General features: G+C 65.3%; 53 protein-coding genes and 1 riboswitch. Of the genes, 28 read left to right on the top strand and 25 right to left on the bottom strand.

Annotated features, from left to right (window positions below):
* Positions 1-137: 137 nt before the first annotated feature.
* The 3 genes from PNI01S_RS21615 to PNI01S_RS21605 form a co-directional block, all read right to left on the bottom strand.
* Positions 138-632 (bottom strand): PaaI family thioesterase, encoded by a 495-nt coding sequence (locus PNI01S_RS21615; RefSeq protein WP_084359074.1) that lies wholly within the window; start codon positions 630-632, stop codon positions 138-140.
* Between the two features lie 315 nt (positions 633-947).
* Positions 948-1,163 carry a DUF2970 domain-containing protein gene (locus PNI01S_RS21610; protein WP_024763310.1) on the bottom strand — a complete coding sequence of 72 codons (216 nt, stop codon included), beginning with the start codon at positions 1,161-1,163 and terminating at the stop codon, positions 948-950.
* Positions 1,164-1,211: 48 nt separating this feature from the next.
* Entirely contained in the window at positions 1,212-2,537 is a 1,326-nt protein-coding gene (locus PNI01S_RS21605; protein WP_024763311.1) for an MATE family efflux transporter, read from the bottom strand.
* Between the two features lie 229 nt (positions 2,538-2,766).
* Positions 2,767-2,854, top strand: a riboswitch (cyclic di-GMP riboswitch).
* 121 nt (positions 2,855-2,975) lie between these two features.
* Here PNI01S_RS21605 and PNI01S_RS21600 point away from each other — a divergent pair.
* From PNI01S_RS21600 to PNI01S_RS21585, 4 genes are all read left to right on the top strand, one after another.
* Positions 2,976-3,575 (top strand): hypothetical protein, encoded by a 600-nt coding sequence (locus PNI01S_RS21600; RefSeq protein WP_084359072.1) that lies wholly within the window; start codon positions 2,976-2,978, stop codon positions 3,573-3,575.
* Entirely contained in the window at positions 3,572-4,102 is a 531-nt protein-coding gene (locus PNI01S_RS21595) for a GTP-binding protein (protein ID WP_084359070.1), read from the top strand. The genes PNI01S_RS21600 and PNI01S_RS21595 overlap by 4 nt, the downstream gene beginning before the upstream one ends.
* A gap of 32 nt (positions 4,103-4,134) precedes the next feature.
* Positions 4,135-4,545 carry a roadblock/LC7 domain-containing protein gene (locus tag PNI01S_RS21590; protein WP_024763314.1) on the top strand — a complete coding sequence of 137 codons (411 nt, stop codon included), beginning with the start codon at positions 4,135-4,137 and terminating at the stop codon, positions 4,543-4,545.
* 71 nt (positions 4,546-4,616) lie between these two features.
* On the top strand, positions 4,617-4,976 hold the full coding sequence (locus PNI01S_RS21585; RefSeq protein ID WP_024763315.1) for a hypothetical protein: 360 nt from the start codon (positions 4,617-4,619) through the stop codon (positions 4,974-4,976).
* 59 nt (positions 4,977-5,035) lie between these two features.
* Here the strand turns inward: PNI01S_RS21585 and PNI01S_RS21580 are convergent, their stop codons facing one another.
* On the bottom strand, positions 5,036-5,389 hold the full coding sequence (locus PNI01S_RS21580) for a 50S ribosome-binding protein YggL (protein WP_024763316.1): 354 nt from the start codon (positions 5,387-5,389) through the stop codon (positions 5,036-5,038).
* 189 nt (positions 5,390-5,578) lie between these two features.
* The gene (gene metH, locus PNI01S_RS21575) at positions 5,579-9,271 is read right to left on the bottom strand and encodes a methionine synthase (protein ID WP_084359068.1); all 3,693 of its coding nucleotides are present in this window, start codon (positions 9,269-9,271) and stop codon (positions 5,579-5,581) included.
* Between the two features lie 174 nt (positions 9,272-9,445).
* Between metH and PNI01S_RS21570 the strand changes: the two genes are divergently transcribed.
* Both PNI01S_RS21570 and nfuA read left to right on the top strand, forming a co-directional pair.
* The gene (locus PNI01S_RS21570) at positions 9,446-11,734 is read left to right on the top strand and encodes a fatty acid cis/trans isomerase (RefSeq protein ID WP_084359066.1); all 2,289 of its coding nucleotides are present in this window, start codon (positions 9,446-9,448) and stop codon (positions 11,732-11,734) included.
* Positions 11,735-11,941: 207 nt separating this feature from the next.
* Entirely contained in the window at positions 11,942-12,526 is a 585-nt protein-coding gene (gene nfuA / locus PNI01S_RS21565) for a Fe-S biogenesis protein NfuA (protein ID WP_024763318.1), read from the top strand.
* Between the two features lie 175 nt (positions 12,527-12,701).
* Here the strand turns inward: nfuA and PNI01S_RS21560 are convergent, their stop codons facing one another.
* The 8 genes from PNI01S_RS21560 to lpdA form a co-directional block, all read right to left on the bottom strand.
* A complete protein-coding gene (locus PNI01S_RS21560; RefSeq protein ID WP_084359064.1) occupies positions 12,702-13,868 on the bottom strand; it encodes an MFS transporter in 1,167 nt (388 codons plus the stop codon).
* 9 nt (positions 13,869-13,877) lie between these two features.
* Positions 13,878-14,120 (bottom strand): DUF1272 domain-containing protein, encoded by a 243-nt coding sequence (locus PNI01S_RS21555; RefSeq protein ID WP_084359062.1) that lies wholly within the window; start codon positions 14,118-14,120, stop codon positions 13,878-13,880.
* A gap of 27 nt (positions 14,121-14,147) precedes the next feature.
* A complete protein-coding gene (locus PNI01S_RS21550; protein WP_084359060.1) occupies positions 14,148-15,152 on the bottom strand; it encodes a GlxA family transcriptional regulator in 1,005 nt (334 codons plus the stop codon).
* A 195-nt stretch (positions 15,153-15,347) separates the two neighbouring features.
* A complete protein-coding gene (locus PNI01S_RS21545) occupies positions 15,348-15,893 on the bottom strand; it encodes a DUF4256 domain-containing protein (RefSeq protein ID WP_024763322.1) in 546 nt (181 codons plus the stop codon).
* Positions 15,894-15,956: 63 nt separating this feature from the next.
* Positions 15,957-16,958, bottom strand: a complete 1,002-nt coding sequence (locus tag PNI01S_RS21540; protein ID WP_084359058.1) for a response regulator — start codon at positions 16,956-16,958, stop codon at positions 15,957-15,959.
* Positions 16,955-20,638, bottom strand: a complete 3,684-nt coding sequence (locus PNI01S_RS21535; protein ID WP_084359056.1) for a PAS domain S-box protein — start codon at positions 20,636-20,638, stop codon at positions 16,955-16,957. Before PNI01S_RS21535 ends, PNI01S_RS21540 begins: the two co-directional genes overlap by 4 nt.
* Positions 20,639-20,941: 303 nt before the next feature.
* Positions 20,942-21,211 carry a DUF1652 domain-containing protein gene (locus PNI01S_RS21530; RefSeq protein ID WP_024763325.1) on the bottom strand — a complete coding sequence of 90 codons (270 nt, stop codon included), beginning with the start codon at positions 21,209-21,211 and terminating at the stop codon, positions 20,942-20,944.
* Positions 21,212-21,457: 246 nt separating this feature from the next.
* Positions 21,458-22,858: a dihydrolipoyl dehydrogenase gene (gene lpdA, locus PNI01S_RS21525; RefSeq protein ID WP_065084180.1), complete on the bottom strand. Its 1,401-nt coding sequence runs from the start codon at positions 22,856-22,858 to the stop codon at positions 21,458-21,460.
* 210 nt (positions 22,859-23,068) lie between these two features.
* On the opposite strand from lpdA, the gene PNI01S_RS21520 reads away from it, so the two are divergent.
* The 5 genes from PNI01S_RS21520 to ppk2 all read left to right on the top strand — a co-directional run bounded on the left by PNI01S_RS21520 (position 23,069) and on the right by ppk2 (position 27,155).
* On the top strand, positions 23,069-24,190 hold the full coding sequence (locus PNI01S_RS21520; protein ID WP_084359172.1) for a M14 family metallopeptidase: 1,122 nt from the start codon (positions 23,069-23,071) through the stop codon (positions 24,188-24,190).
* A 274-nt stretch (positions 24,191-24,464) separates the two neighbouring features.
* Positions 24,465-24,620, top strand: a complete 156-nt coding sequence (locus PNI01S_RS28525) for a hypothetical protein (RefSeq protein WP_167632568.1) — start codon at positions 24,465-24,467, stop codon at positions 24,618-24,620.
* A gap of 337 nt (positions 24,621-24,957) precedes the next feature.
* On the top strand, positions 24,958-25,350 hold the full coding sequence (locus PNI01S_RS21515) for a hypothetical protein (RefSeq protein WP_024763328.1): 393 nt from the start codon (positions 24,958-24,960) through the stop codon (positions 25,348-25,350).
* 146 nt (positions 25,351-25,496) lie between these two features.
* Positions 25,497-25,949, top strand: coding sequence for a PaaI family thioesterase (locus PNI01S_RS21510; RefSeq protein WP_024763329.1), 453 nt, complete (start codon positions 25,497-25,499; stop codon positions 25,947-25,949).
* Between the two features lie 288 nt (positions 25,950-26,237).
* Positions 26,238-27,155, top strand: a complete 918-nt coding sequence (gene ppk2 / locus PNI01S_RS21505; RefSeq protein WP_084359054.1) for a polyphosphate kinase 2 — start codon at positions 26,238-26,240, stop codon at positions 27,153-27,155.
* A 69-nt stretch (positions 27,156-27,224) separates the two neighbouring features.
* Here ppk2 and PNI01S_RS21500 read toward each other — a convergent pair whose 3' ends face one another.
* Positions 27,225-28,460 carry a tetratricopeptide repeat protein gene (locus tag PNI01S_RS21500; RefSeq protein WP_084359052.1) on the bottom strand — a complete coding sequence of 412 codons (1,236 nt, stop codon included), beginning with the start codon at positions 28,458-28,460 and terminating at the stop codon, positions 27,225-27,227.
* Positions 28,461-28,720: 260 nt separating this feature from the next.
* Here PNI01S_RS21500 and PNI01S_RS21495 point away from each other — a divergent pair, with 260 nt between their 5' ends.
* Entirely contained in the window at positions 28,721-29,434 is a 714-nt protein-coding gene (locus PNI01S_RS21495) for an MORN repeat-containing protein (RefSeq protein WP_084359050.1), read from the top strand.
* Between the two features lie 383 nt (positions 29,435-29,817).
* On the opposite strand, the gene PNI01S_RS21490 is transcribed toward PNI01S_RS21495, so the two are convergent.
* Positions 29,818-30,735, bottom strand: coding sequence for a hypothetical protein (locus PNI01S_RS21490; protein ID WP_084359048.1), 918 nt, complete (start codon positions 30,733-30,735; stop codon positions 29,818-29,820).
* A 236-nt stretch (positions 30,736-30,971) separates the two neighbouring features.
* Between PNI01S_RS21490 and PNI01S_RS28565 the strand changes: the two genes are divergently transcribed.
* Complete coding sequence (locus PNI01S_RS28565; RefSeq protein ID WP_196912642.1) at positions 30,972-31,529, top strand: hypothetical protein; 558 nt, start codon at positions 30,972-30,974, stop codon at positions 31,527-31,529.
* 59 nt (positions 31,530-31,588) lie between these two features.
* Here PNI01S_RS28565 and PNI01S_RS28690 read toward each other — a convergent pair whose 3' ends face one another.
* From PNI01S_RS28690 to pobA, 8 genes are all read right to left on the bottom strand, one after another.
* Entirely contained in the window at positions 31,589-32,056 is a 468-nt protein-coding gene (locus PNI01S_RS28690; protein WP_256576704.1) for a hypothetical protein, read from the bottom strand.
* On the bottom strand, positions 32,053-32,565 hold the full coding sequence (locus PNI01S_RS21475; protein WP_084359046.1) for a hypothetical protein: 513 nt from the start codon (positions 32,563-32,565) through the stop codon (positions 32,053-32,055). Before PNI01S_RS21475 ends, PNI01S_RS28690 begins: the two co-directional genes overlap by 4 nt.
* A 5-nt stretch (positions 32,566-32,570) precedes the next feature.
* Complete coding sequence (locus PNI01S_RS21470; RefSeq protein ID WP_037011605.1) at positions 32,571-33,149, bottom strand: hypothetical protein; 579 nt, start codon at positions 33,147-33,149, stop codon at positions 32,571-32,573.
* 456 nt (positions 33,150-33,605) lie between these two features.
* Positions 33,606-34,226, bottom strand: a complete 621-nt coding sequence (locus PNI01S_RS21465; RefSeq protein WP_196912643.1) for an HNH endonuclease — start codon at positions 34,224-34,226, stop codon at positions 33,606-33,608.
* A gap of 61 nt (positions 34,227-34,287) precedes the next feature.
* Positions 34,288-35,442, bottom strand: a complete 1,155-nt coding sequence (locus PNI01S_RS21460; RefSeq protein ID WP_084359044.1) for a catalase family protein — start codon at positions 35,440-35,442, stop codon at positions 34,288-34,290.
* Between the two features lie 347 nt (positions 35,443-35,789).
* Positions 35,790-37,700, bottom strand: a complete 1,911-nt coding sequence (locus tag PNI01S_RS21455) for a di-heme-cytochrome C peroxidase (protein WP_084359042.1) — start codon at positions 37,698-37,700, stop codon at positions 35,790-35,792.
* 183 nt (positions 37,701-37,883) lie between these two features.
* On the bottom strand, positions 37,884-38,504 hold the full coding sequence (locus tag PNI01S_RS21450; RefSeq protein WP_084359040.1) for a sigma-70 family RNA polymerase sigma factor: 621 nt from the start codon (positions 38,502-38,504) through the stop codon (positions 37,884-37,886).
* Between the two features lie 184 nt (positions 38,505-38,688).
* Positions 38,689-39,873, bottom strand: a complete 1,185-nt coding sequence (gene pobA / locus PNI01S_RS21445) for a 4-hydroxybenzoate 3-monooxygenase (protein ID WP_084359038.1) — start codon at positions 39,871-39,873, stop codon at positions 38,689-38,691.
* 117 nt (positions 39,874-39,990) lie between these two features.
* Between pobA and PNI01S_RS21440 the strand changes: the two genes are divergently transcribed.
* The 6 genes from PNI01S_RS21440 (at position 39,991) to PNI01S_RS21415 (ending at position 45,407) form a co-directional block, all read left to right on the top strand.
* Positions 39,991-40,860, top strand: a complete 870-nt coding sequence (locus PNI01S_RS21440) for a helix-turn-helix domain-containing protein (RefSeq protein ID WP_420902319.1) — start codon at positions 39,991-39,993, stop codon at positions 40,858-40,860.
* Between the two features lie 6 nt (positions 40,861-40,866).
* Positions 40,867-41,796, top strand: a complete 930-nt coding sequence (gene pcaQ / locus PNI01S_RS21435) for a pca operon transcription factor PcaQ (RefSeq protein ID WP_084359036.1) — start codon at positions 40,867-40,869, stop codon at positions 41,794-41,796.
* Positions 41,797-41,913: 117 nt separating this feature from the next.
* On the top strand, positions 41,914-42,633 hold the full coding sequence (gene pcaH / locus PNI01S_RS21430; RefSeq protein WP_024763337.1) for a protocatechuate 3,4-dioxygenase subunit beta: 720 nt from the start codon (positions 41,914-41,916) through the stop codon (positions 42,631-42,633).
* A 12-nt stretch (positions 42,634-42,645) separates the two neighbouring features.
* On the top strand, positions 42,646-43,251 hold the full coding sequence (gene pcaG, locus PNI01S_RS21425; RefSeq protein WP_084359034.1) for a protocatechuate 3,4-dioxygenase subunit alpha: 606 nt from the start codon (positions 42,646-42,648) through the stop codon (positions 43,249-43,251).
* Entirely contained in the window at positions 43,241-44,320 is a 1,080-nt protein-coding gene (gene zapE / locus PNI01S_RS21420; RefSeq protein ID WP_084359032.1) for a cell division protein ZapE, read from the top strand. Before pcaG ends, zapE begins: the two co-directional genes overlap by 11 nt.
* Before the next feature lie 244 nt (positions 44,321-44,564).
* A complete protein-coding gene (locus tag PNI01S_RS21415) occupies positions 44,565-45,407 on the top strand; it encodes an IclR family transcriptional regulator (RefSeq protein WP_024763339.1) in 843 nt (280 codons plus the stop codon).
* 7 nt (positions 45,408-45,414) lie between these two features.
* On the opposite strand, the gene PNI01S_RS21410 is transcribed toward PNI01S_RS21415, so the two are convergent.
* On the bottom strand, positions 45,415-45,960 hold the full coding sequence (locus tag PNI01S_RS21410; RefSeq protein ID WP_084359030.1) for an RNA 2'-phosphotransferase: 546 nt from the start codon (positions 45,958-45,960) through the stop codon (positions 45,415-45,417).
* A 311-nt stretch (positions 45,961-46,271) separates the two neighbouring features.
* Here PNI01S_RS21410 and pcaK point away from each other — a divergent pair, with 311 nt between their 5' ends.
* The 6 genes from pcaK to PNI01S_RS21380 all read left to right on the top strand — a co-directional run bounded on the left by pcaK (position 46,272) and on the right by PNI01S_RS21380 (position 53,006).
* Positions 46,272-47,621, top strand: coding sequence for a 4-hydroxybenzoate transporter PcaK (gene pcaK / locus PNI01S_RS21405; RefSeq protein WP_024763341.1), 1,350 nt, complete (start codon positions 46,272-46,274; stop codon positions 47,619-47,621).
* 125 nt (positions 47,622-47,746) lie between these two features.
* On the top strand, positions 47,747-48,700 hold the full coding sequence (locus PNI01S_RS21400) for an AraC family transcriptional regulator (RefSeq protein ID WP_084359028.1): 954 nt from the start codon (positions 47,747-47,749) through the stop codon (positions 48,698-48,700).
* A 442-nt stretch (positions 48,701-49,142) separates the two neighbouring features.
* On the top strand, positions 49,143-50,510 hold the full coding sequence (gene benA / locus PNI01S_RS21395; RefSeq protein WP_084359026.1) for a benzoate 1,2-dioxygenase large subunit: 1,368 nt from the start codon (positions 49,143-49,145) through the stop codon (positions 50,508-50,510).
* Positions 50,510-50,995 carry a benzoate 1,2-dioxygenase small subunit gene (gene benB, locus PNI01S_RS21390; protein WP_084359024.1) on the top strand — a complete coding sequence of 162 codons (486 nt, stop codon included), beginning with the start codon at positions 50,510-50,512 and terminating at the stop codon, positions 50,993-50,995. The genes benA and benB overlap by 1 nt, the downstream gene beginning before the upstream one ends.
* Before the next feature lie 78 nt (positions 50,996-51,073).
* A complete protein-coding gene (gene benC / locus PNI01S_RS21385) occupies positions 51,074-52,087 on the top strand; it encodes a benzoate 1,2-dioxygenase electron transfer component BenC (RefSeq protein WP_084359022.1) in 1,014 nt (337 codons plus the stop codon).
* Positions 52,088-52,232: 145 nt separating this feature from the next.
* Positions 52,233-53,006 (top strand): 1,6-dihydroxycyclohexa-2,4-diene-1-carboxylate dehydrogenase, encoded by a 774-nt coding sequence (locus PNI01S_RS21380; RefSeq protein WP_084359020.1) that lies wholly within the window; start codon positions 52,233-52,235, stop codon positions 53,004-53,006.
* Positions 53,007-53,024: 18 nt separating this feature from the next.
* On the opposite strand, the gene PNI01S_RS21375 is transcribed toward PNI01S_RS21380, so the two are convergent.
* Positions 53,025-53,897 carry a LysR family transcriptional regulator gene (locus PNI01S_RS21375; protein ID WP_084359018.1) on the bottom strand — a complete coding sequence of 291 codons (873 nt, stop codon included), beginning with the start codon at positions 53,895-53,897 and terminating at the stop codon, positions 53,025-53,027.
* 148 nt (positions 53,898-54,045) lie between these two features.
* On the opposite strand from PNI01S_RS21375, the gene PNI01S_RS21370 reads away from it, so the two are divergent.
* The 3 genes from PNI01S_RS21370 to PNI01S_RS21360 all read left to right on the top strand — a co-directional run.
* A complete protein-coding gene (locus PNI01S_RS21370) occupies positions 54,046-55,167 on the top strand; it encodes a muconate cycloisomerase family protein (RefSeq protein WP_084359016.1) in 1,122 nt (373 codons plus the stop codon).
* A gap of 42 nt (positions 55,168-55,209) precedes the next feature.
* Entirely contained in the window at positions 55,210-55,500 is a 291-nt protein-coding gene (gene catC, locus PNI01S_RS21365) for a muconolactone Delta-isomerase (RefSeq protein WP_015477003.1), read from the top strand.
* Positions 55,501-55,547: 47 nt separating this feature from the next.
* On the top strand, positions 55,548-55,903 hold a 356-nt coding region (locus PNI01S_RS21360; protein ID WP_276526976.1), incomplete at its 3' end, for a dioxygenase.

Below are 55,903 nucleotides of genomic sequence, written 5' to 3'. Positions count from 1 at the left end.
GAATATGCGCAAAAGTGATGTTTGAGTATATGGCGAGAACTTTCGGATCTAAGCCGCGCCAGGCCTGAATCACGGGTCTGGCCGCGGCTTGCACGGGCACCTGTGTGCGGCTGCGCTTAGTGCTTTTTATGCCGTGATCAGGCTTCGCGGCCGTGGGCGGCATCGCGCAGTTGCGAGGTGTCGACGCGGACGAAGATCGAGTCGCCAACACAGGTCAGCACATCGCCGGCATAGACCTCGCAAATGATCCGGCTTTTGCGGCCGACTTCGCCCTCGACATGGGCCTTGAGGGTCAGCGGCACGCCCATGGGTGTCGGCTTGATGTACTTGATGCCCAGGTTACCGGTGACGCAGTCGATGCGCGGCAGGCTGCCCGGCTCGCGGCCCTCGGCGCGGTAGTGATAGGCCATGGCGGTCCAGTTGGAGTGGCAGTCCACCAGCATCGCGATCAGGCCGCCGTAGACCAGCTCCGGCCAGCCGCAGTACTTGGCCTCGGGCAGGTGCTCGGCGACGACGTGGATGCCGTCCTCGTGCCAGCGGCTCTTGATGTGCAGCCCGTGCGGGTTGCTGCCGCCGCAGCCATAGCAGACGCCTTCCGGCGCGACGGTGTCCTGTAGCGATACCAGGTTCATTACTGTTCCTTGCTCTTGTCGTTGTGCTTGTCTAGCAGCCAAGCCTAACGGCTTTCGAAGCGGGGCGGGAGTAGCGGGGCGGGCGGAGCTGGTCTTAACTGGTGGTGTGGTCCTTCAGCCAATAACGAGAAGATGGGGGAAGCATGAGCGAAGAAACGTCGAACAAGACCAGCGATAGCGTCGTCGATGCCCGCGCCGCATTCATCCTGATCCTGCTGGTGGTCGCGACCGCCGTGTTCTGGGTCAGCCATCAGTGACAGCGGTGCCGGCGGGCCGTCCTGCGGCCCGCTGGTACCAAACGCCCCGCCGCCTGTCCTACAGCCCGGCGAAATGCAGCACCAGCTGCACCAGCCCGTACAGCAGCAGCACGAAGATCAGCGTGAAGAGAATGCCCATGGCGATGAAGTGACTGGGCTTGCCGTGGGTGAAGTCGCGTGCGCGGTTGCGCCCGCTCTGCACGCCGAAGGCTGCGGCCAGCACACTGTGCAGCATCTGCCAGAAGGTCGGCGGCTTGTTCTGTTGCTCGTCCATCGTTGGTCCTCCCTTTGCCTGCAAGCCTAGCTCCTGCGCTAGCGAACGCTAGAGTTCGATCTGCGTCCATTGGCGCTTCTGCCACATCACCGCGAAGATCGCCGAAGCCATCCCGCGCTGGAGAATCTGCATGCTCCAGATCGCCAGCAGACCACCGCCCAGCACCGGGCCGACCAGGTAGGCCAGCGGCAGGAAGAACAGCCACTGGTTGCCCAGGCTGACCGCCATCACCGTGCGCACGGCGCCCGCGCCCAGCAGCGCCTGGGTCAGCACCAGCGCCGTGGCGTCGATCACCATGCCCATGCCGGTGAGCATCAGCGGCACGCGGCCCAGTTCGATCAGCGCAGGGTCGCTGACGAACAGCCGCAGAATGGCCTCGGAGAATATCCAGAACGGCGCACCCAGCAGCGCCAGCCCACAGGCCGCCACCTTCACGACGTCCCAGCCCCAGCGGTGCGCGCTGTCGAAGTCGCGCTCGCCCATGCTCTGGCTGACCAGCGTGGTCGCCGCCATGCCCAGGCCGACGCCGGGCAGGATCAGGAACAGCGCCAGGTTGATCAGCACGTGGGCCACCGCCAGCTCGCGGGTGCCGACCTGGGCGATGATCCAGAACAGCAGGGTGATGCCGGCGGCGAAGAAGAACTGCTGCAGCGAGTTGGGCAGTGACAGGCGCAACAACGTGCGGACGTCGCGCTCGCTCGGCAGGCGCGGGTGGCAGCCTTGGGCGCGCGCATCGCGCCAGGTGATCCAGGCGTAGATCAGCGAGCCGATGTACAACGCCAGCGTGGTGCCCAGGCCGCTGCCCACTGCGCCCATGCGCGGCAGGCCGAACAGGCCGTGGATCAGGCTGTAGCTGATCGCCGCGTTGGCCAGGTGCATGACCACCAGGGTGCGCATGTACATGCCTGATCGCCGGGTGCCGTTCCAGTAGCCCCGGAAGGAGAAGTTCAGGCCCACGGCGAGCACCGACAGCGCGCGCCATTCGAAGTAGGGGATGCCGACCGCCAGCACCTCCGGATCATGAGACAGCGCGCGAATGATGGGCTCGGCGAACAGCAGGCAGATCAGCGTGATCGGCAGCGACAGGCCCAGCGCGACCAGCAGCCCGCAGTTCAGCGGCGCGGCCAGTTCGCCGCTGCGACCTTCGCCCCGCCGGCGGGCCACCAGCGCCTGTACGCCGGCGCCCAGACCCATCACCAGGGAGATGGCGACGAAGTTGGCGTAGCTGCCGATTCCGACCCCGGCGAGGGATTTCTCCCCCAGGTGGCCGACCATGGCTGCATCCACCAGGTTGAGCAGGCTCTGGCTGAGCATGCCGCCGATGATCGGCAGGCCCAGGCTGAGAATGTTCTGGAACCTCTGGCGCTCTAGCATGGCGTCTCGGGGCAGTGAATTCCGGCTTGTTGTGGACATCCGGCGGGCCGTGCCGGTGAGGCGCCGCTGTGGGAAATCCTAGCCGAAGGGCAGGCTTCCTGTTCCCTTTTGGGGCGGAATATGCCTACGAACATTGCGAAGTTGTTCCGGTGATATTTCCGATGTTTGTGTGAGGTCTGTCACGTTTTTTCGGCTTGGCGAACGAAAGCGGCGTACTACGCTGAATTTCAATTGACCAGGGCAAACCTGTGCGAAAGCCAGGGACGCAAAGCCACCGATCTAACGCCCGCAAGGGCCATGACCGCGGGGTTGCCAAGCCGGCCGGACGTTCGTCCGCGCCCTCTGCGAGCTTGTGCTCGGCATCCTCCTACGTCCCGGTGAGCCGCCTGATCAACCCGAGCAGGTTGATGGTGTTTGTTGGCCAAAGGGAGCGCGCCGATGAATCAGCCGTACCAGCTTCAGTACACCTACGGGTTCGCCCGGATGGCGTTGCGTGATCAGGTGGTGTTCAAGTCCATCGTCGGCCTGCTCAGTGGTCGCACCTTGGCGAGCTGGGCGTATGTCGAGGGTCCCGCCGACCTGCTGGTGGAGGGGGAGGAGGGCGCGCCGCGGGTGCGGTTGCGCACGGCCGAGGGTGAGCCGCTCTGGGTGCACTGGCCGCTGCGTGCCAGCGAGGTATTCGATTGCCTGGAACGTGCCGCTCGCGCCATCGGCCAGAGGCCGGCGCAGTCCGCGGGTGAAGCCCTGCGCCTGAAGCACTGGCCGGCCGCGTCACTGCTCAACGGTGATCACCGCTACGTCCGGCTGGCCACGCTGCTTTGTGCAAGGACCATGAGCCTGGACGAGCTTTGCGAGCGCTCCGGCGTGCCGCGCCACGTGGCGGAGAGCTTCGTCCGCCTGATGGCCTCCCATGAAATGTTCCAGCCCGGCGAGGCCCTGCCTGCGCCGGCCGAACAACAGGCTGCCGCTCCCGTCGGCCTGCTGGCGCGCATCCGTCGCAGCCTCGGCCTTGGCGGTGCTTCGGAGGCCGGCCGATGAGGGAATACAAGATCCTCTTCACCGGCACCATGGGCGCGGGCAAGACCACCGCCATCGCCGCGATCAGCGACATCGAGCCGGTCAGCACCGACGTGCAGAACAACGATCCCAGCCTGGACAAGGCGCGCACCACAGTCGGCCTGGACTATGGCGAGGTGGTGATCGGACCCGATGAGCGCCTGCGCCTGTATGGCACGCCCGGTCAGGCGCGCTTTGCCTTCATGTGGAGCATCCTCGCGCGCGGAGCGCTGGGGCTGGTGATCCTGATCGACAACTCGCGGCCCGATCCGCTGGGCGACCTGCAGGTTTACCTCCACGGCTTTGCCGACTGCATCGCCGGTGCGCCCTGTGTCATCGGCGTCGGGCGTCTGCCAGGGCATCCCGCGCCCGGCCTGGATGACTACGCTGCCGCGCTGGCTAGGGCCGGCCACAGCTTCCCAGTCATCGAGGTGGACGTACGTGAGGCAGAGCAGGTGCGCATGCTGCTCGACCTGCTCCTGCTGCAACTGGAATGCACGGCGGCCTGAAGCCTGACGTTTGCAACCGACTGGAGTCGACCATGGAACACGCCTTGACGAGCTTGCCGGAAAGACTGCGGAACGACGCCGAGCAGGCGTTGGATGAGCTCGGCGCCAGCCTGGGGCGGCTGAGCGCGGCGGTGATCGCCACCACCGACGGCTTCGAGGTGGCCTCCCGTGCCGGCAAGGGGCTGGAGGTTTCCAAGCTGGCCGCCATGGCCTGCTCGATTTCGGCCCTCGGCGCCATGGTCGGCCAGGAGAGCGAGGTCGGCCCGCACCAGAACGTGATAGTCGAGGCCAGCGAGGGCTACATCGTCATCGTCGACATACCGCATCCGAGCCATCCGATGATCCTCAACCTGGTCGCCGATCGCGAGGAGATGCTTGGCCAGGTGCTCTATCAGGCCAAGCGAACGGCAACCCGGCTGGCGGATCTGTCGCTGGCCGGCTGAGACAAAAGGCTTCGCGGCGCGCGCGGTCGCGGGGCCCCTATAACAGGACGCGCACTCAAGGAGTAATCGCTATGGCAGCACTGCAACAATCGCTGGACGAACTGCTGAACCTGGATGGTGCCCTGGCGTCGGCCGTGGTGGATGCCAAGAGCGGCATGCTGCTCGGGCAGGCAGGAGGCGGCGTGGACCTGGAACTGGCGGCGGCGGGCAACACCGAAGTGGTTCGCGCCAAACTCAAGACCATGAAGTCTCTGGCGCTCAACGACGTGATCGAGGACATCCTCATCACCCTCGGCCGGCAGTACCACATCATCCGCCCGATGGCGAAGCACGAAGGGGTGTTCATGTACTACGTGCTGGACAAGGTGAAAGCCAACCTGGCGCTGGCGCGGCGCAAGTTGCAGGAGGTGGAGGGGCAGATGGCGATCTGAGGTGAGCTGATGGACGTGGGCGGGCGGGGAGGCCCGCCCACGCTTTGCACAAGGAGTGCTTACTCCTCGAACAGGCCGTGCCAGCAGTCGCTCAGCTCGCCCAGTTCGAAGGATTTCACCCAGGACTGCTTTTCCAGCCACAGGCGAGTGGTCTCGCGGTCGGCCTCGGTCAGGCTACCGACGTCGTTCAGGCACAGGTAGCCGGTGAACTCGCCGTCTTCGGTGGCGCCGCCGACGAAGACCCAGCCTTCGGATTCGACGAAGGCGATCCACTGGTCGAGCACGTCATCCAGGTCGCCGGTGTAGTTCACTTCGAGGCTGAAGCCGAACTCCTGGAACTCGCCCAGGCGCAGCTTCTTCAGCAGGCGGCGTTTGCGAGGCTTGGCCATTTGTTCGGGGGTGAGGTATTTCATCTGTGACTCTCTCTTCAGCGGAAGCCTGGCGGGTGGCCGGCTTCGATCCGTTGTGCCCTGGGGGTGCCCAGGATGCCGGGATTATCCCGCATCTGCGCAGGATATGCAGCGACGCTTTTCCCCAGGCCGCGGACCTGCCTGACGAAACCGCCGCGCCGGGCGGGCCCGGCTGCGGCGTGGGGCGTCAGATCAGTTGTCGTAGCCCAGGTTCGGCGACAGCCAGCGCTCGCTGGTGCTGATTTCCTGGTCCTTGCGCGCGCTGTAGCGTTCGATCTGGTCCCTGTCGAGCTTGCCGACGGCGAAGTACTGCGCCTGTGGATGGGCGAAGTACCAGCCGCTGACGGCGGCGGCCGGGAACATGGCGTAGTGCTCGGTCAGGGTCACGCCGGACAGACCGTCCGGGTCGAGCAGCTTGAACAGCGTGCCTTTCTCGGTGTGGTCCGGGCAGGCCGGGTAGCCGGGCGCCGGACGGATTCCGACGTACTGCTCCTTGATCAGCGCCTCGTTGTCCAGGTGCTCCTCGGGCTGGTAGCCCCAGTATTCCTTGCGCACGCGCTCGTGCAGCCACTCGGCGCAGGCTTCGGCGAGGCGGTCGGCCAGGGCCTTGACCATGATCGCGCTGTAGTCGTCGCCCTTGGCCTCGTAGGCCTTGGCCACTTCCTCGGCGCCGATGCCGGCGGTGGTGATGAAGCCGCCGACGTAGTCCTTTACGCCGCTGTCCTTCGGCGCGACGAAGTCGGCCAGGCTGAAGTTCGGCTTGCCGTCGGGCTTGATGGTCTGCTGGCGCAGGTGGTGCAGGGTGGCCAGCTTGTGGCCGTCGTCACCGTAGACCTCCAGGTCGTCGTGGTGCACCTGGTTGGCCGGCCAGAAGCCGAAGACGGCCTTGGCGCGAATGAGCTTCTCGCCGATCAGCTTCTTCAGCATCGCCTGGGCGTCGTTGAACAGGCTGGTCGCCGCTTCGCCCACGACTTCGTCGGTGAGGATGCGCGGGTACTTGCCGGCCAGGTCCCAGGAGATGAAGAACGGCGTCCAGTCGATGTACTCGGCCAGCACGTTGAGGTCGATATCATCCAGCACCTTGACGCCGGTGAAGCTCGGCACCGGCGGCTGGTAGCCGGCCCAGTCGAACTGCGGCTTGGCGGCGATGGCCTGTTCGTAGCTCAGGCGCTCGGTGCGTGCGCTGCGGTTGGCGGTGCGTTCGCGCACTTCCGCGTACTCTTCGCGCAGCTTGCGGGCGTACTCGGGCTTCATTTCCTTGGACAGCAGCGTGGTCGCCACGCCCACCGCGCGGGAGGCGTCGGTGACGTAGACCACCGCGTCGTTGCTGTACTGCGGGTCGATCTTCACCGCGGTGTGCGCCTTGGAGGTGGTGGCGCCACCGATCAGCAGCGGCAGGCTGAAGTTCTGTCGCTGCATTTCCTTGGCGACGTGGACCATCTCGTCCAGCGACGGGGTGATCAGGCCGGACAGGCCGATGATGTCGCACTTCTGCTCGCGGGCGGTCTGCAGGATCTTCTCCGCCGGGACCATCACGCCCAGGTCGACGATGTCGTAGCCGTTGCAGCCCAGTACCACGCCGACGATGTTCTTGCCGATGTCGTGCACATCGCCCTTCACCGTGGCCATGAGGATCTTGCCCTTGGCCTCGGGCTTGTCGCCTTTTTCCGCTTCGATGAAGGGAATCAGGTGCGCCACGGCCTGCTTCATCACGCGGGCGGATTTCACCACCTGCGGGAGGAACATCTTGCCGGCGCCGAACAGGTCGCCGACCACGTTCATGCCGGACATCAGCGGGCCTTCGATGACCTCGATGGGGCGCGCGCACTTCTGCCGGCACTCCTCGGTGTCCTCGACGATGAAGGTGGTGATGCCCTTGACCAGCGCGTGCTCCAGGCGCTTCTCGACGCTGTGGCTGCGCCACTCTTCGTCTTCCACTTCCTTGACCGCGCCGCCGCCCTTGTAGTTGTCGGCGATGGCCAGCAGCGCCTCGGTGGCGTCCGGGCTGCGGTTGAGCACCACGTCCTCGACCTTGTCGCGCAGCTCCTGCGGGATCTCGTCGTAGATCTCCAGCTGGCCGGCGTTGACGATGCCCATCGTCAGGCCGTTCTGGATCGCGTAGTAGAGGAACACCGAGTGGATCGCCTCGCGCACCGGGTTGTTGCCACGGAACGAGAACGACACGTTGGACACCCCGCCCGAGGTCAGTGCGTAGGGCAGGTTGTCGCGGATGTAGGCGCAGGCCTCGATGAAGTCGACCGCGTAGTTGTTGTGTTCCTCGATGCCGGTGGCGACCGCGAAGATGTTCGGGTCGAAGATGATGTCTTCCGGCGGGAAGCCCACTTCGTTGACCAGGATGTCGTAGGAGCGCTGGCAGATTTCTTCCTTGCGCGCCTGGGTATCGGCCTGGCCGGCTTCGTCGAAGGCCATCACCACCACGGCGGCGCCGTAGCGCTTGCACAGGCGGGCGTGGTGCTTGAACGGCTCGACGCCTTCCTTCATGGAGATGGAGTTGACGATGCCCTTGCCCTGGATGCACTTCAGGCCGGCTTCGATCACCTCCCACTTGGAGGAGTCGATCATGATCGGCACGCGGGAGATGTCCGGCTCGGAGGCGATCAGGTTGAGGAACTTCACCATGGCCGCCTTGGAGTCGAGCATGCCCTCGTCCATGTTGATGTCGATCACCTGGGCGCCGGCTTCCACCTGCTGCTGCGCCACTTCCAGCGCTTCGGCGTAGTTCTCCTCGCGGATCAGCCGGGCGAACTTGGCCGAGCCGGTGATGTTGGTGCGCTCGCCGACGTTCACGAACAGCGAGCTGCGGTCTATGGTGAACGGCTCCAGACCAGACAGCCGGCAGGCCTTGGGAATCTCGGGGATGGCGCGCGGCGGGTACTTGGCCACGGCCTTGGCGATGGCCTCGATGTGGCCCGGCGTGGTGCCGCAGCAGCCGCCGATGATGTTGAGGAAGCCGGAGGAGGCGAACTCTTCCACGACCACCGCCATTTCCGCCGGGGTCTCGTCGTACTCGCCGAAGGCGTTCGGCAGGCCGGCGTTGGGGTGGGCGGAGACGTGGGTGCCGGCCTTGGTGGCCAGTTCTTCCAGGTAGGGGCGCAGCTCTTTGGCACCGAGGGCGCAGTTCAGGCCGACGGAGATCGGGTTGGCGTGGCGCACCGAGTTCCAGAAGGCCTCGGTGGTCTGGCCGGACAGGGTACGGCCGGAGGCGTCGGTGATGGTGCCGGAGATCATGATCGGCAACTCGACGCCCAGCTCTTCATAGACGCCCTGCACGGCGAAGATTGCGGCCTTGGCGTTGAGGGTGTCGAAGATGGTCTCGATCAGGATCAGGTCCGCGCCGCCCTCGATCAGGCCGCGGGTGGATTCGCTGTAGTTCTCCACCAGTTCGTCGAAGGTGACGTTGCGGAAGCCGGGGTCGTTGACGTCCGGGGAGATCGAGCAGGTGCGGCTGGTCGGGCCGAGGACGCCGGCGACGAAGCGCGGGCGGTCCGGGGTTTCGGCGGTCTTGGCGTCCGCCACTTCGCGGGCCAGGCGCGCGCCCTCGACGTTCATCTCGTAGGCCAGCTCCTGCATGTCGTAGTCGGCCTGCGACACGCGGGTGGCGTTGAAGGTATTGGTCTCGAGGATGTCGGCGCCGGCATCGAGGTAGGCCTTCTCGATGGCCTGGATGACGTCCGGGCGGCTGAGCAGCAGCAGGTCGTTGTTGCCCTTCACGTCGCTCGGCCAGTCGGCGAAGCGCGCGCCACGGTAGTCTTCCTCCTGCAGCTTGTAGCTCTGGATCATGGTGCCCATGCCGCCGTCGAGGATCAGGATGCGCTCCTTGAGGGCTTGCTGGAGGGCTTGCAGGCGTGCGGCACGGTCGATCATTGGAATACCTGGGGGAAAAGGGCGTGGCGAAAGGTCGCTGATGATAGCAAAGCTGCAGGAAATTTGACGTCGGCGGATTTTGCATGAGGATTTCTCATGTTCAGCCTTTCGTTGGAGCGCATTGGGCCGGCACTCCCGCTAGAATCCGCATCATCCTGATGTTTGGAGCCCTTCATGTCCCTGCGAGCCCGCTTCACGTTGCTTATCGCTGGCCTGGCGTTTTCGGCGCTGGCCCAGGCGGGAGGATTGTCCTACACCCGCGATATCCAGCCGATCTTCACCGAGAAATGCGTGGCCTGCCATGCCTGCTACGACTCGCCGTGCCAGCTCAACCTGACGGCCGCCGAAGGCGCGCAACGCGGCGCGAACAAGCTGCCGGTGTATGACGGCGCGCGTACCAAGGCGCAGGACACCACCCGGCTGTTCCTCGACGCCCACGGTGCGGATGCCTGGCGACGCAAGGACTTCTGGTCGGTGCTCGATGGCCGCGGCAGCCAGGCGGCGCTGATGGCACGGATGATCGACCTGGGGCATGACCACCCGCTGGTGCCCAACGCGAAGATCCCCGATGGCCTCGACCTGTCGATCAACCGCACCAACCAGTGCCCGACGCCCGCGACCATCGACGACTTCGTGGCGAAGAACCCGCGCAGCGGCATGCCCTTCGCCGTCACCGGCCTGACCGACAAGCAGCTGAAAACCATCAAGACCTGGCTGGCCCAGGGCGCGCCGGTGGACGAACAGGCCTGGCAGCCGGGCAGCGGCGAAGCGCAGCAGATCGGCGAGTGGGAAAGCTTCCTCAACCAGCCCGGCGCCCGTCAGAGCCTGGTGTCGCGCTGGATCTACGAGCACCTGTTCCTCGCCCACCTGTACTTCACCGAGCGCGGCGAGCCGGGGCACTTCTTCCAGCTGGTGCGTTCGCGCACGCCCAGCGGCCAGCCCATCGACCCCATCGCCACGCGGCGGCCGAACGACGATCCGGGCAATACCTTCTATTACCGCCTGTGGCCGATCCAGGGTGTGATCGTGCACAAGACGCACATCACCTATCCGCTCAACGCGGCTCGCCTCCAGCGCAACCAGGAGCTGTTCTACGGCACAGCCTGGGATACCGACAAGGTTCCCGGCTATGGCCTGCAGCACCGCGCCAACCCCTTCTTGACCTTCGAGGCGATTCCGGCGCGGGCGCGCTACCAGTTCATGCTGGATAACGCCGAGTACTTCGTCCGTACCTTCATCCGCGGGCCGGTGTGCCGTGGGCAGATCGCCACCGACGTGATCCGCGACAACTTCTGGGCGGTGTTCCAGGACCCGGACCACGATCTCTATGTCACCGATCCGAAGTTCCAGCGCCAGGCCTCGCCGCTGCTGGCGCTGCCGGGGCAGATCGACGACGTCGGCGCGATGCTGTCGCAATGGCGTTCCTACCGCGACAAGCGCAATCAATACGAAGAGCTGCGCCAGGACGTCTATGACGAGGCGCCCGCGCCGACCTGGGCGGACATCTGGGCCGGCAACGACAACGCCGTGCTGAGCATCTTCCGCCAGTACGACAGTGCCTCGGTGCGCAAGGGCCTGATCGGCGGCGTGCCGCAGACCCTCTGGTGGATGGACTACCCGCTGCTGGAGCGTACCTACTACGGGCTGGTAGTGAACTTCGACGTGTTCGGCAACGTCGCCCACCAGGCGCAGACGCGCCTGTACTTCGACCTGATCCGCAACGGCGCCGAGCAGAACTTCCTGCGCCTGATGCCGGTGGGGGCGCGCAAGAAGCTGCTCGACGACTGGTACCAGAGCAGCGGCAAGCTGAAGATGTGGGCTGACTACTACAACTCCGACAGCGACGCGCCCACCGGGCTGTTCCTGCCGGAGAAGGGCGCCAAGCTGGCCTTCGCCAAGCAATTGCTGAAGCACTATGTGGCGCTCAATGCGCGGCCCGACCCGATCAACCTGTGCGAAAACGGCGCCTGCTACCGCAATTCCGTGGCCGCGCCGCTGCAGGACGCCGAACAGGCCTTCAGTCGGCTGGTCAGCCGCCCGGCTGCCGGCCTGCCGGTCATCGACCAGTTCCCCGAGGCGACCATGCTGCGTGTGGAACTGCCGGACGGCCAGCGCGAGATCTACACCGTGCTGCGCAACCGCGCGCACAGCAACGTGGCCTTCATGACGGGCGAGTCGCTGCGCTACCAGCCGGGGCTGGATACGCTGACCATCTACCCGGGCGTGCTGTCGAGCTACCCGAACTTCATGTTCAACCTGAAGGCGGCCGATGTGCGGGACTTCGTCGGCGCCCTGGAGCAGGTAAAGAGTGCGGCGGACTTCGAGAAGATCGCCGACCGCTGGGGAGTGCGTCGCAGCAACCCGCAGTTCTGGTTCTTCTTCCACGACCTGGATGCCTACCTGCGCGAAACCGAGCCGGTGGAGGCAGGCGTGCTGGACATGAATCGCTACGAGAACCTGTAAACGAGGTCGCGGACCTGAACCTGTAGGACCGAGGGGAACGCCCGGTCCTTGCTCGCGAACCGGCCCCGCTGCGGGGCCATTCGCGAGCAAGCTCGCTCCTACAGGAAAGTGCTTGGCCTACCTGCGAATTATTCCTACTAAATCAGTAGGGCTTTATCCGATCCCCCCGTTTGGCGTAAACTGGCGCCACGTTTGCGAGGAGTTGCCATGAGCGCTATCACCATTACCGAAGCCGCACAGGATTACCTGGCCGAGCTGCTGTCCAAGCAGGACACTCCCGGCATCGGCATTCGCATCTTCATCACCCAGCCGGGCACCACGTACGCCGAAACCTGCATCGCCTACTGCAAGCCGGGCGAGCAGAAGGCGGAAGACACCCCGGTCGGCCTGAAGGATTTCACCGCCTACATCGACGCCATCAGCGAGCCCTTCCTGGAAGACGCCGTGGTCGATTACGCCACCGACCGCATGGGCGGCCAGCTGACCATCAAGGCGCCGAACGCCAAGGTGCCGATGGTCAACGAGGACAGCCCGATCACCGAGCGCATCAACTACTACCTGCAGACCGAGATCAATCCCGGCCTGGCCAGCCACGGCGGCCAGGTGAGCCTGGTGGACGTGGTCGAGGACAACATCGCCGTGCTGCGTTTCGGCGGCGGTTGCCAGGGTTGCGGTGCGGTCGAGATGACCCTGAAGGACGGTGTCGAGAAGACCCTGATCGAGCGCATCCCTGAGCTGAAGGGCGTGCGTGACGTCACCGACCACAGCAACCGCGAGAACGCCTACTACTAAAGGCAGGCGATCGAGCAGCGAAAAGGCGACCTTCGGGTCGCCTTTTTCGTTTGGAGCCGGGTCTGGGCCTGCTCGGAAACGTAAGGCGAATAACGCCTCAGGCGTTATCCGCCCTACGCAGTGGTGCTCCTTGCAGGAGCGAGCTTGCTCGCGAACCGCGTAGGCAGCCAAACCCTCAGGCCTGCGCCACTTGCCGTCGCCCCGACCAGAGCATCACCAGCGCCACCAGCAGCACCGGCCAGACCAGCAGGTTCACCGCGCTCCAGCCGACGCTGCTGATCAGCGCGCCGGAGCTGAACGACATCAGCGCCGCCAGGCTGCCGTTGCCCAGTTCCATCAGCCCTTGCGCATGCCCGCGCTCCTGCGGCGAATGGCCGAAGGCGAGCAGGGTGGTGCCGGCCACCAGCATCAGGTTCCAGCCCATGCCCAGCAGCAGTGAGCTGATGAGGAACTGCGCCACCGACTGACCACTCAGCGCCACCGCCGCACTCACCGCCAGCAGCGCCATGCCGGCCCAGGCCACGCGGTGGCCGCCGAGGCGGTCCACCAGCGGGCCGGCGACGAAGGCGGGGAGGAACATGCCCAGCACGTGCCACTGGATCACGCTCACCGAGCGCTCCAGCGGCAGCCCGCAGAAGCTCATGGCCAGCGGCGTGGCGTTCATGATCAGGATCATCAGCCCGTGGCCGGCGGCGGTGCAGGCCATGGCCGCGCGGACCGCCGGGCGCGACAGCAACTCGCGCATCACCTTCCAGCCGCCGGTGGATGGCGCGGGCGCTGCGCCTTCCGGCAGACGGCTGAGCACGGCGAGGGCGACCAGCGCCAGTGTGGCGATGGCCAGGTACGAACCCACGAAGGGCGCGGGCAGGGCATTGCGCGACCACAGCGCCAGGCTCGGTGCGAGCAACGCCGCCAGCACGCCGCCGCCGATCACGTAGGCGGTGGCGCGCCCCTTGTGGGTTTCGTCCACCGCTTCCAGCGCGGCGAAGCGGTAATACATCGCCGACGCCTGGTAGGCGCCAATAGGCAATGCGCCGAGGCAGAACAGCAGGAAGTCCGCCAGCCACACGCCCAGCGCGCAAAGCAGCCCGCCGAACACGCCGCAGGCGGCGCCCAGCAGCAGGCCGCGCCGCCGTCCGTGGCGTTGCATGAACAGCGACAACGGCTGCACCGCCAGCAGGTTGCCCAGCACCAGAATTGCCAGCGGCAGCGTGGCCAGGCTGTTGAGCGGCGTAAGCTGCGCGCCCACCAGCGAGGTGAGGGTGATGCCGATCAGCGAGCAGGACCAGTACAGCGCCTGGCTGGCGAACAGCAGGCGGATCGCCGGAATGCGCAGCAGCATGTTCCGTCCTCAGCCCTGGCAGCCGGCAGGCTTGAGCACGCGCTGGGTCGAGGCCGGGTTGGCCGCCAGCTTCGCCAGCGGCCGGCGTGGGCGCGGCAGCAGTTCGCCGCCGCAGTTCGGGCAATGGCCGTGCAGCACCTGTTCGTCGCAGTCGCTGCAGAAGGTGCATTCGAAGCTGCAGATGCGCGCGTCGGCGCTGTCGCCGGGCAGGTCGCGGTCGCAGCATTCGCAGCCGGGGCGAAGTTCGAGCATGGCAAAGTCCTTTGCGGTGGATTGAAGTCAGTGCATCTGGCCGAAGCGCGCGGCGTATTCCTGCGGGCTGATCGCCAGGTGCTTGTGGAAGGTGCGGCGCAGGTTTTCCGGGTGGCCGAAGCCACACAGCCGCGATACCGTGCTGATCGACGCCTGGGCGTCCTGCAGCAGCGCACGGGCGGCTTCCAGGCGCACGCGCTCGACGTAGCGGCCCGGGCCCATGCCCAGCTCGTTGATGAACACCCGCGACAGTGTGCGCGGGCTCATGCACGCCTGTTCGGCCAAAACCTCCAGCGACAGGTCGCTGCCCAGGTTGGCCGGTATCCACTCCAGCAGTGCCGCCAGGCGTGGCGTGCGGCTAGGTTCCGGGGTCAACCAGTGACTGAACTGCGCCTGCCCGCCGGGGCGCTTGAGGAACATCACCAGCCGCCGCGCCACGGCCAGGGCGAGGGCACGGCCGAGATCGGCTTCCACCAGCGCCAGGGCGAGGTCGATGCCGGCGGTGACGCCGGCCGAGGTGAACACGTGATCGTCGCCGTCCCGGCGCTGCGGATCGTAGGTATGCAGGCGGTCGCCCTGGACCAGTACCTCGGGGTAGTCGCTGCACAGCTCATCGACATCCGCCCAGTGCGTGGTGGCCGGACGGCCGTTGAGCACGCCGGCCGCGGCGAGGATCAGCGCGCCGGAGCACACCGAGCCGAGCCGGCGCACCTGGGGCTCGGCGGCAGCCAGCCAGTGCAGCAGGTCGGTGTTCTCGCATTGTTTCGGGACGCCAAGCCCGCCGGGGACCAGCAAGGTATCCAGGGTGGCGGGCTCGACTTCCCGCCAGCCCATGTCAGCGCAGATGCGCAGGCCGGCCGAGGTGGCCACCGGCCCGGCCTGTTCGCCCAGTACCAGCAGCTCATAGATCGGCGCCAGGCCCTGGCGCTGGCGCTCGACGTTGGCGGAGGCGAACACCTGCAGCGGCCCGGTGATGTCCAGACTCATGACCTCGGGATAGAGCAGGCAGGCGACGCGGCGCAGCGATTCCATGGCGACACTCGTTCATTGGATGTCACGAGTGTGGCGGTGGCCGACGCTGGCGGCAACGTCAGCTACCCCACATATCCTGCCAATCCACTGGCCAGCTCCCGCTCGCCCCGGTGGGCAGGGCCGATCTGCTCAGGAGCAAAGCCCTCCGCCGCTGTGGCGCCGAGCCTCGACGAAAGGCGTGAAAACGGTGCCGCGTCAGACTTTCAGCACGCCGCGAAACCCCCGCGCGGCGTAATAGGATTGCACGCCGTTGTGGTAGGTGAACACACGCTCGTAGCGGCGATCGCCGAACAGCGCGCCATCCAGCTTGCGCATGGAGCCGGGCGTGCGCAGCCAGCTGGAGGTCTTCTGGTCGAAGCTGCCCAGCTCCTGCAACTGGCGGTACTGCGCCTCGTCCAGTAGCTCGATGCCGATCTGCGCGGCCAGTTCGGTGGCGCAGCCAGCGGGCTTGTCCTTCTTGCGCGCGTCCAGGGCTTCGCGGTCATAGCAGAGGCTGCGGCGGCCGGCCGGGGTCTCGGCGGAGCAATCGAAGAACAGGAAGGCGCCGCTGGCGCTTTCGCGGCCGACCACGTCGGGTTCGCCGCCGGTTTCCTCCATCTGCTCCAGCGCTTTCAGTTTGGCCGGGGCGGCCTCCAGGCGCGCCTGGACTTCCGCCCAGTCGATGCCCTTGTGGCGCTCGGGGTGCTGCTTGAACCGCGCCTGCAGGGTGGCCAGCAGGGCGTCGCGTTGCTTCGCATTCATCTTGCTTACTCTCGGCAGGGGTGGAAGGTCAGAGAGTAAAGCAGGATTTGCGCGGCCTGCGGCTCAGCCGGCGTCGGCCCAGCGCTCGCGCACAGCGAGGATGTCGGGCAGGCGACCGAGGAAAAGCTCCACCAGCTCCGGGTCGAACTGGCGGCCTTTTTCCCGGCGCAGCAGTTCGATGGCTTCGTCGATGCTCCAGGCCGGCTTGTACGGGCGCACGCTGGTCAGCGCATCGAACACGTCGGCGATGGCGACGATGCGCCCCTCCAGAGGGATTTCCTCGCCGCGCAGGGCATTGGGGTAACCCGTCCCGTCCCAGCGTTCGTGGTGGGTGAGGGCGATGCTGCGCGCCAGGGTGAGCAGGGTGGAGTCGTGTTCGCCGATGATCCGCGCGCCGATCTCCGGGTGCTGGCGCATCACCGCCCATTCCTGCTCATTGAGGCGTCCGGGCTTCTGCAGGATGGCATCGGGAATGCCGATCTTGCCCACGTCATGCATGGGCGCCGCGTTGAGCAGGTCGTCGGCGGCCTTCTCCGAGTAGCCGGCAGCGCGGGCCAGGATGTGTGCGTAGTGGCTCATGCGGATGACGTGCAGGCCGGTCTCGTTGTCCTTGTACTCCGAAGCCTTGCCCAGGCGCTGGACGATCTGCAGGCGTGTTTCGCGCAGTTCCTCCACGCGCACCAGCGACAGGTGCGTGCGCACGCGCGCCTTGACGATGGGCGGGCTGACCGGCTTGGTGATGTAGTCCACCGCGCCGACCTCGAAGCCCCGCGCCTCGTCGGGTACATCGGCGAGCGCGGTGACGAAGATCACCGGAATGGCGCAGGTGGCCTGCTCGGCCTTGAGCCGCTGGCAGACCTCGAAGCCGGTCATGCCGGGCATCATCACGTCCAGCAGGACCAGGTCCGCGCGTTCGCGGTTGGCCAGCTCCAGCGCCTTCTCGCCATCCTTGGCGAACAGCAGACGGTAGTCGTCCTGCAGGATGTGGCGCAGCACCTGGAGGTTGGTGGCTTCATCGTCCACCAGCAGCAGGCAGGGACGATGATCTTGGGCGGTCAGGCTCATGCTTGCTCCAGTCGGGCGCCGAGGGTGCGGACCCATTCCAGGGCCTGGTCGAAGTCGAAGTCGTCGATGGCGTAGCGCAGGGCTTCGAAGGCCTCGCGGTGTTCGCCCTGGGCGGTGCCCAGGCGCAGGCGTTCCAGCGCCTGGTCGTCCAGGCCGCCGCGGGAAAGGGCCAGTTGCAGGGCCTGCAGCGCGTCACGCAGGTCCTGCGAGGCGGCCTCGCCAACGGCCGCCCCGACCGCCTCGGCGAAGGCTACCGGCACCAGCGGCACCGATTCGCGGACCGTAGTGAACTCCGCGCGGACACGCTCCAGGGCAGCCGCCAATTGTTCAGCCTTGCCGTGCTCTGCGGCGCCTTCCAGCGCGCCGATGGCGCCGGCCAGACGCGGCAGGGCGAGGTTGGCGGCGGCGCCGCGCAGGCGGTGGGCGAGGGCGGCAATGCCGGCGCGATCGCCGTTGCTCACTGCGCTTTCCAGAGCGTTCAGACTGGTTTCCTGCTCTTCGAGGAAGCGCACGACGGCCCGTGCCATGGGCAGCGGTCCGCCCCACAGGCGGGCGCCGACGGTCCAGTCCAGGGTCGCCAATGGCGCAGTTTCGCTGACGTGCGCGCTGCGAATCGCGGGCGCGGCACCCAGCAGCCGGGCCATTTCGTCCAGCAGGCCGGTGAGGTCCAGCGGTTTGCTGGCAAAGCCATTCATGCCGGCATCCAGGGCGTTCTGCCGGTCGCGGTCGAGCACGCTGGCGGTGAGGGCGATGATCGGCACGGCGTCTTCACCACGTTGCTGCTCGATGGCGCGGATGCGCCGGGTCGCTTCCAGGCCATCCATGCCGGGCATCTGCACGTCCATCAGGATCAGGTCGAAGTCCTGCGCGCTGTAGGCGTCAACGGCGGCCTGCCCGTCGCCGACGCTGTGCGGGCGATGGCCCAGGCGGCGCAGATTCAGCTCCAGCAGCTCGACATTCTGCGGGACGTCGTCCGCTATCAGGATGCGCAGCGGTGGCAGGCTCGGTGCGTGGCTGCGCGTCTCCGGCTTTACGCTGCGGCCGGCCGGCAGCGGCAGGTCGACGGTGAACACGCTGCCCCGGCCCACTTGGCTTTCCACGCTGATGCGACCGCCCATCAGCTCCACCAGCTGGCGCGAGATGGTGGTGCCCAGCCCGGTGCCGCCGAAACGCCGGCTCATGGAGGCGTCGGCCTGGGCGAAGGGGTCGAAGATGCGCTCCAGGCGGTCGGCGGCGATGCCGATGCCGGTGTCGCGGATGGCCAGGCGCAGCGCGCCGGGTTCGCCGCTGATGACCAGCCGCACTTCACCACGCTCGGTGAACTTCACCGCGTTACCCAGCAGGTTGGTGAGCACCTGTTGCAGGCGCAATGGGTCGCCACGGAAGTACTCGCCGGCGCGCTGGCCATAGTCGATCTGCAGGCTCAGGCCCTTGCGCTCGGCGGACAGCCGCAGCGCCGCGCAGACCTGCTCGCACAGCTCCGGCAGGGAGAAGTCCAGGGCTTCCAGTTCGATGGCGCCACGATCGAGCTTGGCGGTGTCGAGGATGTCGTTGAGCAGGCCCAGCAGCGAGCGCGAGGCGTTCTGTACGGTGCTCAGGTAGCGCCGCTGGTTCGCTTCCAGCGGTGAATCCAGCAGCAGTTCGGTGAAGCCCATGATGGCGTTCATCGGCGTGCGGATTTCGTGGCTCATGTTGGCCAGGAAGCTGCTGCGCGCGGCGGCGGCCTGTTCCGCGCGGTCGCGGGCGCTGCGCAGTTCCTGCTCCATGACGCGGCGCGGGGTGAGGTCGGTGGCCAGCTTCACCACCTTCACCGGCTTGCCGTCGAAGTCGAGGATCGGGTTGTAGGTGGCGTGGATCCACACCTCGCGCCCGTCCTTGGCCAGGCGGCGGTATTCGCCGGCGCTGTGCTCGCCTTTGCGCAGTGCCTGCCAGAACGCCTGGTACTGGGCGCTGGCGGCGATGTCCGGCGGGCAGAACAGGCTGTGGTGCTGGCCCAGCACCTCGGCTTCGGTGTAGCCGAAGAGTTCGAGGATGTTGTCGTTGGCGGCGAGCACGCGGCCTTCGAGGTCGAATTCGATCAGCGCCATGGCGCGGCCGATGGCGGTGACCTTGCCTTCGTATTCGTTGCTCAGCAGCTTGGTTTCGGTCTGGTCGAGCAGCACACCGTCGATCCACTGCGGGTTGCCGGATTCGTCATAGCAGGCGCTGCCGCCTTCCCAGATCCAGTGTTCGGCGCCGCTGCGGTCGAACAGCCGGTACTCGACGACGTAGCTGCGGCGCTCGGCAATGGCGCGGCGGACTTCCTCGTTCACCGCTTCCTGATCATCGGGATGGTAGAGCTGGGCGAAGGTGATGCGCTGGTCGCTGAAGTCCTGCGCCGACCAGCCGGTGACGGCCTCGACCGCATCGCTGACGAACAGGGTGCTCCAGGCGTGGTCCGGGAGGACGCGGAAGGCGATGCCGGGCATGTTGCGGATCAGCGAGCGGTACTGTTCCTCGCTGGTGCGAAGGGCCTGCTCCATCTCGCGGCGTTCGCTGATGTCGGCGACGAACACGACGAACCAGGGCTTGCCGTTGTGATCGGTGACGCCGAGGCTGACGCGCACGGGGATTTCCCGGCCGTCGCGGGTCAGGCCTTCCAGCTCCAGTTCGGAGTTGCTGAACTGGCGCTTGCCGCTGCTCTTGTAGTTATCCAGCGCCATGCGGAACTGATGGCCGTAAGCCTCGTTCATCAGTACCTGCATGGGTTTGCCCACCAGCTCGTGCGGGTGCCAGCCGAACAGGCGCAGCACCGCGTGGTTGACCGAACGGATCACGCCGCTGTGGTCGATGGTGAGGATCGCCTCGACGGCGGCGTCGAGCAGCGAATCCAGGTGCTTGCGCCGGCGCTCCAGTTCCTGGAACAACTGGCGATAGCGCAGCAGGCCATTCACCGCGGCAACGCAGATGCTCAGGCTGATGGTGGCCATGGACACTGCCAGCGCCAGGTAGAAGCTGCCCTGCACGCCCTGCGGCACGCCGAACTCCTCGCGGCCGACGAAGCGCGCGGCGGCCATGCCGGTGTAATGCATACCGGCAATTGCCAGGCCCATCACCAGGCCGCTGACCAGGATCGCCAGGTTCGGCCGCATCCGCCCGCGCAGGCCGAAGCGCACCCAGAGCGCAATCACCGCCAGCACCACGGCGACAAGGATCGACAGGGCGAACATCCACGGGTTGTAGCGCAGCAGCGGAGCCATCTGCATGGCGGCCATGCCGCTGTAGTGCATGGCACCGATGCCGGCGCCCACCAGCACCCCGCCGCCAATAAGCTGAAGGCGATTGACGTTGCGCCGGGCCAACAGGCTCAGGGCGATCCAGGAGGCGAACAGGCTCGGCAGCCCGGAAAGCAGGGTGATCAACGGGTCGTAGCGCACCGCCGCGCAGAGCTGGAAGGACAGCATGCCGATGAAATGCATCGCCCACACGCCGCCGCCCAGCGCCACCGCGCCGGTGCCGAGGGCCAGTTGGCGGTAGAACGGGCTGCGCGCCAGCCGCGCCACGCCTGACAGTTGCAGGGCCATGGTCGAGGTGAAGACGGCAATGAGGATGGAGAGCAGCACCAGAGCATTGTTGTGCTCGCCGAAAACCAGCAGCGAAGGGGTGTCGCCGCTGTAGAAATATCGCTGCAGATCGAGCATTGAACGAGACCGTACTGCGTGCCGAAGGCCCGGTGGAAGACGAGACGGGGTGAGCAAAACACAGGATGGCTGCAAATTGCCATCATTGTCGGTCGCTGCTCCCGCTGAACCGGCAGTGGAATGCGGGTTTCGGACGAGCGGAAAGCCAATGTTCGGAATCGAAGCTGAAACGATGCAGCCGGACGGCGACCGACACTTCGTTGTCGGCAGACGAAGCGGCAAATTGAGCGGTTGCCGACGGCTGGCGCCGGAAATGAAGAAGCCCGGCTTGGGGCCGGGCTTCTTTGGGTACCTGTCTGCGGATCAGGCGGGCATGTGCCATTCCTGCAGGCGGTAGCCTTCGCGGTTCAGCTCGTCGCGGGCCTGATTCAGCAGGCCTTCGAGCTGCTCCGGGTCGGAGTAGGCGGAGCTGGGAATGCGGGTGAGGCCCAGCAGACGGGTACCGGTGCGATCGAGGACGGACAGGTCGAGGCTGCCGTCGCCCCCTTGGTCAACCCAGGTCACACAATTGAAGGGTTGGAAGGCTCGTCCAGTGATCAGCAGAGCCTCGTTGAAACGAAGAGTCGCATGCATGGTTGTGATCTCTCTGCGTGGTAATCCATTGCGAAGGTGGCGAAAGCGGCTCATCCGCTTTCGTGTTCGTTCACGCAATTGATGGATTCAGAGTCGAAGAAAGTCACAACCCATGTCGCGGTTGTACACAAAATAGTCGCAAATAAAACTGTTTCAGTCGCTACAGGCCCCGTCAGCCGTGGCCTGTAGCGATTTTTTGGGTGCGCCATCGCGCCGCACGTGCCATTTGTAGTTGGCGACGAGCGGTCAGGCCTGCATGGCCCAGCCGTCCACGTTCATCGCCGCCTGGCGCAGTGCCTCGGAGCGGGTCGGGTGGGGGTGGCAGGTGCGTGCGATGTCCTCGGCGGCGCCGCGGAACTCCATGGCCACGCAGTACTCCGCGATCATGTCGCCGACGTTCGGGCCGATCATGTGCACGCCGAGGATCTCGTCGCTGCGCTCGTCCGCCAGCACCTTCACGAAGCCCTCTGTCTCGTGGTTGATCTTCGCCCGGCTGTTGGCGGTGAAGGGGAACTTGCCCACTTTGTAGGCGCGGCCCTCGGCCTTGAGCTGTTCCTCGGTCCTGCCCACGGTGGCCACTTCCGGATGGGTGTAGATCACGCTGGGGATGACGTCGTAGTTCACTTCCCCGGCCTTGCCGGCAATCAGCTCGACGCAGGCGATGGCCTCGTCCTCGGCCTTGTGCGCGAGCATCGGGCCGGAGGTCACGTCGCCGATCACCCAGATGCCCGGCACGCTGCTGCGGTGTTCGTGGTTCTCCAGCATGCCGCGCTTGTCGGTAGCCAGGCCCACGCTTTCCAGCCCCAGGCCCTGCGTATAAGGGCGGCGGCCGATGGCGAGCAATACGTAATCCGCCTGGATCGACTCCGCCGCGCCGCCAGCAGCCGGCTCCACGCTCAGCGTCACCTGCTTGCCGCTGACCTTGGCCTGGGTGACTTTCGAGCCCAGCTTGAAGCTCATGCCCTGCTTGGTCAGCGCGCGCTGGAAGGTCTTGGCGGTTTCCAGGTCCATGCCGGGGCAGATGCGGTCGAGGTATTCGATGACCGTGACTTCCGCACCCAGGCGGCGCCATACCGAACCCAGCTCCAGGCCGATGACGCCGGCGCCGATCACCACCAGGTGCTTGGGCACCTCGGGAATCGACAGCGCGCCGGTGGAGTCGAGGATGCGCTTGTTGTCGACTTCCACGCCCGGCAGCGGGGAGGGCTCGGAACCGGTGGCGATGATGATGTCCTTGGCGGTGAGGCTGCTCTTGCTGCCGTCGGCGGCGGTCACTTCCACCTTGCCCGGCCCGTCGATGCGGCCCCAGCCCTTCACCCAGTCCACCTTGTTCTTGCGGAAGAGGAATTCCACGCCCTTGGTCAGCGCGGTCACGCTCTCGGATTTCTGCTTCATCATCTGCGCCAGGTCCAGCTTGGGCTTGACCTGGATGCCGAGGTTGGCGAACTCGCCCCCGGCCGCCGCTTCGTACAGTTCCGACGCGTGCAGCAGCGCCTTGGACGGCATGCAGCCGACATTCAGGCAGGTGCCACCGAGGGTTTCGCGGCCCTCCACGCAGGCAACTTTCAGGCCCAGCTGGCCCGCGCGAATGGCCGCGTTGTAGCCGCCGGGGCCGCCGCCGATGACGATCACATCGTATGCGCTCATGCAGTGCTCTCCGAGTTGGAAAAAGGGGTCAATCGAGGTTAGCCCGCGCTCGCCGGATCACCAGCGCATGGCCTGGGATAAGCGTTACTCGATTTATATTACGAACATAATATATTATTCAACACAAGTCACGCAGACATGACAGACGCGGCAGGGAGGGCGAAAATGCAGGGCTTTGGCGCCTCGGGTTCGTGCGCCTACGGAGAATTCATGAAGATCGACTGCGATTTCGACAGCGGCAATATCCAGGTCATCGACGACAGCGACCCGCGCCAGGTGCGCCTGGCGCTGCGCCCGGACACGAAAAGCCCGCACTTCCAGTGGTTCCACTTCAAGGCGGAAGGTCTGGAGCCCGGTGAGCAATATCAGTTCAGCCTGACCAACGCCGCCGGCTCCAGCTACACCGGCGGCTGGCCGGGCTACAACGCGGTGGCTTCGTACGACCAGTGCGACTGGTTCCGTGTGCCCAGTACCTATGATTCCAACGGGTTGCACTTCAGCCTCGTTGCCGAACAGCCCCAGGCCTGGTTCGCCTACTTCGAGCCCTACAGCCGCGAGCGCCATGCCGAGCTGGTGAAGCGCGCCCAGGCCAATGGCGCCGAGCTGCTCGCCACCGGCCACAGCATCGAAGGCCGCGAACTGCCCCTGCTGCGCATCGGCAAGGGCGCGGCGGGTGCGCGGAAGATCTGGCTGATCGCCCAGCAACACCCCGGCGAGCACATGGCCGAGTGGTTCATGGAAGGCCTGATCGAGCGTCTGCATTCGGGTGATGCCGAGGTCCAGCGCCTGCTGGAGCGCGCCGATTTCTACCTGGTGCCGAACATGAACCCGGACGGTGCCTTCCACGGCCACCTGCGTACCAACGCCGCCGGCAAGGACCTGAACCGCGCCTGGGCCGCGTCCAGCGCCGAGGAAAGCCCGGAAGTGCTGTTCGTGCAGGAGCAGATGGCGAAGTACGGCGTCGACCTGTTCCTTGACGTGCACGGCGACGAGGAAATTCCCTTCGTGTTCGCCGCCGGCTGCGAAGGCAACCCGGAATTCACGCCGCGCCTGGATCGCCTGGAAAGCCTGTTCCGCGAGCGCCTGGAAGCCAACGGCGAATTCCAGAGTGTGCACGGCTACCCGAAGGACGCTCCCGGCCAGGCCAACCTGACCCTGGCCTGCAATCACGTCGGCCGCACTTACGACTGCCTGTCGCTGACCCTGGAAATGCCGTTCAAGGACCACAACCTGTCGCCCAATCCGCGTACCGGGTGGAGCGGGGCGCGGTCGAAGGCGCTGGCGGAGGCGGTGCTGGTCACGGTCGCCAGCCTGGTCGACGAATTGCGCTGATTCGCGAGCGGACGGACCTCGCGGTTTGCGATGTCCCGCCCCGGAGCTCTTCGTAGGGCCGAGGGGGACGCCCAGTTCTTGCTCGCGAACCGGCCTAGCCGCAGAGCCGCGGGGTATTCGCGAGCAAGCTCGCTCCTACAGAAAAGCGTCTTTCCCGGCGACGTCTTACATCCTTGGCGGCTGACCGTTGGGGTAATCCGTCGCAGGCAGCCTTTGAATCCTTCCCCTCGCGTGCTAATCCAAAACATGAGGCATACGAATTCAGGAGGCAGGTATGACTCGACATCGCAAGCGGTTGACCCCGCAAGTCATCGAAGACCTGCAGGACCGCACGGACGCCCAGGAAGAGCTGGACTTCATAGAGCGTCGTGAAGTGCGCAAGAACCGCTCGGGCGAACGGAGGCCACGCACCCTCGCTGGCGCGGGCTGAGCAAGCGGGCCTCAGGGCCCGGCCGCACCGGCGCGTGCGCCAGCCAGTGGGACATGCCAGGGCCGATTCGGCTTCCCGCCGGGCCGGCCTTGCCTGATGTTGGCCTGTAGTCATTCACTTTGTCGGAGCGCCTCTGCCGATCCGCGTCGTCAGCCTTTTTCCGTCATCCGTTTCCGGGCTGTAACCGGCATTTTAGAGCGCCCCGGATCTGTAACTTCGTGCTTACTCAATAGTCGGTGTCTTACAAAATACAGACTGAAAACTTGAACTGCTTCACATAAACTCGGGTCTTCCGTTAGCGCATTTCGCTCTACCCGCAGCCGTCAGAAGTAACCCCATGGAAAACCACAGTACCCCCCTGGGTCCGGTTCCCGCTCATCTGGTCCGTGAAGCCGTGGCCAAGAAGACCGGCCTGGGATGGGTGGTCGAGTTCAACGTTGCCACCTGGCTCAACCTGGCTGTGCGCGACGACACCGCTGTAGCCCTCAAGATCAGCTACCTGGACGGCGACAAGCCCCGCGAAGTGCTGGTCGACAAGGGCAGCATCTTCGGCGCCCAGCGCATCCTGCTGTGCGGCATCGCCCGCCTGGGGGTGAACCAGAAGCTAGAGTCCATGAGCCTGTCGCTGGAAACACGCTCGCCGATCCAGTCGCTGCTGGTAGAGGAACTCTTCGTCCAGGCCGTCGAGCGCCAGAGCGAAAAGAAGAGTGGCACCCGCAAGGCGCGCTGACCACCCGTGGCGAGGGGCGCCGGTGGGGCGCCTGAGCGCTGCAATCGACGGGCATTCCCGCCGTGCATGAAGCTTCGCCGGGCTTGCGATCCGCCGGTCGGAGCGGGGAATATCGCCTGGCCCCACTCGTTGCACCAGGAAGCCCCATGCCCCTCGATATCGAACAGCTCAAGCTCTACACCGCACACCGTGGCATCGCCATTCCCATGCTCGACCTCCTGCAGTTCCGCCATGCCCCGGCGGAGGACGGCAACGGCCCCGGTCGGCTGGTGGTGCGCGTCGAACCGCAGCACGTGAACGGCTGGGCCAACGCCCATGGCGGGCTGATCATGACCCTGCTCGATGTCGCCATGGCCCTGAGTGCCAGCGATGCCGACGAAGCCGGCCGCGGCGTGGTGACGGTGGAAATGAAGACCAATTTCCTGCGGCCGGGCGGGGAGGTGGGCGAAGTGCTGGAAGCCCTTGGCAGCGTCCGCCACCACACGCGCTCCATCGCCTTCTGCGAGGCCGAGTTGCGCAATAGCGCGGGCGTGGCCGTGGCGTCCGCCTCGGGCACCTTCAAGTACGTCAACAAGCCGCGCCCGCTGGCTGACGCCTGAGCATTTTCCTCCCCGCATAGTCACTTCCCCACGGCCGCGGACGGATGTTCGCGGCCTTTTCCCCGGGCTGATAGCGCTTCGATACCAGCACCGCTCGGCGGCTCGGCGTGCGTTCTTAAGATCTTCTTAATTCATCGGGTGTCCTATCAAGGGACGCTCTAGCACGGGCTTTGCAAGAAACTTCTTTCACTGGTTGTAATGAATTCGTCATAAAGCGTGACTACATTTTTCTGTCATGAAAGTGTCACTCAATGTGGCTGAGCCAGTGACGGCACAAGGCAACCCACCATGCTGCTCGATGACAAGAACTTCCCACGGCGCGTCCAGCGCGACCTGCAGGACGACCGCGACGAAGAGCTCGAACTCGAACTGTTCGACGAACTCTACGATTTCGAAGGGCTGCGCCACGGCAGCCTGCAAACCCATGAAGAACGCCTGGCGCGCCAGCGCTACTTCCACACCCTGTTCAGCCTGCAGGCCGAGCTGGTCAAGCTGCAGAACTGGGTGGTGAAGACCGGCCACAAGGTGGTCATCCTCTTCGAGGGCCGCGACGCGGCGGGCAAGGGCGGCGTGATCAAGCGCATCACCCAGCGCCTCAATCCGCGCGTGTGCCGGGTCGCCGCGCTGCCCGCGCCGAACGACCGCGAGCAGACCCAGTGGTACTTCCAACGCTACGTCTCGCACCTGCCGGCGGCGGGGGAGATCGTCCTGTTCGACCGCAGCTGGTACAACCGCGCCGGGGTCGAGCGGGTAATGGGCTTCTGTACCGACGGCCAGTACGAGGAGTTCTTCCGCAGCGTGCCCGAGTTCGAGCGCATGCTGGTGCGGTCCGGCATCCAGGTCATCAAGTACTGGTTTTCCATTTCCGACGAGGAACAGCACTACCGTTTCCTCAGCCGAATCCATGATCCGCTCAAACAATGGAAGCTCAGCCCCATGGACCTGGAATCGCGCCGCCGCTGGGAGTCCTACACCAAGGCGAAGGAAATCATGCTCGAGCGCACCCACATCCCCGAGGCGCCCTGGTGGATCGTGCAGGCCGACGACAAGAAGCGCGCACGGCTGAACTGCATCAGCCACCTGTTGAGCCAGATTCCCTACCAGGAAGTGCACCTGCCCGCTGTCAGCCTGCCCGAGCGGCAGCGCCACGAAGGCTACCGCCGGCATCCCACGCCGCAGGAGTTGCAGGTGCCGGAAGTCTACTGACCGGCCGCGGGCGCTTTCGCAGGATGGCGGGGAGTCGCGCCACCGGCGCGATTCGCACTCGGGGATCAATCACGCCAGGCTGCGCACCGTGCAGCGGCCGTCCGCGATGGCGTCGCAGAGGAAGTACGGCATCCATTCCTCCCAGTGCCCCTTGGCCACTGGCGATTCGTAACGGCACAGCAGCGTGCCTTCGGCTTCGAACAGGCCCCAGGGCTGCAGCTCGCCGTCCTTCAGCTTGCTCGGCACCTTGATGCCCTGGTAGCTGACGTTGCAGCCCACATGGAAGGCTTCCATCCGCCAGCGCACCGGCTCGTGCGCGGGGAAGGGCTGCGCCTCCAGGAAGCCGAACAGTTCGTCATGGTTCAGCAGGCTCTGGCGGATGGTCGGCCACAGGCTGCGGCGCAGGAAGTACTGGTCGGCGAAGCGCGGATGCGCCTTCTCATCCTTCAGGTACTGGGCGATCAGCTCGCGGATGCCCGGCAGGTTCGGGTTGTGACAGCCAGCCCACATGCCCGCCAGCAGCAGTTCGGTGTGGCTGAAGTAATCGCGCATGTGGTGATACCAGTAGCCACTCCGCAGCCACGCCTCAACGGCCGCCCGGTCGCGTTCGGAGAGCAGCGAGTCGGCATCGCGCACCTGGAAGCGCGAGACTTCGCGGTCCTCCATCACCAGGAAGCGCCACATCGTCGACGGGATCGAAGCGCGTGTCGCCGCGTCCACCAGCACCACCTGCGCCCCGGCTTTCGCCAGGCGATCCAGCACCGTCGGCGGCACCGTGTCGTCCACGTAGAAGCGGCAGCGCCATTGCGGGAACAGCTCGCGTGCGGCTTCCACGTTCTTCAGCGCGCTCTCGCAATAGCGGGGGCGGGCGCCGAACAGCGAAAACACGATCAGGTTGCGTTCCGGGGTTGAGCCGTCAAACGGCGGGGGCGGCGTATCGGGCAGGGGATAGGCGGGGAGCTGGCCGTACTTGCGATCTGCCACGCTCAGCGACAGGTTGCCGTAGCGGCGCACCAGGTCTTCCCGCTTCAGCCAGCCGCAAACCTCCGTCAGCCCGTCCAGCGCGGTGTCCGGCATCCTGTCTTCGCACAGCGTATTCAGCAGCTTGAGGTAGGTCTTGTAGGCCTGTTCGTAGTCTTTGGTGCGCATCAGGCACAGGGCGTAGTCCGTCAGCAGCGTCGGATTGTTCGGCGAGAGCTGCAGCGCCTGACGCGCCACGTCGCGGCCCTGGCGGTAATTGCCTGCCGCCAGGGCGGCGCGGAAGGTGGCGGCCAGCTTTTGGAACTTCTTCTCGACGGCAGACATGCAGAAACTCTCCAGGGCAGGAGGGCGGCGGGTATTTCTGCCCGGAATGAGCAAGCCCGCGCGCCCTCGTTTGCATGGAGCGCAAGGCTAGGGAGCGGGGGGAGAGGGCTCTATCGGATATTTCCTGCGCGCGGCGGCGATAAGTACGAAGTCTCCTTCGCGCCGCCGCTGTCTCCCGGCTAGCGGTGATATCGGCCCGCCACTATTCTTTGCCGGCAGGAAAGCCATCGGGCCCTGAAGCCTTGTCAGCGGGTGATCGAATGAATCGAATCGGACTGGCGAGTCTGCTCGCCATGCTTGTCAGCGCAGCGGGCCTTGCCGGCGAGTTCGCCAGAACGGACAAGGGCTGCCTGGTTCAGGACTGGAACGCCCAGCGCTCCAATCCCAGCTACATCTGGTCCGGCCAGTGCGTAGGCGGTTTCGCCGACGGCAAGGGCATCCTCCTGTCGCTGGTGGACGGCCAGGTGTTCTCCACCACCGAGGGCACCCTGCGCAAGGGCAGTTTCAACGGCCCCGCGGTGATCCAGTGGGCCAAGGGCGACCGCTACGAAGGCGAGTTGCAGAACGGCACGCTCAGCGGCCACGGCACCTATCGCTACCCGAATGGCACCACCGCCAGCGGCGTGTTCAGCAACAGCCAGTTGGTGCAGGCCGATGCCCCGGCTGCGCCGGCCGGTGGCAGCCAGAGCGCCGGTGACGCAGCGGTTTCCGGCGAAGTCGGCTCGGTCGACCTCACCGGCGGCTGCCAGGCAGCGCAGCAGAAGGGCCACTCCTACATGGAACGGCTCGGCCAGCAAGCCAACAACCAGGACCTTGGCATTTGCGGCTCCGCCAGGGCGATGCACAAGATCGGCGAGATGACCGTGCGCGTCGCCGAGCTCTGCCATGAAATACCCACCTGGACGCAACTGCGCGACGAAGGCCAGCGCATCATCCGTGAAAGCCAGGAAACCATGGACGGCTCCTGCGGCTGAGGTCGCCATGTACTTAGGATGGATTGGAGTGCTGCTCTATCCATCGCCGTTGCGACTGCTGTTCCGATGATTCGCCGGAAGGTTCGTTCCTGCCGGAACCGGCCGGGCAATTGGCCTCTTCTGGAAGGGCTGCGCAGCTCTCCCCATCCCTGGCTGCACGCTTTGCTTCGAAGGGAAAGGGTTGATCGCGCAGGGCCGGACGGACACCGGTTCCTTGTTCGCGAACCCACTCGGCACTCCATTGAAAAAGCCGTCCCGAGGACGGCTTTTTCGTCACTGCGCCAGCCGGCTGCAATCAGTGCCAGAACAGCGCGATCAGAATGATTATCGGGATTGGAACGCCGAGGAAATACAGAAGAATCGAGCGCATGGTGTGCCTCCGGTCAGTGGGCAGGACGGGACTGCGTGGAATGCAGCGTGCGGGTATTGGTCAGCAGCACCACCGCATCGCGGCGACGGCCACCGTGGATGGCCAGGAAGCTGGCGAAGAAGGCGCCGCAGAGCAGGGCCACGAACATCCACAACGCCGAGGCGGCGGCCACCTTGCGGGCAGTGTCGGCCGCTTGCTGTGCTTTCAGCTTGGCCTGCTGGGCCGCAGCGAATACCTGGTCGATGCGCTGCTCGGCTTCCGCCTGGCTGATCTCGGTACGCTGCGAAACCACGCGGGCGAGATAGCTGCGATCGTCCGCGCTCAACTGCCCGTCGGCCAGGCCGCGCAGGAAGATGCGCGTGGCGATGGCATGGGCGGCGTCGTCACTGACGGCCACCGGGCGGTTGTCGCGGAACAGCATGTCGATGAAGTACGCCGAGCCGCCGTCCGTGCCACTGGCGCTGGCGTTCGAACCCGCGGCAGCGGCGGCGGTGGTTGCCGCGGAAGCCCCGGCCTGCACGCCACCGCCGACGATATTGCTGACCGAGCCCACCACCAGCGTCGCGGTTACCAGCGTCGCCACGGCCCAGGCGAGGAAGCCGTGCGCGGTGTCGCGGAAATACACCTCGTCGTCATGCAGCGTTGCCCAGCGCGCGCGCAGGCGCCCGGCAGTGTAGCCACCCAGGCCCGAGGCGAGGATCTGCGTCAGCATCAGCCAGACGATGGTGGAAACGCCTATCTGCTTGAGCGTCGCGCCATCGCCCGGCCAGGGCGACACCGCGGAAAAGCCCAGGCCGAAGCCCAGGATGATCAGGATCAGGGACAGCGCCGCCGCCCCGGCGGCTCCGGCGAATACCGCCGCCCAGGACACCCCCGAATGGTCGGTGGTATCCACGGCAGTGGTGGCGTAGGCATCGGTCGTTGTAATCATTGCTGACTGCTCCGTGAAAGAGAGGTGGAAGCCTCCGTCTTTCCGCTGCAGCGGCTATGCCAGGTGTAACAAAATAATATTTCTAGTCTAATCAATGGCTTGTAAAATCTCGGCGGCCGATGGCCATGCAGATTGCAGGATCGGGCCCGCGCAGCGCCGCAGATTGCATGCTCGGGGAACGGCTGGCTTATAGTTCCTGCTACCCCAGCCAACGTACCTGACAGAGCAGGGCGCCCATGACCCTCGAACCCACCACCCTGCTATGGGGCGCTCCCGTGCTGATGCTGCTGGGCGGCTACCTGCTGACCCGCTGTATCGGCCGGCTGCGCCGCATCATCTTCCCGGCCGTGCGCCAGCGCTGGGCCGACGCCACGCGCCCGCAAACGGTCGCCTTGCCACGCGCCGGGCGCTACGTCATCAACATCGTCTTCCCGGCCTTCACCGTGGTTACCGGTACCGCCTATTTCTCCGCCGACTTCGCCATCACCGCCCGCGCCTCCGGCCAGCCCGTGCCGTACCAGCGCTATAGCCGTTTCAACCTGTTCAGCGTGCGGCGCAGCGACATGGGCGGCAACTCCAGCAACCCACTGGGCGAGTTCAGCTGCAGCGAACCCGGCGATTACCAGGTCACCTGCCTGACCCCGGAACACATCCGCCCCGGCTTCCAGTTGGAAGTCTCGCCCCATGTCTCGCCGGCCACCTTCGTCCCGCTGATCCTCGGCACCATCCTTTCGGCGGCGATGACCATCGGTGGATTGGTCTTCACCGTCCTCAAGCTGACCGGCCGGCTCTGATTTTTGTGTGACGCCTCAGCAGGGAGGGCGAGGCTGATGCTGCGCCGCGCCCTGCGCCATCACGGCAGATCCCATTCCATCCGCAGCCCGATTTCCCGACGAAAATCGTCCAGCGCGGCGATGAACTGGTCGCGGTCGAACACTGCCGCTGGAATGTCGTAATACTCGGGAATGGGAGTGGGGTGGGTAATACACTCGCGCAACAAGCCGAAGCGCTCCCAGCGAACATGTTGCTCGTCTGCCACCTGTTCGACAGCGATCACCGCGCAGCTCAGGTCCAGGTCATCGGAGCACACCAGCAAAGGCACGACCGTCCTCCAGCCCGGTGCCACGGAATACGATCGATCCCAGATCAGCGCTGAATCGGTATCGCTGTAGAGGCCTGCATGAGCGCAGACCAAGTCGAGTTCTGCGCTTGCATCGTGTTGCGGCAACCAGACTTCCAGCGGCAGCCCGTCAATGCTCAGGGCTGGGTAAAAGTCCATGCTGTAGCGCGACTTGTACAGTTTGCAGGAGAGTCGATTCATTCGGTGCCCCAGGCCAGGGGCTTAGGGTTTTCCAACTCGAAGCGCCCGTCGCCGTGGCGCCTGATGCTCAGCCAGAGATCTTTTTCCGGTTCGAATCGCTGCAGCGCGATGGGTGACTCCTTCCAAGTGTCGAACTCGCCGTAGACCTCCTGCCGCCAATCGAAGTCCGGATTCCAAGACAGCGTGTAGGACACTGTGCCGTTCCCCGCGGCAATATGGATCGAGAAGACCTCCAGCGGCGAACCCCGGCAGGTGGCTGACTCCAGTAATTGCCAGAGTTCCGGCTCGCCAGGGCGGACCGTCTCCCAGGTAAATGCGATGACCGCGTCGATATCGTCCCACGCGGCTTGGGCCAGTGGTCGGACCGCCCGCAAATAAGACTCCGACGCTTCACCAGTAGGGTGCGCGACGTAGATCAGTCGCTGGCCGAACTGAAACTCGCACTGGCTGACTTCACCACAGGAGTTCCAGAATCCCAGCATCTGCGATGCAATCAGCTCGATACGCATGCCCGCTACTCTTTCGGATGCTCGTGCCAGGCCGCCGCAGTTCGCAGCATGGTTCGCGCGTTGGCATAGTCGACGGCATATTGCGGCTTGCGGGTGAAGGCCAGTGCACTCTTAGTGAATACCAGCAGGGGCTCGTTGCTACCGCGCTCCAGCTCCAGGCGGGCATTGATCGCGGTGAACTCCGGGCGGGCACTTAGCTTCTCGCGGCTCTGGATACGCTGCTCCAGCGGCAGTTCGCTCCAGGCGATGAAAGTCAGCACCGGCTCCAGCCCGGCCGGAAAAGTATCGCGCTCCAGGCGTTTGCCGAAGGTCAGGTACTTGGGCCCCAGGTCATCGGTGAAGTCCATCCACTGATCGCTATCGGCGATGCGCACCGGCAACATGTACGGCGAGTAAGCATCACGCTGGCGCATGCCGGCTTCTTCATCGAATCGCGAATACTGGATATCAGTCTTGTAGAGTTCGAAGAAGCGCAGGGTCGCATACTTGTCGAAAGCATTGACATTGTGCAGGGATTGATCCCAACTGCAGGCGGAAAGCGTAAGGGCGATGGCGAGCGGTAGGATGCCGAAAAGTTTGCGCATAAGTATCCCTGAGGCACTGATTCATCCTTGCGCCGCGCGACATCCGCGCCCGCAGCCCCTTAGTGAGGGGCGCGACATGGTAGCTAACTGACAGCCTTGAGCCAATTGCCTCTCCAGCTGCACCCATGCTTGAGCTTCCTAGCTCTGCAACCGCTTCGCCCAGCCTCGCCAGCCGCTGCGCCCGGCAATCAGCGAGCACCCGCCGAGCGCCTGAGCTCACCCAGAAAGCGTCCTGCCAATCCCGCTCTCGCATTCAGTTATCTCGCTAGGTTCTGCGCTGTTCAACATATTGCAGAGTTTCTATCGTGCGCCTCATTGTTTCCCCAACATTTCTGCCAACCTGCTGCTAATCAATTAACTCTCCAGCGTGGATCGAGCGTTTGTCCACGACGGTGGCGGTCGATATGAAAATTTTTAGAATAAGCAGTTAGCGCACTCAACTAATCGGAAGCTTGGTTAGCCAAAGTGTCTTTCGCGGTGGCAGTTTGGGCAAAGTGCAATGGCGTTCTGTACCGTATCCTCTCCGTTCTGAGCGAGTGGAGTTCGGTGATGTACTTCTAGATAGGGCGAGTTGTTCGATTTGCGTATGAAGGGTGCAGGTTTCTTGCAGCCTTCGCATTTCCCTTTCGCTCGCGCCAAGACTTCGGCTACTACATCGGGATTACGGTTGAACACCACCGTAGGAACTATCTTTCTACTTGGCTTCTTGGGAGCTTTAGCGAGGCGGGATCTTCGCTGTTCGCTGGTATCCTGCAGTGCTCGTTGCACTGATCGCTGGAAAAGGTCCAGCAGGACCTCTGCTTCATTCTGTGAACCTTGCCGATACTCCGCATACATCACCAGAGCTCGGCGATACATGTCCTTCCCGCGTGTATTCAGCGGCAGGATTTCCTCAGTTGGATCGAACCTCTGGCAAGTGTCGGCGAATGCTGCGCTGGTCTTGATATCGCCCAGCGAGAAGTCGCCATTATTGAAATGCGCAGTCATCCCTTGTAGGCGCCCGTCGATGGCACCGGTGTAGTGTTTGATGGTCTTGGGGCTTTTGCCTTGGGCAATCAACCAATCGTGAAACGTCATCTATCGCCAACTTTTTTGCCGCTGAATTTCAGTTACTGCGTCTCTTGTGAGTTGGACGGGACTATTCCCCGCCCACTCCATTGCGCTGATGCCGATAAACACTCACCGCCTCATAAACCGCCTTCCGCAACCGGTTGATCCCGCCAATTGGCTGGTGCTCCGGCAGGGCATGCCACGGGTTGTAGGAGATGTTGTCGCAGGCGAGGTTCTGCTCGCGGCTGTCGAAGTCCTGGGGCGGGATGCTGACGGTGGCGACGGTCTGGAAGGGAGCGTCGGATTCGCTCCATTCGACGCTGGTGTCTTCGATGGGCATGTATTTGCTCGGGTCCTGTTTCTGCACTTGCAGGGCGAAGCAGGCGGGGACGCGGTCGACCGAGAGTTGCTGGTACATGGCGGTGCGCAGGAAGTTGGGCAGTTTTTCGTTGAGCTTGGGCAACTGGTAGGCCGGGCAGCCTTCGGCCTGCGGGATGACGCGGAACTTGATGTTGTTCGCCTCGCCCAGCTTGTACGGCGCGATGCCGTTGTAGCCGGTTTCGAAGGGGCTGTCGGGCGCGGGGGCGAGGGTCTGCAGGGCGATGACCAGGTGGCGGATTTCCCAGGTGCTGGGCTTCCAGCTGGGGAAGAAGGCGGCGACCTTCTGGCCGCTGGCTTGCGCGGCGAAGTTCTGTCGGTATTCGGCGACGTCGCGGACGAAGAACACCGGGTGGTTGAACATGACGAAGTCCTGCTCGGTGTCGTGGCCCTTGCCGGGCATCAGCTTGGCACCGGGGACGTCGAGCAGTTTGATGGCCATGCCGCGGGCGTCGCGGGCGCTGTCGAACTGCGGGTAGGCGTTGCCGTTGGAGAAGCGGACCATGGCCTCCCACTTGTGGCCCGGTTCGGCGAACACGCCCTGGCGCAGGCCGGGGGCGATGTCGCTGGCGACCGTGACTTCGGCCTTCACGCAGCCGTGGGCCTTGGCGTGGGCGTCACGCAGCACGCGGGTGTTGTCGCGGTGCTGTTCGACGATGCGCACGGCGTCTTCGATGATGGCCTGGGTGAGCTGGGCTTCGCCCGGCGGGATTTCTTCCTGGGCGGAGACGGGGCCGGAGAATTTCCAGGCGTAGTAGAGGCTGCCGATGCCCCAGCCGAGCAGGCCGATGGCGGCGATGGCGAGCAGCAGACGGCCGAGCCATTTGCCGAGGAAGAGCCAGATTCGGGTGAGCAGGGAGCGCATGGCACGGGGTCCTTTGGTGTTTTCTTTTTGTGGAGGGGATTCCGTTCCCTGGCCCGTGCGGGCTGGCTGTGGAGCGTTTCCCTCTCCCTAGCCCTCTCCCTGAAGGGAGAGGGGATGGGGTCGGTGTTTCGGTGGTGCTTGGGAGCGGGCGGCTGGCCCTCGCCCCAGCCCTCTCCCAGGGGGAGAGGGGGCGGATCGGTGTTACAGGTTGCTGCGGAGCCTAGGGTTGCCTGTAGGAGCGAGCTTGCTCGCGAACCCGCTTCACTCTGGAGCGGTGGGGAGTCTGTTCGCGAGCAAGGACTAGGCGTCCCCCTCGGTCCTACAAAAGACAGTTCAGCGCTGGCCGGTTATTCGCACTTCGGCCCGGGCGTCCACGGTGGGGTGGGGACGTTCGGGTCGAGCTTGCTTTCGTATTCGGCGTTGCCCAGCACCTTCAGGTATTCCACCAGCGCCCAGCGTTCTTCCGGCGACAGGGCGCGGCCGATGACGCCGTCCTGGCGGCAGCCGTCGCGGAATTCGTGGCCGCGGTTGCTGTTGCCGGTGACGCTGGTCTTGTAGAGGAAGCCGCCGGGGAAGCGCTCGGTGCGGTAGCCGGCGAACTTGGGGTCGTACTCGAAACTGCCGACCCAGAACTGCGCATCGCGCTCGGCCACCGGGGAGAGCATCTGGAACAGGTTGGGCACCGAGCCGTTGTGCAGGAAGGGCGGGGTGGCCCAGATGCCGTCCAGCGGGCGGGCCTTGTAGGCGCGCAGTTCCTGCACGCCGATGGGCAGGCCGTAGCCGTTCATTTCCTGCTGCTGTGGCTCGCTGATATGCGCGTCGCGGTAGGCGCGCTGCTCGACGAAGGCGGTGACGTAGGCCAGGCCCTTGGCGGCGGAGATCTTCGACAGGTCCAGTGGCACGTCGCTCTGCGGGTAGAGGTGGACGTTCATGCCCTGCAGTTCGTCGGTCTTCAGCTTCAGCGCGCGGATGTCGAAGGTGTGGTCGGCGATGTTGTCGGCGGTGGTCGGGTCGGTGCCGATCTCTTTCGTGGACACCAGCTTCATGCGCCATTCGGGCACCCGGGCCGGGGCGATGTAGTCCTTGGCGCCGGGCTCCTTCACGTGCGGGCCGTGGCAGTAGACGCAGTTGGCCTGGAACAGAGCGCGGCCCTGGGAGGCTTTCTTCAGGTCGATCTCGCCGAAGACCTCTTTCGGCCAGGTCGGCGGCTTGAGCTGCTTGAGGGTTTCCTCGAGGGTGTAGAGGTCGCGCAGGCGCATGCTGGAGGCGTAGCGCTCATCGCCCATCACCGGCTTGCCGTCGCTTTCGAACAGGCGCAGGGTGGCGCCGACGCCGAGGGCTTCGCCGATGTTGCGGGCCATGGGCTGCATTGCCGAGCCGTTCCACTGCACCCAGTCGAATTTCCAGATGTCCCACACCTGCGGGTAGTTCACCGGGGCGTTGGCGACGCGGTAGTTGGAGGCGTCGATGCCATCGCCGAACACGCTGTTGGCGATACGGCCGAAGGCGTCGGCGCGGCCGGGGCCTTCCAGGGTCGGGTAGAGGCCGCGGTGGGTGTCGTTCCAGGCGGTGGAGACGAGGGTGCCGAGCACGTTGCGCACGTCGCGCTTGAGCGCGGCCTTGCCCTTGGGATAGCGATCGCCCAGTACGCCCTTGGCGAAGCGGTCGAACTTCCACGGCACGTAGTAGGTGGAGGCGAGGCTGGCGCCCAGCGCCTGGCCGAACGCGCCGCCGCGCAGGGTGGGCACGGTGGAGGCGATGGAGTGCATGGCCGCGCCGCCGTCGATGCGGATGGCGGTGCCTTTGTAGCGCAGCTCGCCGGTGTGGCAGGCGGAGCAGGTGATGTCCAGGTACCAGGCGCCGCTCTCGCCGTCCTGGTGGCGGGCGAAGCCGACCGGCAGGTTGCCGGGATTCTTTGCGGTGGCGGCCAGGGTGTCGTCAGGAGCGCGGCCGATCTGCTCGGGCTCGATGAGGAAGCCGAAGCGCGCAAGGTTTTCCGGGGAGGCGAACTTGTCCTTGTTGAAAGGCTGCTCGAGGTGGGTGAACCAGTCGTAGCGCAGGCCTTTCACCTGGGTGCCCTGGGGCGTGTAGTAGTAGGTTTCGCGGTCCTGTTTGGACCACTGCTCCTCGAGGTGGAGCATCTTCTGCGGCGGAGTGTATTCCGGCAGGTTGGGATGCGCGGTGTACCAGGCGATGAGGCCGCCGACGAGCAAGAGCAGCAGCAAAATCGCCAGTAGGACGCGTCCGAGAATGCGCATCGAAACTTCCTTGTTATGTGTGCGAAAAAGATTCGGACGTTTATGCCAACTGCGTGACGGATTGGCAAGGTGATGCCGCACCGAATTCAGGGTTTTTATGGCGGGTTACGGGGTGTGGCGGGGAGTTTCCGGATATACGGAGAGCGGATGTGCGGCGGCAGCCATCGTCTTTCAGGCAAGCGCCTAAGTCGCGGGGCGCAGCTCCATCAGCAGGCTCAGGCAGATCACCGCGCCGATCAGCACGCCGACCACGCTGGCGATGATCAGCGGCCAGCGCAGGCCGGGGCTGTCCTCTTCGTCATCGGGCAGGCGCGCATGGATGGCGGGCCAGAGTTCGTCCGGGGGCGGCAGTTCCGGCCAGGGTTCGTCGCTGGGCGGTGGGGAAGGGTGGCCGGCGAGCTGGTAGAGCAGGGCGATCATCCAGTCCAGCGCGGCGATTCGCGCGGGGTGATAGCGGTCGGCGTCGGTCCAGACGTGGAGGAAGGTGTCGACCAGCAGGGCGTCTGCCTGTGTCTGATCGGCCTTCAGCTTCAGCGCCAAGGGGTAGAGGCGCGGGGCGGTGCAGCGATACAGCGTGGCGAAGGCGCGCGCGTCTCCGTCGCCGCTTTCGGCGAGCAGGTAGCTGAGGAAGTTGGCTTCGTCCGGGTCGATGACGGCCTCCGGCGGTGTCGCGGCGAGCGATGTGGCTGGAGGGTAAGGATAGATCGTGATGCTTTTTGTAGGAGCGAGCTTGCTCGCGAACAGTCGTGCGAGTGGGTTCGCCTTTGGGGCGGTTCGCGAGCAAGCTCGCTCCTGCCCGATCAAGAGCCCCTCACCCTAACCCTCTCCCGCGAGCGGGAGAGGGGACCGTTCGGTGCAGGATGAAACCTCAACGTCAGCCGGCACGGACGACTCCCTCTCCCGCCGGGAGAGGGTTGGGGTGAGGGGAAAGCATCGGTACGAACAGCCAGGGAACGACGGTTGCTCCTGCAAGCTCGGTGAGTCGGCACTAAGCCACGTCCTCGAACGGCAACCCGACATAGTTCTCGGCAATGGTCGTGCGCCCGGCCTCGGAGCCGAGGAAGTAGTCCAGCTCGGTCTCCAGCATCCGCCGGGTGAAGGCGTCGCTGTCGGGGAACTGGTGCAGCATCGAGGTCATCCACCAGGAGAAGCGCTCGGCCTTCCAGATGCGCCGCAGGGCAATCGGCGAGTACTGCGCCAGCAAGTCGGTTCGGCCGTCGGCGTAGACTTTCACCAGGATGCGATGCAGCGCGTCAACGTCACTGGCCGCCAGGTTCAGTCCCTTCGCGCCGGTGGGCGGGACGATGTGCCCGGCGTCGCCGACCAGGAACAGCCGACCGTACTGCAGCGGCTCCACCACGAAGCTGCGCAGCGGGGCGATGCTCTTTTCCAGCGACGCCCCGGTCACCAACTGGCGCGCAACGTCCTCGGGAATACGGCGTTTGAGCTCGTCCCAGAAACGCCCGTCAGACCAATCCTCCACCTTCTCATCCAACCCTACCTGCAGGTAGTAGCGGCTACGGGTGGCGCTGCGCTGGCTGCACAGGCTGAAACCGCGCTCGCTGCTGGCGTAGATGAGTTCGTGGTTGACCGGCGGGGTGTCGCTGAGCAGGCCGAGCCAGCCGAAGGGGTAGACGCGTTCGAAGATGCTCAGGCGCTCGGCGGGAATGCTGCGCCGGGCCACGCCGTGGAAGCCGTCGCAGCCGGCGATGTAGTCGCAGTCCAGGCGCACGCGTTCGCCCTGATGGGTGAACGTGACGTAGGGCTTGTCGCTGGTGACGTCGTGCAGCTCCACGTCAGTCGCTTCATACACGCTCATCGCGCCGCTGGCTGCGCGGGCCTGCATCAGGTCGCGGGTGACTTCGGTCTGGCCGTACACCATCACCTGCTTGCCATCGGTGAGGGCCTTGAGGTCGATGCGCTCGCGGCGGCCGTTGAGCACCAGCTCGAAACCGTCGTGGAGCAACCCTTCGGCGTCCATCCGCGCGCCGGCTCCGGCTTCGCGCAGCAGGTCGGCGGTGCCCTGTTCGAGTACCCCGGCGCGGATGCGGCCGAGCACGTAGTCGGGGGTCTGGCGTTCGAGAATCACGGTGTCGATGCCAGCCTTGTGCAGCAGCTGGCCCAGCAGGAGGCCGGCAGGGCCGGCGCCGATAATGGCGACTTGGGTCTTCATGGCGTGGCTCCTTGGAGAGCGCTGTTGTTTTTGTCTCCTGCATTTTTTGTGGATGGGATCGGTCTTTGAAGGTAATTTCCAACAGTCTTCTTGGACTTTTCATGGATTCGGGCGGTGATCGAACAACGTGCTGACAATCCGGTCCCGGTGTTCCGCCTGTATGGCGAAACGACGGTTTGGCCGACGCCGGACCTGATCCACTGCGAGTCGATCGCCTCGCGCAGTCGCCTGCATGACTGGGAAATCCGCCCGCATCGCCATGGCGACCTGGTGCAACTGCTCTACGTGCAGGCCTGTGCGGCGGAGCTGGAGGTGGAGGGGCAGCTGACGCCGATCCGCGAGGCGTCGCTGCAGGTCACGCCGGCGCTGGCGGTGCATGGTTTTCGCTTCGCCGAGGACGTGCAGGGCTGGGTGCTGAGCATGGGTCTGCCACTGGCCGAACAGCTCGGTAGCCTGCTGGAAAGCACGGTGCTGGAGCAGCCGGCGTGCTTTGCCGTGGGCGAGGGCAAGCGTCACCTGGATGCGCTGTTCGAATCCATCGACCGCGAGTACGCCGGGCAGGCGCCGGGCCGCGACCTGATGCTGCAATCGCTGCTCAACATGCTGCTGGTCTGGCTCAGCCGCCGGGCGCTGGAGCAGTCCCGCGCGGAGGCAAGCCAGCAGGATCGCGGCGTCGAGCATCTGCAGGCGTTCTCCCGCCGGCTGGAGCAGGATTTCCGGTTGCATCGGCCCATCGAGCACTACGCGGCGGCGCTGGGCATCAGCGCCGCGCACCTCAATGCGCTGTGCCGGCGCCTGGCCGGGCAGTCGGCGCTGCAGATGATCCACCAGCGCCTGCTGCTGGAGGCCAAGCGCAACCTGGTGTACACAGCCATGACCATCCAGCAGGTGTCGGACAGCCTGGGCTTCTCCGAACCCGCGTATTTCTCCCGATTCTTCAAGCGTTATGCCGGGGTTTCGCCCCGCGCGTTCCGCGAGCTGCGTTGAGCCGCCATGAATATCGATTCGCGTATCAAGTTCCGCCACCTCGTGTGCTTCCTCGAAGTGGCCCGCCAGGGCAGCCTGGCCCGCGCGGCGGATGCCCTGGCCGTGAGCCAGCCGGCCATCTCGAAGACGCTCAAGGAGCTGGAGGACCTGCTCGAAGCCAGCCTGTTCGAGCGCGGCAAGAGCGGGGCCAGTCTGACGGAAGCGGGAGTAGCCTTCCTGCGCTACGCCGGCCCCTGCGTGCAGGCGCTGCGTGACGGCGTGAACAGCCTGCGCGGCGGCGAGTACGCCTCCAGCACGGTACGCCTGGGCGTGCTCTCCACCGTCGAAAGCCTGCTGATGCCGGAGACGGTGCGGCGCCTGCACGAGCGGCACCCGGCGCTGGTGGTCAGCGTGGTGACCGGGCCGAGTGCGCACCTGCTCTCGCAATTGCGTGTGGGCGAGCTGGACCTGGTGGTCGGTCGCATGACCGAAAGCCCGCAGATCCAGGGCCTCGCTTTCGAGCACCTGTACAGCGAGGCAATGACCCTGGTGGCCCGCGCCGGTCATCCGCTGCTGGGTCGCCCGCTGCCGCCCTCGGCGCTGGACGACTGGCCGCTGGTGCTGCCGCTGGCCGGCACCACCATCCGCAAGTCCGCCGACAGCCTGCTGGTGCAGAGCGGCCTCGGCCAGCCGCGCCAGAGGCTGGAAACCCTGTCCACGGTGCTCAGCCGCCGTTATGTATTGACCAGCGATGCGCTGTGGATCGCTCCGCTGGATTCGGTGCGCCTGGACCTGCGCTCCGGCGAGATGGTCGAACTGCCGCTGGATGTACAGGAACCGGGCGGTTCAGTGGGGATTTGCAGCAACTCGACGCTGCCGCTTTCCCTTGGCGCGCACTGGTGCCTGGAGGTACTGCGCGAGGTGGGAGAAGCCTATCGCAGCGAGACTTATCCATAACCCTATGGTTATGGATGGCGGGTATCTTTTCAATTTTCCAGGTCCGTTGGGCGGGTGACACTCTGCCGCACTGCCTGATGCAACAGGCTCCTATAAATCCAACAAGAGGAGACCGATATGTCCGACGCGGAAAACAGCCGCTTCGTCATTCGTGACCGAAACTGGCACCCCAAAGCCCTCACGCCCGACTACAAGACTTCCATCACCCGTTCCCCGCGCCAGGCGCTGGTGAGCATTCCGCAATCGGTTTCCGAAACCAGTGGCCCGGACTTCTCGCACCTGAAGATGGGCGAGCACGACAATGACCTGCTGCTCAACTTCAACAACGGTGGCCTGCCCATCGGTGAGCGCATCGTCGTTTCCGGCCGGGTCATGGACCAGTACGGCAAGCCTGTGCCGCATACCCTGGTGGAGATGTGGCAGGCCAACGCCGGCGGCCGTTATCGCCACAAGAACGACCGTTATCTCGCGCCGCTGGACCCGAACTTCGGCGGCGTCGGCCGTGCGCTGACCGACAGCGAAGGACGCTACGTCTTCCGCACCATCAAGCCCGGCCCGTATCCCTGGCGCAACGGCCCGAACGACTGGCGCCCGGCGCACATCCACTTCTCCATCAGCGGCCCGTCGATCTCCACGCGGCTGATCACCCAGCTGTACTTCGAGGGCGACCCGCTGATTCCGATGTGCCCCATCGTCAGGTCCATCGCCAACCCGGATGCGGTGGAAAGCCTGATCGCGAAGCTCGACATGAGCAACGCCAACCCCATGGACTGCCTGGCCTATCGCTTCGACATCGTGCTGCGCGGCCAGCGCAAGACCCATTTCGAGAACAAGTGAGGAGGACCGACCATGCCTATCGAACTGCTGCCGGAAACCCCCTCGCAGACCGCCGGCCCCTACGTGCACATCGGCCTGGCGCTGGCCGCCGCCGGTAATCCGGCCCGTGACCAGGAAATCTGGAGCGAGATGGCCAAGCCCGGCGCGCCCGGCGAACACATCCTGCTGATCGGCCATGTGTACGACGGCAACGGCCACCTGATCCGCGATTCCTTCCTCGAGTTATGGCAGGCGAATCATGAGGGCGTGTATGACTCTACCTTCGATCTGGAAAAGCCCTTCAATGGCTTCGGACGCACGGCAACGACCTTCGATGCTGGCGAGTGGCAGGTGCAGACCATCAAGCCCGGTGTGGTGAAAAACGCCGCCGGTGTGCCCATGGCGCCGCACATCAACGTCTCGCTGTTTGCCCGGGGTATCAATCTCCATTTGCAGACGCGCCTGTACTTCGACGACGAGGCGCAAGCGAATGCCGTGGACCCGGTCCTGAACCTGATCGAGCAGCCCGAACGTCGGCAAACCCTCATTGCAAAGCGTTGCGAGGTGGACGGGAGGCTCGCTTACCGGTTTGATATCCGCGTCCAGGGAAATGCGGAAACGGTGTTCTTTGACTTCTGATACACGACTCCATGAGACATCCGCCGAACCGGTCGCCGACCGTGTTCGGCGGCACTTCGCGGCCGCGCTCGACGAGCGCGGCTATCGCGCTGACGAAGCGCAGGTGACGGCGGTGGACCACCTCGCCACCTGGCTCGACGACTTCCTTGCCGGGCGTCACGGTTTCCTGCGCAAACCAGTCGCAGGCGTCTACCTGTGGGGCGGTGTGGGGCGCGGCAAGAGCTTCGTCATGGACCAGTTCTTCGTCGCCGCGCCGACCCAGGCCAAGCGCCGCGTGCACTTCCATGCCTTCCTGCAGGAATTGCAATCACGCATGCTGGCGATCACCGGGCAGTCCGACCCGCTGGTGCGCGTGGCCCGCGCCATCGCCGAGGAAACCAGGCTGCTGTGCTTCGACGAATTCCACGTGCACGACATCGGCGACGCCATGCTCCTGGGGCGGATGCTGAAGGTGCTGGTGGACGAAGGCGTAGGCCTGGTCTGTACGTCCAACTATGAACCGGAAAATCTCTGTCCGAACCCGCTGTACCGCGAGCGCTTCCGTCCGGCCATCGAGCTGATCGAAAAGCGCTTCGACGTGATTTCGGTGGATGCCGGGCAGGACTATCGCGAGCACAGTACGTCGCTGGAAGAGTGGGGCAGCTTCCTCTGGCCGGCGCGCGCCGATGATCTCGAACTGGTCGGTTCCCGACTGGGGCTGGCGGCGGACGCGAAGTTCGACGAGGTGCTCAGCGTCAATCACCACCCGCTGAAGGTGCATGCCCACGACGATCACTGTGCGTGGATGGATTTCAGCGAAATGTTCGAACGCCCGCGCTCAGCCAGCGATTACCTGTGGCTGATCGAGCATTTCCCGCGCATGGCGGTGAGCGGTCTCGGCCCGCTGGCGGACTACCCGCCGGACGTGAGCATGCGCTTCCTCAACTTCATCGATATCGCCTACGACCGGCAGTTGGGGCTGCAATTGTTCGCCACGGTGTCGCTGGACGAGTTGGCGGCGGGCGGGGCCGCGCTGGACTTCTCGCGAACGCTGAGCCGGTTGCGGCAGTTGAAGCTGGAGCCGCTGTAGGCGGTCGCGCGGGCTGTCGAGAGTTGTTCGCGAGCAAGGACTAGGCGTCCCCTCGGCCCTGCGAAGAGCGCGCAGGCGTTTTCCTGAAGGAGCGAGCTTGCTCGCGAACCCAGGTTGTACCTGGCGCGATGCGCTAGATTCGCTAAGCATGGATAACCTCTGTTCGATAATCGGCCAAATGTGTTGCGATAATCGCCCATGCGTGTCGATAATCGCCCGGCATTCGCCTGCCAGGACAACAACAATGACCGACTCCCCCCGTGCCAGCCTGCCGCCCCTTGCGCCGCCGATCATCGCTTCGCCCGCCAAGCGCATCGAGGCCTTCACCGGCGACCCGAACTTCATGACCTCGCTGGCCCGTGGCCTGGCGGTGATCCACGCGTTCCAGGAGCGCAAACGGCACCTGACCATCGCGCAGATCAGCCACCGCACCGAGATTCCCCGCGCTGCCGTGCGCCGCTGCCTGCACACGCTGATGAAGCTGGGCTACGTCACCTCCGACGGCCGCACCTATTCGCTGTTGCCGAAGGTGCTGACCCTGGGGCACGCCTACCTGTCCTCGACGCCGCTGGCGGTCACCGCGCAACCGATCCTCGACCGTTTGAGCGAGCAACTGCACGAAGCCTGTTCGATGGCCACGCTCGAAGGCGACGAGATTCTCTACATCGCCCGCTCGGCCACGCCGCAGCGCCTGATTTCGGTGGACCTGAGCGTCGGCAGCCGCCTGCCGGCGTACTGCACCTCCATGGGCCGCATCCTGCTCGCCGGGCTGAACGACGACGCGCTGGAGGACTACCTCGCCCACGCCGACCTGCAGGTGAAAACCAGCCGTACCGTGCACACCCCGGAAATGCTGCGCGCGAGCATCGCCGAGATCCGCCAGCAGGGCTGGGTGATCATCGACCAGGAGCTGGAAGTCGGGCTGCGCTCCATCGCCGTGCCGCTGAAGGATTCCGCCGGTCAGGTGCTGGCCGCGCTGAACGTCGGCACCCACGCCGGGCGCGTGTCGCGCCAGGAGCTGGAAACGCGCTTCCTGCCGGTGCTGCTTGAGGCCAGCCGCGAGCTGGGCACGCGGCTGTTCCACTGAGTTTTCCTCAGCGTTGTTCCAGGTACGCTGGTGGTACGGCGTCCGCCAGCCAGACGCCATTGGCAGAGCGATAGAAGCGGTGGCCTTCGCGCCACATCTGGCCGCTGCGTACTACCAGGATGGTTGGCTTGCCACGACGCGAGCCGACACGATCGGCAGTCTCGCGGTCGGCGCTCAAGTGGACGTGCTGGCGGCTCATGGGCTTCAGCCCGTCACGGATGATCGCCGCCAGTGAGGCGGGAATAGTGCCGTGGTAGAGCACTTCCGGCGGCTCGCAGGCTTCCAGCTGCAGATCGATGCTGACCGAATGGCCCTGATTGGCGCGGATGCGCAGGCCGTCGTCGCTGAAGGTGAAGCGCTGCTTGTCGTTGGTGGCCACCACCTCTTCGAGCATGTCGCGGCTGAATTGACGGCCCTTGCCGGCCGACCGCTCCAGCAGTTTGTCGACGCTCACCCAGCCCTTCTGGTCCAGGGTCAGCCCAGCAGTTTCCGGGCTGTGGCGCAGGATTAGCGACAGCCATTTGCTGATCGATTTCCGTTCGTTGTCGTTCATTTCTTCCTCTGATTATCCTTTCGGGCTGGCGCATTCTAGCCATAGCCGCAGCAGGCTCCTTAATCTCGTTCGCTAACCGCCCACTGGTGCGGTTAACGAATTGAATCGTCCTACGGCAATTCGTAATGTTTCCTACCCGTCCAGCCGGACGGGTAATAACAACAATGAGCGTCAGCCATGGCCCCTGTGTGCCTGCCCCATCCGCCGGTCCTTGCGTCCACCGGCTCGCGCCTCATTCCTGTCCAGCTTGCGGGAGTGCAGGGCGATCCAGCCGGCCTTCCCGCGACGACGCCTTCGCAGGAAGTCTTCGCATGACCAGTTCCGCCCACGTGCCCGCTGCCGGCACCCTCGACGTCCAGTCCTTCATCAACGCCCAGCCGCTGTCGCTGTACCAGTGCCGCATCGTGCTGCTGTGCTTCCTCATCGTTTTCCTCGACGGTCTGGATACCGCCGCCATGGGCTTCATCGCCCCGGCGCTGACCCAGGACTGGGGCATTGACCGCGCCAGCCTCGGTCCGGTGATGAGCGCCGCGTTGATCGGCATGGTGTTCGGCGCCCTGGGCTCCGGCCCGCTGGCCGACCGTTTCGGGCGCAAGGGCGTACTGGTGGTGGCGGTATTCCTGTTCGGACTGTTCAGCCTTCTGTCGGCCTACAGCAGCAACCTCGAACAGCTGATGGCGCTGCGCCTGCTGACCGGGATCGGCCTGGGCGCGGCGATGCCGAACGCGACCACGCTGCTCTCGGAGTACACCCCCGAGCGCCTCAAATCGCTGCTGGTGACCAGCATGTTCTGTGGCTTCAATCTCGGCATGGCCTCGGGCGGCTTTGTCTCCGCCAAACTGATCCCGGCCTACGGCTGGCACAGCCTGCTGTTGCTCGGCGGCGTTCTGCCGCTGCTGCTGGCGGTGGTGCTGCTGGTATGGCTGCCGGAGTCGGCGCGTTTCCTGGTGGTGCGCAATCGCGGAGCAGACAAGGTCAAGCGCGTGCTGGCGCCCATCGCGCCGGCCGAGGTGGTCACGGCCCGCGAGTTCAGCGTGCCGGAACAGAAGACGGTGCAGAGCCGCAACGTGTTCAAGGTGATCTTCTCCGGCACCTACAGCGCGGGAACCCTGCTGCTGTGGCTGACCTATTTCATGGGCCTGGTGATCGTCTACCTGCTCACCAGCTGGCTGCCGACGCTGATGCGCGACGCCGGCGCGAGCATGGAGCAAGCCGCCTTCATCGGCGCGCTGTTCCAGCTCGGCGGGGTGCTCAGCTCGGTGGCGGTGGGCTGGGCCATGGACCGCTTCAATCCGCACAAGGTCATCGGCATCTTCTATTGCCTGGCGGGCGTGTTCGCCTACTTCGTCGGGCAGAGCCTGGGTACCGTCACGCTCCTGGCGACCCTTGTGCTGGCTGCCGGCATGTGCGTGAACGGTGCGCAGTCGGCCATGCCGTCTCTCGCCGCGCGCTTCTACCCGACCCAGGGACGCGCCACGGGCGTGTCCTGGATGCTCGGCATCGGCCGCTTCGGCGCGATCCTCGGCGCCTGGATCGGCGCGACCCTGCTGGGCCTGGGCTGGAACTTCGAGCAGGTGTTGACCGCGTTGATGGTGCCAGCCGCTATCGCCACGGCGGCGGTGCTGGTCAAGGGGCTGGTGAGCCACGCCGACGCTACCTGAGCAGCGAGCGGGGCAGGGATTGTGTTGCCATTCATCTCTGCCTCGCGCCGACCCTGCTGCACTTGCATAGACTGGATGCACCGCAACGCAGATTGCGGCCACTAACAACAACTGTGAGTGCCTCTATGCAAAGCCTGCTGAGCGAGCGCAGCCGTGTATTCGAGCGTGCCGATCCTTACGCGGTTTCCGGTTACGTCAACCAGCACGTGGGCACCCACGACCTGCGCCTGCCGGCGCACGGTCATCCCCAGGCCAGCCTCAACCACCGCCGCTTCGCCAGCCTCGACCTGTGCCGCATCAGCTATGGCGGCGCGGTGCGCGTCACCTCGCCGGCACTGGAAAGCATCTTCCACTTGCAGATTCTGTTGAGCGGCCATTGCCTTTGGCGCGGTCAGCGCCAGGAGCACTACCTGGCGCCGGGCGAGCTGCTGTTGATCAACCCGGACGATCCGGTCGACCTGACCTACTCGGACGACTGCGAGAAATTCATCCTGAAGATTCCGGTGACCCTGCTCGAAGCCATCTGCGCCGAGCAGCGCTGGAACGCACCGCGCGGTGGCGTGCGCTTCACCGAGAATCGCTACCGGCTGGGCGAACTGGAAGGCTTCGTGAACCTGTTGTCGATGGTCTGCCAGGAGTCCGAAGCTGGCGAACGTCTGGCTCGGGTGGACGAGCACTACCAGCAGATTGTCGCCAGCAAGCTGCTGACCCTGCTGAAGACCAATGTCAGCCGCGAGCCCATCGCTGGCGGCAGCGCCTCCTTCGAGCGCATCGAGGCGTACATCGAAGGCCACCTGCGCGAGGACATCGATGTCGAAGCCCTGGCGCGCCAGGCCTCCATGAGCCTGCGCTCGTTGTACGCGCTGTTCGAGCGCCATGCCGGCGCCACGCCGCGGCAGTACATCCGCCGGCTCAAGCTGGAACGCATCCGCTCCTGCCTGGCGGACCCGGCGTGCAACGTCCGCAGCGTGACCGAGTTGGCGCTGGACTATGGCTTCCTGCACCTGGGGCGGTTTGCCGAGGGGTATCGGCAGCAGTTTGGCGAGTTGCCTTCGGAAACTTTCAAGCGTCGCACCTGAGTCGTTCCTGCTGGTTAGCCTTGGTTCCAAGATTGGATTGGTGTGCCGTTTGGGCGTCCTGCGCCGCATCGGCGTGCGCTCCGACTCTTTGTTTCGCCCCCTCGGGCGAGTCACTTTGGCAAACGACGGATGGCCGCCCCGCCCAAAGTAACCAAAGGTCTTGCCCCGGACATCCGGTTTTTCGCTTAGGCGAAAAATTCCCTCGTTGAACGGGGCCGTTCGGAGTGCTCGGAAGTCGCTCTGGAAGCCCTCAAGAGCACACAGAGGCAGCCCCTGCCTGCAGGAGCGAGCTTGCTCGCGAATCCCGTGCCACAAATCAAGGGCATCCGCTCACCAGCACGCCTGCACAAAACGGATAGCACTCTGCACAAAGCGGATATTGCCCCCGCGTACCCAGCCCTAACCTGAGCCTGCCTGAACAATAACAACGGAGGCCCTGGCCATGTCCCTGGGTATCGACTACTTGCGTTCACTGCTTGAGGAAGACGCCGCGAAGGGCATCTTCCGCTGCCGCCGGGAGATGTTCACCGACCCGCGCCTGTTCGACCTGGAGATGACCCATATCTTCGAAGGCAACTGGGTCTACCTCGCCCATGAAAGCCAGATCCCCGAGAAGAACGACTTCCTGACCACCATGATCGGTCGCCAGTCGGTCTTCATCGCGCGCAACAAGGACGGCGTGCTCAACGCCTTCCTCAACGCCTGCAGCCACAAGGGCGCCATGCTCTGCCGGCAAAAGTCCGGCAACCGTTCCAGCTACACCTGCCCGTTCCACGGCTGGACCTTCAACAATTCCGGCAAGCTGCTCAAGGTGAAGGACCCGGCCGAGGCCGGCTACCCCGAAGGCTTCAACTGCGAAGGCTCCCACGACCTGACCAAAGTGGCGCGCTTCGAGTCCTATCGCGGCTTCCTCTTCGGCAGCCTGAAGGCCGACGTCAAGCCGCTGGTGGAGCATCTGGGCGAGTCGGCGAAGATCATCGACATGATCGTCGACCAGTCCCCCGAAGGACTGGAAGTCCTGCGCGGTTCCTCCAGCTACATCTACGAAGGCAACTGGAAGCTCACCGCCGAGAACGGTGCCGACGGCTATCACGTCAGCTCCGTGCACTGGAACTACGCCGCCACCCAGAACCAGCGTCAGCAGCGCGAAGCGGGCGAGGCCGTGAAGACCATGAGCGCCGGTGGCTGGGCCAAGCAGGGTGGCGGTTTCTACTCCTTCGACCACGGCCATCTGCTGCTCTGGACCCGCTGGGCCAACCCCGAGGCGCGCCCGGCCTTCGAGCGCCGCGACGAGCTGGCACGCGACCATGGCCAGGCCCGCGCCGACTGGATGATCGAGAACTCGCGCAACCTCTGCCTGTACCCCAACGTCTACCTGATGGACCAGTTCAGCTCGCAGATCCGCATCGCCCGGCCCATCGACGTCAACCGCACCGAGATCACCATTTATTGCATCGCGCCCAAGGGCGAGAGCAGCGAGGCGCGCGCCCAGCGCATCCGCCAGTACGAGGATTTCTTCAACGTCAGCGGCATGGCCACGCCGGACGACCTGGAGGAATTCCGCTCCTGCCAGCAGGCCTACCAGGGCAGTGCCGGTGGCTGGAACGACATGTCGCGCGGGGCGAAGCACTGGATCGAGGGCGCCGACGACGCGGCGCGGGAAATCGACCTGGCGCCGGCGCTGTCCGGCGTGCGCACCGAGGATGAAGGCCTGTTCGTGCTGCAGCACCAGTACTGGCAGCAGACCATGATCGATGCGCTGGCCGCAGAACAGGCGAATCACATCGCCGTAACAGAGGAGGGTGCGTGATGAGCCGCTACGAGACCGTCCGCGACTTCCTCTACCGCGAAGCGCGCTATCTCGACGACAAGGACTGGGATGCCTGGCTGGAGTTGTACGCCGCCGATGCCACCTTCTGGATGCCCTCCTGGGACGACCGCGACCAGCTCACCGAAGACCCGCAGCGGGAAATCTCGCTGATCTGGTACGGCAACCGTGGCGGCCTGGAAGACCGCGTGTTCCGCATCAAGACCGAGCGCTCCAGCGCGACCCTGCCGGACACGCGCACCTCGCACAACCTGAGCAACATCGAGGTGCTCGGCGAGGCCGATGGGCAGTGCCAGGTGCGCTTCAACTGGCACACCCTGAGCTTTCGCTACAAGACCGTCGACAGCTACTTCGGCACCAGCTTCTACACGCTCGACGTGCGTGGCGAACGGCCGCTGGTGAAGGCGAAGAAGGTCGTGCTGAAGAACGACTACGTCAGGCAAGTCATCGACATCTACCACATCTGATTTCGCCGTCAGGGCTGTGCGTCGCGCGCGTGGATTCGCCGCGCGCGACGCCGCCTGCGCGGCATCGAGGTGCACGCCATGAACCACAAGATCGCCTTCAACTTCGAAGACGGCGTTACCCGCTTCATCGACGCCAGCCCGAGCGAGACCGTGGCCGATGCGGCCTACCGCCAGGGCATCAACATTCCGCTGGATTGCCGCGACGGCGCCTGCGGCACCTGCAAGTGCTTCGCCGAAGCCGGCCGTTACGACCTGGGCCAGGAATACATCGAGGACGCGCTGACCGAGGATGAAGCCGCGCAAGGCTACGTGCTCACCTGCCAGATGCGTGCGCAGAGCGATTGCGTGGTGCGGGTACCGGCTTCATCGCAGGTCTGCAAGACCGCCCAGGCCAGTTTCGAAGCGAACATCAGCGCGGTGCGCCAGCTCTCCGAAAGTACCATCGCGCTGTCGATCAAGGGCGAGTCGCTGAGCAGGCTGGCCTTCCTGCCGGGGCAGTACGTCAACCTGCAGGTGCCGGGCAGCGAGCAGAGCCGCGCCTATTCCTTCAGCTCGCTGCAGAAGGACGGTGAGGTCAGCTTCCTGATCCGCAATGTGCCGGGCGGCCTGATGAGCAGCTTCCTTACCGGCCTGGCCAAGGCCGGCGACCCCCTGTCCCTGGCCGGCCCGCTGGGCAGCTTCTACCTGCGCGAGATCAACCGACCGCTGTTGCTGCTGGCCGGCGGTACGGGCCTGGCGCCCTTCACCGCGATGCTGGAGCAGATCGCCGAGCGTGGCAGCGATTATCCGCTGCACCTGATCTACGGCGTCACCCACGACGTCGACCTGGTGGAGCTGGATCGCCTGGAAGCCTTCGCCTCGCGCATTCCCAACTTCACCTGGAGCGCCTGCGTGGCCAGCCCCGAGAGCAGCTACCCGCGCAAGGGCTACGTCACCCAGCACATCACGCCGGCGCACCTGAACGATGGCGAAGTGGACCTCTACCTCTGCGGGCCGCCGCCGATGGTCGAGGCGGTCAGCCAGTACATCCGAGAACAGGGCATCACTCCGGCGAATTTCTACTACGAGAAGTTCGCCGCCAGCGCTGCCTGATTCCCGACAACCCACGCGGGGCGGCTCTTCGTAGGAGCGAGCTTGCTCGCGAACAGCTTCGCAGCGGGGCTTTGGTTCGCGAGCAAGGGCTAGGCGCCCCCCTCGGTCCTACAGGGTGGGCTCGCCTCAGTGCCATGAGGTCACCATGAAAAGATTCAACAACAAGATCGCCCTCATCACCGGCGCCGCCCAGGGCATCGGCCGTCGCGTCGCCGAACGACTGGTGGAAGAGGGCGCGAAGGTCATCGCCGTGGACCGTTCCGAGATCGTCCACGAACTGCGGGACGCCCTCGGCCAGCACGGCGAAGTCCTCACTCTCACCGCCGACCTGGAGCGTTTCGCCGACTGCCAGGGTGTGGTCGCGCAGACCATCGAGCGCTTCGGCCGCCTCGATATCCTCATCAACAACGTCGGCGGCACCATCTGGGCCAAACCTTTCGAGCACTACGCCGAAGACGAGATCGAAGCCGAGGTGCGCCGCTCGCTGTTCCCCACCCTGTGGTGCTGCCGCGCGGCGCTGGTGCCGATGCTGGAGCAGGGCGCGGGCGCCATCGTCAACGTGTCATCCATTGCCACCCGCGGGGTGAACCGCGTGCCCTACGGCGCGGCAAAAGGCGGGGTGAATGCGCTAACCGCCTGCCTGGCCTTCGAGACCGCCGAGCGCGGCGTACGGGTGAATGCCACCGCACCCGGCGGCACCGAGGCGCCGCCCCGGCGCATCCCGCGCAATGCAGCGCAGCAGAACGAGCAGGAGAAAGTCTGGTACCAGCAGATTATCGACCAGACCGAGAACAGCAGCCTGATGAAGCGTTACGGGACCATCGACGAACAAGTCGGCGCGATCCTATTCCTCGCCTCGGACGAAGCCAGCTACATCACCGGCGTGACTTTGCCGGTGGGTGGCGGCGACCTGGGCTGAGGCGCCGCCATGTTCCGCTTACGGCAGGTTCGCGCCGATCAGTTGCAGGCAGCGTTGCAATGGCGCGCTGACGTCGCCGCGGCGCTGGCTGAGGATGATCGGCGAGACCGCCTCGGCGTCGGTCAGCCTGGCGTAGCCGATGTCGGCGCGGTGCTGCTGTTGCACCGACGCCGGCACCAGCGCCACGCCCAGGCCGGCGGCGACCAGGCCGATGGCGGTCTGCAGCTCATTGGTCCACTGCGTCACGCGCACGCTCAGGCCATGGTTGGCGAACAGCGCCAGTACATGGTCGGCATAGCTGGGGCGCGGGTTGGCGGGGTAGAGCACGAAGTCCTCGCCGGCCAGTTGCGCCAGGCTCAGCGGCGCGCCAAGCAGGCGATGCCCGGCCGGCAGGACGGCGACCATCGGCTCCTCGCGCAATACCTGCTGGGTAATGGCGGGGTCGTCGATGCGGATGCGCCCGAAGCCGATGTCGATACGCCCGCTTTTCAGCGCCTCGACCTGCTGCACCGTGGTCATTTCCTGCAACCCCAGTTCCAGGCCGGCATCGCCGCGCAGCTCGCGGATCAGCTCGGGCAAACCGTCGTACAGCGTCGAGGGCGCAAAGCCGATGCCGAACCACTGGCGCTCGCCCTGGCCTATGCGCCGGGTGCTCTGGCAGATGCTTTCCAGCTGCGAAAGCAGGGTGCCGGTCTGCTCGTGGAAATAGCGCCCGGCGTCGGTCAGGCGCAGCGGCCGGCCGCGCTCCAGCAAGGGCACGCCGAGCAGTTCCTCGAGCTGCTGGATCTGCCGGCTCAGCGGTGGCTGGGCGATGTGCAGGCGCTCGGCGGCGCGGGTGAAGTTGAGGGTGCCGGCCACTTCGCGGAAGTAGCGCAGGTGTCGCAGCTCCATGATACCTCCAGGGTATGCAACAAGACGGCATCGATATTGGACTGCCTGCAGGCCCCGGCGCAATCCTTTGCCACACGTGAAAAGACCTTCCGGGTATCGCCGACGTGCGTCCCGGCCCATCCAGAAATCCCAGACCGGAACGCCGTCCATGAGTAGCCCCGTCATCGAACGCATCGAGTCGATCATCGTCGACCTGCCGACCATTCGCCCGCACAAGCTGGCCATGCACACCATGCAGCAACAGACGCTGGTGATCATTCGCCTGCGCTGCTCCGACGGCGTCGAGGGCATCGGCGAAGCCACCACCATCGGCGGCCTGGCCTACGGCAACGAAAGCCCGGAGAGCATCAAGGCCAACATCGATGCGCACTTCGCGCCGCTGCTCCAGGGCCAGGACGCCAGCAACATCAACGCCTGCATGCAGCGCCTGGACAAGTCGATCAAGGGCAATACCTTCGCCCGCTCCGGGATCGAGAGCGCGCTGCTCGATGCCCAGGGCAGGCGCCTTGGCCTGCCGGTCAGCGAGTTGCTCGGCGGGCGCGTGCGCGACAGCCTCGAAGTGGCCTGGACCCTGGCCTCCGGCGACACCGTCCGCGACATCGCCGAAGCCGAGCAGATGCTCGACATCCGCCGTCATCGCATCTTCAAGCTGAAGATCGGCGCCAACCCGTTGGAGCAGGACCTCAAGCATGTGGTGGCGATCAAGCGGGCCCTGGGCGAGCGCGCCAGTGTACGTGTCGACGTCAACCAGGGCTGGGACGAATCTCAGGCCATCCGCGGCTGCCAGGTGCTCGGCGAGAACGGCATCGACCTCATCGAACAGCCCATCTCGCGCATCAACCGCAGCGGTCAGGTGCGCCTGAACCAGCGCAGCCCGGCACCGATCATGGCCGATGAGTCCATCGAGAGCGTGGCCGACGCCTTCAGTCTCGCCGCCGACGGCGCCGCCAGCATCTTCGCCCTGAAGATCGCCAAGAACGGTGGCCCGCGCGCCGTGCTGCGCACTGCACAGATCGCCGAAGCGGCGGGCATCGCGCTGTACGGCGGGACCATGCTCGAAGGCGCCGTCGGCACCCTGGCCTCGGCCCACGCCTTCATCACCCTGGAGAAGCTGACCTGGTCCACCGAGCTGTTCGGCCCGCTGCTGCTAACCGAGGAGATTGTCACCGAGGCGCCGGTTTACCGCGACTTCCAACTGCACGTACCGCGCACGCCCGGCCTGGGCCTGAGCCTGGACGAAGAGCGCCTGGCGCGCTTCCGCCGCACCTGATTTTCAACCTGTTCCCGACTGCCCGATAGAGGAGATGACCCGATGCTGTTCCACGTGAAGATGACCGTGAAATTGCCCGTCGACATGGACCCGGCCAAGGCCGCCCAGCTCAAGGCCGACGAGAAGGAACTGGCCCAGCGCCTGCAGCGCGAGGGCAAGTGGCGCCACCTCTGGCGCATCGCCGGGCACTACGCCAACTACAGCGTGTTCGACCTCGCCAGCGTCGAGGAACTGCACGACACCCTGATGCAGCTGCCGCTGTTCCCCTACATGGACATCGAGGTCGACGGGCTCTGCCGCCATCCGTCCTCGATCCATGCCGACGACCGCTGATTTTCGCTCCGTACGACTCGACAAGAACAAGACTTGAGGATCGCACCATGACCGTGAAGATTTCCCAGACTGCCGACATCCAGACCTTCTTCGAAGAGGCCAGCGGCGCCCTGAACGATCAGGGCAACCCGCGGGTGAAGAACCTTGTCCTGCGCATCCTGCAGGACACCGCGAAGCTCATCGAAGACATGAACGTCACCCCCGACGAGTTCTGGAAAGCCGTGGACTACCTCAACCGCCTCGGCGCGCGCCAGGAGGCCGGCCTGGTCGTCGCCGGCCTGGGCATCGAGCACTACCTCGACCTGCTGCTGGACGCCCAGGACGCGGCGGTCGGCATCGAAGGCGGCACCCCGCGCACCATCGAGGGCCCGTTGTACGTAGCGGGTGCGCCGCTGTCCGAAGG

Origin of the sequence: Pseudomonas nitroreducens NBRC 12694, from assembly GCF_002091755.1 — a bacterium.
Lineage (GTDB): Bacteria > Pseudomonadota > Gammaproteobacteria > Pseudomonadales > Pseudomonadaceae > Pseudomonas > Pseudomonas nitroreducens.
This window is presented reverse-complemented; position numbering and strand designations above follow the sequence as displayed.

Excerpts from the sequence above, each read along its gene's own strand:
- PNI01S_RS21465 (WP_196912643.1), bottom strand. The coding sequence starts at position 34,226 with ATGACGTTTCACGATTGGTTGATTGCCCAAGGCAAAAGCCCCAAGACC.
- PNI01S_RS21550 (WP_084359060.1), bottom strand. The coding sequence starts at position 15,152 with ATGGAATCGCTGCGCCGCGTCGCCTGCCTGCTCTATCCCGAGGTCATG.
- PNI01S_RS21545 (WP_024763322.1), bottom strand. The coding sequence starts at position 15,893 with ATGAATGCGAAGCAACGCGACGCCCTGCTGGCCACCCTGCAGGCGCGG.
- metH (WP_084359068.1), bottom strand. The coding sequence starts at position 9,271 with ATGATCGACCGTGCCGCACGCCTGCAAGCCCTCCAGCAAGCCCTCAAG.
- benA (WP_084359026.1), top strand. The coding sequence starts at position 49,143 with ATGTCCCTGGGTATCGACTACTTGCGTTCACTGCTTGAGGAAGACGCC.
- PNI01S_RS28565 (WP_196912642.1), top strand. The coding sequence starts at position 30,972 with ATGACCCTCGAACCCACCACCCTGCTATGGGGCGCTCCCGTGCTGATG.
- PNI01S_RS21415 (WP_024763339.1), top strand. The coding sequence starts at position 44,565 with ATGACCGACTCCCCCCGTGCCAGCCTGCCGCCCCTTGCGCCGCCGATC.
- nfuA (WP_024763318.1), top strand. The coding sequence starts at position 11,942 with ATGAGCGCTATCACCATTACCGAAGCCGCACAGGATTACCTGGCCGAG.
- benC (WP_084359022.1), top strand. The coding sequence starts at position 51,074 with ATGAACCACAAGATCGCCTTCAACTTCGAAGACGGCGTTACCCGCTTC.
- pobA (WP_084359038.1), bottom strand. The coding sequence starts at position 39,873 with ATGAAGACCCAAGTCGCCATTATCGGCGCCGGCCCTGCCGGCCTCCTG.
- PNI01S_RS21580 (WP_024763316.1), bottom strand. The coding sequence starts at position 5,389 with ATGAAATACCTCACCCCCGAACAAATGGCCAAGCCTCGCAAACGCCGC.
- PNI01S_RS21570 (WP_084359066.1), top strand. The coding sequence starts at position 9,446 with ATGTCCCTGCGAGCCCGCTTCACGTTGCTTATCGCTGGCCTGGCGTTT.
- benB (WP_084359024.1), top strand. The coding sequence starts at position 50,510 with ATGAGCCGCTACGAGACCGTCCGCGACTTCCTCTACCGCGAAGCGCGC.
- PNI01S_RS21605 (WP_024763311.1), bottom strand. The coding sequence starts at position 2,537 with ATGCTAGAGCGCCAGAGGTTCCAGAACATTCTCAGCCTGGGCCTGCCG.
- PNI01S_RS21610 (WP_024763310.1), bottom strand. The coding sequence starts at position 1,163 with ATGGACGAGCAACAGAACAAGCCGCCGACCTTCTGGCAGATGCTGCAC.
- pcaQ (WP_084359036.1), top strand. The coding sequence starts at position 40,867 with ATGAATATCGATTCGCGTATCAAGTTCCGCCACCTCGTGTGCTTCCTC.
- PNI01S_RS21530 (WP_024763325.1), bottom strand. The coding sequence starts at position 21,211 with ATGCATGCGACTCTTCGTTTCAACGAGGCTCTGCTGATCACTGGACGA.
- PNI01S_RS21555 (WP_084359062.1), bottom strand. The coding sequence starts at position 14,120 with ATGCTCGAACTTCGCCCCGGCTGCGAATGCTGCGACCGCGACCTGCCC.
- pcaK (WP_024763341.1), top strand. The coding sequence starts at position 46,272 with ATGACCAGTTCCGCCCACGTGCCCGCTGCCGGCACCCTCGACGTCCAG.
- PNI01S_RS28525 (WP_167632568.1), top strand. The coding sequence starts at position 24,465 with ATGACTCGACATCGCAAGCGGTTGACCCCGCAAGTCATCGAAGACCTG.
- PNI01S_RS21375 (WP_084359018.1), bottom strand. The coding sequence starts at position 53,897 with ATGGAGCTGCGACACCTGCGCTACTTCCGCGAAGTGGCCGGCACCCTC.
- pcaG (WP_084359034.1), top strand. The coding sequence starts at position 42,646 with ATGCCTATCGAACTGCTGCCGGAAACCCCCTCGCAGACCGCCGGCCCC.
- PNI01S_RS21520 (WP_084359172.1), top strand. The coding sequence starts at position 23,069 with ATGAAGATCGACTGCGATTTCGACAGCGGCAATATCCAGGTCATCGAC.
- PNI01S_RS28690 (WP_256576704.1), bottom strand. The coding sequence starts at position 32,056 with ATGAATCGACTCTCCTGCAAACTGTACAAGTCGCGCTACAGCATGGAC.
- PNI01S_RS21495 (WP_084359050.1), top strand. The coding sequence starts at position 28,721 with ATGAATCGAATCGGACTGGCGAGTCTGCTCGCCATGCTTGTCAGCGCA.
- PNI01S_RS21535 (WP_084359056.1), bottom strand. The coding sequence starts at position 20,638 with ATGCTCGATCTGCAGCGATATTTCTACAGCGGCGACACCCCTTCGCTG.
- PNI01S_RS21475 (WP_084359046.1), bottom strand. The coding sequence starts at position 32,565 with ATGCGTATCGAGCTGATTGCATCGCAGATGCTGGGATTCTGGAACTCC.
- PNI01S_RS21380 (WP_084359020.1), top strand. The coding sequence starts at position 52,233 with ATGAAAAGATTCAACAACAAGATCGCCCTCATCACCGGCGCCGCCCAG.
- PNI01S_RS21500 (WP_084359052.1), bottom strand. The coding sequence starts at position 28,460 with ATGTCTGCCGTCGAGAAGAAGTTCCAAAAGCTGGCCGCCACCTTCCGC.
- PNI01S_RS21410 (WP_084359030.1), bottom strand. The coding sequence starts at position 45,960 with ATGAACGACAACGAACGGAAATCGATCAGCAAATGGCTGTCGCTAATC.
- PNI01S_RS21510 (WP_024763329.1), top strand. The coding sequence starts at position 25,497 with ATGCCCCTCGATATCGAACAGCTCAAGCTCTACACCGCACACCGTGGC.
- PNI01S_RS21600 (WP_084359072.1), top strand. The coding sequence starts at position 2,976 with ATGAATCAGCCGTACCAGCTTCAGTACACCTACGGGTTCGCCCGGATG.
- PNI01S_RS21590 (WP_024763314.1), top strand. The coding sequence starts at position 4,135 with ATGGAACACGCCTTGACGAGCTTGCCGGAAAGACTGCGGAACGACGCC.
- PNI01S_RS21540 (WP_084359058.1), bottom strand. The coding sequence starts at position 16,958 with ATGAGCCTGACCGCCCAAGATCATCGTCCCTGCCTGCTGCTGGTGGAC.
- PNI01S_RS21560 (WP_084359064.1), bottom strand. The coding sequence starts at position 13,868 with ATGCTGCTGCGCATTCCGGCGATCCGCCTGCTGTTCGCCAGCCAGGCG.
- PNI01S_RS21455 (WP_084359042.1), bottom strand. The coding sequence starts at position 37,700 with ATGCGCATTCTCGGACGCGTCCTACTGGCGATTTTGCTGCTGCTCTTG.
- pcaH (WP_024763337.1), top strand. The coding sequence starts at position 41,914 with ATGTCCGACGCGGAAAACAGCCGCTTCGTCATTCGTGACCGAAACTGG.
- PNI01S_RS21615 (WP_084359074.1), bottom strand. The coding sequence starts at position 632 with ATGAACCTGGTATCGCTACAGGACACCGTCGCGCCGGAAGGCGTCTGC.
- lpdA (WP_065084180.1), bottom strand. The coding sequence starts at position 22,858 with ATGAGCGCATACGATGTGATCGTCATCGGCGGCGGCCCCGGCGGCTAC.
- PNI01S_RS21470 (WP_037011605.1), bottom strand. The coding sequence starts at position 33,149 with ATGCGCAAACTTTTCGGCATCCTACCGCTCGCCATCGCCCTTACGCTT.
- PNI01S_RS21400 (WP_084359028.1), top strand. The coding sequence starts at position 47,747 with ATGCAAAGCCTGCTGAGCGAGCGCAGCCGTGTATTCGAGCGTGCCGAT.
- PNI01S_RS21595 (WP_084359070.1), top strand. The coding sequence starts at position 3,572 with ATGAGGGAATACAAGATCCTCTTCACCGGCACCATGGGCGCGGGCAAG.
- ppk2 (WP_084359054.1), top strand. The coding sequence starts at position 26,238 with ATGCTGCTCGATGACAAGAACTTCCCACGGCGCGTCCAGCGCGACCTG.
- PNI01S_RS21515 (WP_024763328.1), top strand. The coding sequence starts at position 24,958 with ATGGAAAACCACAGTACCCCCCTGGGTCCGGTTCCCGCTCATCTGGTC.
- catC (WP_015477003.1), top strand. The coding sequence starts at position 55,210 with ATGCTGTTCCACGTGAAGATGACCGTGAAATTGCCCGTCGACATGGAC.
- PNI01S_RS21585 (WP_024763315.1), top strand. The coding sequence starts at position 4,617 with ATGGCAGCACTGCAACAATCGCTGGACGAACTGCTGAACCTGGATGGT.
- PNI01S_RS21370 (WP_084359016.1), top strand. The coding sequence starts at position 54,046 with ATGAGTAGCCCCGTCATCGAACGCATCGAGTCGATCATCGTCGACCTG.
- PNI01S_RS21490 (WP_084359048.1), bottom strand. The coding sequence starts at position 30,735 with ATGATTACAACGACCGATGCCTACGCCACCACTGCCGTGGATACCACC.
- PNI01S_RS21460 (WP_084359044.1), bottom strand. The coding sequence starts at position 35,442 with ATGCGCTCCCTGCTCACCCGAATCTGGCTCTTCCTCGGCAAATGGCTC.